The 50,330-nt window shown below is 66.0% G+C and carries 51 protein-coding genes and 1 tRNA gene (1 of these 52 only partly in view); 21 read left to right on the top strand and 31 right to left on the bottom strand.

What is annotated here, in order from left to right:
• Positions 1-48: 48 nt before the first annotated feature.
• Entirely contained in the window at positions 49-909 is an 861-nt protein-coding gene (locus tag AC27VL_RS09915; protein WP_488766184.1) for a LysR family transcriptional regulator, read from the bottom strand.
• A 144-nt stretch (positions 910-1,053) separates the two neighbouring features.
• On the opposite strand from AC27VL_RS09915, the gene AC27VL_RS09910 reads away from it, so the two are divergent.
• Positions 1,054-2,181, top strand: coding sequence for an agmatine deiminase family protein (locus AC27VL_RS09910; RefSeq protein ID WP_488766182.1), 1,128 nt, complete (start codon positions 1,054-1,056; stop codon positions 2,179-2,181).
• Between the two features lie 6 nt (positions 2,182-2,187).
• Here AC27VL_RS09910 and AC27VL_RS09905 read toward each other — a convergent pair whose 3' ends face one another.
• Positions 2,188-2,733, bottom strand: a complete 546-nt coding sequence (locus tag AC27VL_RS09905) for a thioesterase family protein (RefSeq protein ID WP_488766180.1) — start codon at positions 2,731-2,733, stop codon at positions 2,188-2,190.
• Between the two features lie 69 nt (positions 2,734-2,802).
• Between AC27VL_RS09905 and AC27VL_RS09900 the strand changes: the two genes are divergently transcribed.
• From AC27VL_RS09900 to AC27VL_RS09885, 4 genes are all read left to right on the top strand, one after another.
• Complete coding sequence (locus tag AC27VL_RS09900) at positions 2,803-3,381, top strand: TetR/AcrR family transcriptional regulator (protein WP_488766178.1); 579 nt, start codon at positions 2,803-2,805, stop codon at positions 3,379-3,381.
• A gap of 187 nt (positions 3,382-3,568) precedes the next feature.
• Complete coding sequence (locus AC27VL_RS09895; protein WP_180166492.1) at positions 3,569-3,946, top strand: VOC family protein; 378 nt, start codon at positions 3,569-3,571, stop codon at positions 3,944-3,946.
• Positions 3,943-4,692 (top strand): hypothetical protein, encoded by a 750-nt coding sequence (locus AC27VL_RS09890; protein ID WP_488766176.1) that lies wholly within the window; start codon positions 3,943-3,945, stop codon positions 4,690-4,692. The genes AC27VL_RS09895 and AC27VL_RS09890 overlap by 4 nt, the downstream gene beginning before the upstream one ends.
• Before the next feature lie 48 nt (positions 4,693-4,740).
• Entirely contained in the window at positions 4,741-5,256 is a 516-nt protein-coding gene (locus tag AC27VL_RS09885) for a hypothetical protein (protein ID WP_488766174.1), read from the top strand.
• Between the two features lie 40 nt (positions 5,257-5,296).
• On the opposite strand, the gene AC27VL_RS09880 is transcribed toward AC27VL_RS09885, so the two are convergent.
• The 6 genes from AC27VL_RS09880 to hutI all read right to left on the bottom strand — a co-directional run bounded on the left by AC27VL_RS09880 (position 5,297) and on the right by hutI (position 14,457).
• Entirely contained in the window at positions 5,297-7,405 is a 2,109-nt protein-coding gene (locus AC27VL_RS09880; protein WP_488766172.1) for a TonB-dependent receptor family protein, read from the bottom strand.
• Positions 7,406-7,595: 190 nt separating this feature from the next.
• A complete protein-coding gene (locus AC27VL_RS09875; RefSeq protein WP_488766171.1) occupies positions 7,596-9,032 on the bottom strand; it encodes a serine hydrolase domain-containing protein in 1,437 nt (478 codons plus the stop codon).
• Positions 9,033-9,180: 148 nt separating this feature from the next.
• On the bottom strand, positions 9,181-10,848 hold the full coding sequence (gene hutU, locus AC27VL_RS09870) for a urocanate hydratase (RefSeq protein ID WP_488766169.1): 1,668 nt from the start codon (positions 10,846-10,848) through the stop codon (positions 9,181-9,183).
• Positions 10,845-11,699, bottom strand: coding sequence for an N-formylglutamate deformylase (gene hutG / locus AC27VL_RS09865; RefSeq protein WP_488766168.1), 855 nt, complete (start codon positions 11,697-11,699; stop codon positions 10,845-10,847). Before hutG ends, hutU begins: the two co-directional genes overlap by 4 nt.
• Entirely contained in the window at positions 11,696-13,237 is a 1,542-nt protein-coding gene (hutH, locus tag AC27VL_RS09860) for a histidine ammonia-lyase (protein ID WP_488766166.1), read from the bottom strand. The genes hutG and hutH overlap by 4 nt, the downstream gene beginning before the upstream one ends.
• Entirely contained in the window at positions 13,234-14,457 is a 1,224-nt protein-coding gene (gene hutI / locus AC27VL_RS09855; protein ID WP_488766164.1) for an imidazolonepropionase, read from the bottom strand. The genes hutH and hutI overlap by 4 nt, the downstream gene beginning before the upstream one ends.
• A 67-nt stretch (positions 14,458-14,524) precedes the next feature.
• On the opposite strand from hutI, the gene AC27VL_RS09850 reads away from it, so the two are divergent.
• A complete protein-coding gene (locus AC27VL_RS09850) occupies positions 14,525-15,895 on the top strand; it encodes a formimidoylglutamate deiminase (protein WP_488766163.1) in 1,371 nt (456 codons plus the stop codon).
• Positions 15,896-15,923: 28 nt separating this feature from the next.
• On the top strand, positions 15,924-16,652 hold the full coding sequence (gene hutC, locus AC27VL_RS09845; RefSeq protein ID WP_089236064.1) for a histidine utilization transcriptional repressor HutC: 729 nt from the start codon (positions 15,924-15,926) through the stop codon (positions 16,650-16,652).
• Positions 16,653-16,753: 101 nt separating this feature from the next.
• Here hutC and AC27VL_RS09840 read toward each other — a convergent pair whose 3' ends face one another.
• The 3 genes from AC27VL_RS09840 to AC27VL_RS09830 all read right to left on the bottom strand — a co-directional run bounded on the left by AC27VL_RS09840 (position 16,754) and on the right by AC27VL_RS09830 (position 18,862).
• Entirely contained in the window at positions 16,754-17,776 is a 1,023-nt protein-coding gene (locus AC27VL_RS09840) for a restriction endonuclease (protein ID WP_488766161.1), read from the bottom strand.
• Between the two features lie 237 nt (positions 17,777-18,013).
• Complete coding sequence (locus tag AC27VL_RS09835) at positions 18,014-18,505, bottom strand: phasin family protein (RefSeq protein WP_099820722.1); 492 nt, start codon at positions 18,503-18,505, stop codon at positions 18,014-18,016.
• A gap of 81 nt (positions 18,506-18,586) precedes the next feature.
• Complete coding sequence (locus AC27VL_RS09830; protein ID WP_025876985.1) at positions 18,587-18,862, bottom strand: polyhydroxyalkanoic acid system family protein; 276 nt, start codon at positions 18,860-18,862, stop codon at positions 18,587-18,589.
• Between the two features lie 124 nt (positions 18,863-18,986).
• Between AC27VL_RS09830 and AC27VL_RS09825 the strand changes: the two genes are divergently transcribed.
• The 4 genes from AC27VL_RS09825 (at position 18,987) to aroA (ending at position 23,759) form a co-directional block, all read left to right on the top strand.
• Positions 18,987-19,796 (top strand): FHA domain-containing protein, encoded by an 810-nt coding sequence (locus AC27VL_RS09825; protein WP_363732826.1) that lies wholly within the window; start codon positions 18,987-18,989, stop codon positions 19,794-19,796.
• Between the two features lie 253 nt (positions 19,797-20,049).
• Complete coding sequence (gene serC, locus AC27VL_RS09820) at positions 20,050-21,135, top strand: 3-phosphoserine/phosphohydroxythreonine transaminase (RefSeq protein ID WP_488766158.1); 1,086 nt, start codon at positions 20,050-20,052, stop codon at positions 21,133-21,135.
• Between the two features lie 51 nt (positions 21,136-21,186).
• On the top strand, positions 21,187-22,377 hold the full coding sequence (gene pheA, locus AC27VL_RS09815; protein ID WP_100552909.1) for a prephenate dehydratase: 1,191 nt from the start codon (positions 21,187-21,189) through the stop codon (positions 22,375-22,377).
• 74 nt (positions 22,378-22,451) lie between these two features.
• Entirely contained in the window at positions 22,452-23,759 is a 1,308-nt protein-coding gene (gene aroA / locus AC27VL_RS09810; RefSeq protein ID WP_100552908.1) for a 3-phosphoshikimate 1-carboxyvinyltransferase, read from the top strand.
• A 131-nt stretch (positions 23,760-23,890) separates the two neighbouring features.
• Here the strand turns inward: aroA and AC27VL_RS09805 are convergent, their stop codons facing one another.
• Both AC27VL_RS09805 and AC27VL_RS09800 read right to left on the bottom strand, forming a co-directional pair.
• Entirely contained in the window at positions 23,891-24,457 is a 567-nt protein-coding gene (locus AC27VL_RS09805) for an energy transducer TonB (RefSeq protein WP_488766156.1), read from the bottom strand.
• A gap of 118 nt (positions 24,458-24,575) precedes the next feature.
• Entirely contained in the window at positions 24,576-25,220 is a 645-nt protein-coding gene (locus AC27VL_RS09800) for an energy transducer TonB (RefSeq protein ID WP_100552906.1), read from the bottom strand.
• A 113-nt stretch (positions 25,221-25,333) separates the two neighbouring features.
• Here AC27VL_RS09800 and serS point away from each other — a divergent pair, with 113 nt between their 5' ends.
• On the top strand, positions 25,334-26,614 hold the full coding sequence (serS, locus tag AC27VL_RS09795) for a serine--tRNA ligase (RefSeq protein ID WP_488766154.1): 1,281 nt from the start codon (positions 25,334-25,336) through the stop codon (positions 26,612-26,614).
• Between the two features lie 238 nt (positions 26,615-26,852).
• Here the strand turns inward: serS and AC27VL_RS09790 are convergent, their stop codons facing one another.
• Both AC27VL_RS09790 and AC27VL_RS09785 read right to left on the bottom strand, forming a co-directional pair.
• Complete coding sequence (locus tag AC27VL_RS09790; protein WP_100552904.1) at positions 26,853-27,203, bottom strand: SH3 domain-containing protein; 351 nt, start codon at positions 27,201-27,203, stop codon at positions 26,853-26,855.
• Between the two features lie 135 nt (positions 27,204-27,338).
• Positions 27,339-27,926 carry an FMN-dependent NADH-azoreductase gene (locus AC27VL_RS09785; protein WP_100552903.1) on the bottom strand — a complete coding sequence of 196 codons (588 nt, stop codon included), beginning with the start codon at positions 27,924-27,926 and terminating at the stop codon, positions 27,339-27,341.
• A 122-nt stretch (positions 27,927-28,048) separates the two neighbouring features.
• Between AC27VL_RS09785 and AC27VL_RS09780 the strand changes: the two genes are divergently transcribed.
• Positions 28,049-29,041 carry a LysR family transcriptional regulator gene (locus tag AC27VL_RS09780; RefSeq protein ID WP_025878750.1) on the top strand — a complete coding sequence of 331 codons (993 nt, stop codon included), beginning with the start codon at positions 28,049-28,051 and terminating at the stop codon, positions 29,039-29,041.
• 85 nt (positions 29,042-29,126) lie between these two features.
• Positions 29,127-29,216, top strand: a tRNA-Ser gene (locus tag AC27VL_RS09775).
• Positions 29,217-29,341: 125 nt separating this feature from the next.
• Here the strand turns inward: AC27VL_RS09775 and AC27VL_RS09770 are convergent.
• On the bottom strand, positions 29,342-32,095 hold the full coding sequence (locus AC27VL_RS09770) for a UvrD-helicase domain-containing protein (RefSeq protein WP_100552902.1): 2,754 nt from the start codon (positions 32,093-32,095) through the stop codon (positions 29,342-29,344).
• Between the two features lie 191 nt (positions 32,096-32,286).
• On the opposite strand from AC27VL_RS09770, the gene AC27VL_RS09765 reads away from it, so the two are divergent.
• The gene (locus tag AC27VL_RS09765) at positions 32,287-32,505 is read left to right on the top strand and encodes a hypothetical protein (RefSeq protein WP_100552901.1); all 219 of its coding nucleotides are present in this window, start codon (positions 32,287-32,289) and stop codon (positions 32,503-32,505) included.
• A 77-nt stretch (positions 32,506-32,582) separates the two neighbouring features.
• Here AC27VL_RS09765 and AC27VL_RS09760 read toward each other — a convergent pair whose 3' ends face one another.
• The 9 genes from AC27VL_RS09760 to AC27VL_RS09720 form a co-directional block, all read right to left on the bottom strand.
• Positions 32,583-33,053, bottom strand: coding sequence for an outer membrane lipoprotein (locus AC27VL_RS09760; protein WP_229978641.1), 471 nt, complete (start codon positions 33,051-33,053; stop codon positions 32,583-32,585).
• The gene (locus tag AC27VL_RS09755; protein ID WP_100460374.1) at positions 33,050-33,616 is read right to left on the bottom strand and encodes a putative periplasmic lipoprotein; all 567 of its coding nucleotides are present in this window, start codon (positions 33,614-33,616) and stop codon (positions 33,050-33,052) included. Before AC27VL_RS09755 ends, AC27VL_RS09760 begins: the two co-directional genes overlap by 4 nt.
• 300 nt (positions 33,617-33,916) lie before the next feature.
• Positions 33,917-34,300: an EF-hand domain-containing protein gene (locus AC27VL_RS09750; RefSeq protein ID WP_488766151.1), complete on the bottom strand. Its 384-nt coding sequence runs from the start codon at positions 34,298-34,300 to the stop codon at positions 33,917-33,919.
• 27 nt (positions 34,301-34,327) lie between these two features.
• On the bottom strand, positions 34,328-34,720 hold the full coding sequence (locus AC27VL_RS09745; RefSeq protein ID WP_100460373.1) for a hypothetical protein: 393 nt from the start codon (positions 34,718-34,720) through the stop codon (positions 34,328-34,330).
• A gap of 90 nt (positions 34,721-34,810) precedes the next feature.
• Positions 34,811-36,763, bottom strand: a complete 1,953-nt coding sequence (locus AC27VL_RS09740) for a MacB family efflux pump subunit (RefSeq protein ID WP_488766148.1) — start codon at positions 36,761-36,763, stop codon at positions 34,811-34,813.
• Between the two features lie 8 nt (positions 36,764-36,771).
• Positions 36,772-37,962 (bottom strand): efflux RND transporter periplasmic adaptor subunit, encoded by a 1,191-nt coding sequence (locus AC27VL_RS09735; RefSeq protein WP_488766147.1) that lies wholly within the window; start codon positions 37,960-37,962, stop codon positions 36,772-36,774.
• A gap of 136 nt (positions 37,963-38,098) precedes the next feature.
• Positions 38,099-38,698: a hypothetical protein gene (locus AC27VL_RS09730; RefSeq protein WP_488766145.1), complete on the bottom strand. Its 600-nt coding sequence runs from the start codon at positions 38,696-38,698 to the stop codon at positions 38,099-38,101.
• A gap of 144 nt (positions 38,699-38,842) precedes the next feature.
• Positions 38,843-40,192 carry a sensor histidine kinase gene (locus tag AC27VL_RS09725; RefSeq protein ID WP_100552897.1) on the bottom strand — a complete coding sequence of 450 codons (1,350 nt, stop codon included), beginning with the start codon at positions 40,190-40,192 and terminating at the stop codon, positions 38,843-38,845.
• Positions 40,192-40,866, bottom strand: coding sequence for a response regulator transcription factor (locus tag AC27VL_RS09720; RefSeq protein ID WP_488766143.1), 675 nt, complete (start codon positions 40,864-40,866; stop codon positions 40,192-40,194). The genes AC27VL_RS09725 and AC27VL_RS09720 overlap by 1 nt, the downstream gene beginning before the upstream one ends.
• A gap of 210 nt (positions 40,867-41,076) precedes the next feature.
• Here AC27VL_RS09720 and AC27VL_RS09715 point away from each other — a divergent pair, with 210 nt between their 5' ends.
• Together AC27VL_RS09715 and AC27VL_RS09710 are read left to right on the top strand one after the other, a co-directional pair.
• Complete coding sequence (locus tag AC27VL_RS09715; protein ID WP_033831436.1) at positions 41,077-41,358, top strand: hypothetical protein; 282 nt, start codon at positions 41,077-41,079, stop codon at positions 41,356-41,358.
• Between the two features lie 28 nt (positions 41,359-41,386).
• Entirely contained in the window at positions 41,387-41,986 is a 600-nt protein-coding gene (locus AC27VL_RS09710) for a hypothetical protein (RefSeq protein WP_488766141.1), read from the top strand.
• A gap of 11 nt (positions 41,987-41,997) precedes the next feature.
• On the opposite strand, the gene AC27VL_RS09705 is transcribed toward AC27VL_RS09710, so the two are convergent.
• Entirely contained in the window at positions 41,998-42,702 is a 705-nt protein-coding gene (locus tag AC27VL_RS09705) for a TetR/AcrR family transcriptional regulator (protein WP_100552894.1), read from the bottom strand.
• An 82-nt stretch (positions 42,703-42,784) separates the two neighbouring features.
• Between AC27VL_RS09705 and AC27VL_RS09700 the strand changes: the two genes are divergently transcribed.
• Positions 42,785-44,320, top strand: coding sequence for an FAD-dependent monooxygenase (locus AC27VL_RS09700; RefSeq protein WP_488766139.1), 1,536 nt, complete (start codon positions 42,785-42,787; stop codon positions 44,318-44,320).
• A gap of 38 nt (positions 44,321-44,358) precedes the next feature.
• Here the strand turns inward: AC27VL_RS09700 and AC27VL_RS09695 are convergent, their stop codons facing one another.
• The 5 genes from AC27VL_RS09695 to AC27VL_RS09675 form a co-directional block, all read right to left on the bottom strand.
• The gene (locus AC27VL_RS09695) at positions 44,359-44,607 is read right to left on the bottom strand and encodes a hypothetical protein (protein ID WP_089236036.1); all 249 of its coding nucleotides are present in this window, start codon (positions 44,605-44,607) and stop codon (positions 44,359-44,361) included.
• Between the two features lie 128 nt (positions 44,608-44,735).
• Positions 44,736-45,005: a hypothetical protein gene (locus AC27VL_RS09690; RefSeq protein WP_100460363.1), complete on the bottom strand. Its 270-nt coding sequence runs from the start codon at positions 45,003-45,005 to the stop codon at positions 44,736-44,738.
• Between the two features lie 112 nt (positions 45,006-45,117).
• Positions 45,118-45,591, bottom strand: coding sequence for a hypothetical protein (locus tag AC27VL_RS09685; protein WP_488766137.1), 474 nt, complete (start codon positions 45,589-45,591; stop codon positions 45,118-45,120).
• Between the two features lie 147 nt (positions 45,592-45,738).
• Positions 45,739-46,950, bottom strand: a complete 1,212-nt coding sequence (locus AC27VL_RS09680; protein ID WP_312704295.1) for an MFS transporter — start codon at positions 46,948-46,950, stop codon at positions 45,739-45,741.
• A 77-nt stretch (positions 46,951-47,027) separates the two neighbouring features.
• Complete coding sequence (locus tag AC27VL_RS09675) at positions 47,028-47,480, bottom strand: phosphohydrolase (RefSeq protein ID WP_488766135.1); 453 nt, start codon at positions 47,478-47,480, stop codon at positions 47,028-47,030.
• 122 nt (positions 47,481-47,602) lie between these two features.
• Here AC27VL_RS09675 and AC27VL_RS09670 point away from each other — a divergent pair, with 122 nt between their 5' ends.
• From AC27VL_RS09670 to AC27VL_RS09660, 3 genes are all read left to right on the top strand, one after another.
• Positions 47,603-47,860: a hypothetical protein gene (locus tag AC27VL_RS09670; RefSeq protein WP_099820666.1), complete on the top strand. Its 258-nt coding sequence runs from the start codon at positions 47,603-47,605 to the stop codon at positions 47,858-47,860.
• A 38-nt stretch (positions 47,861-47,898) separates the two neighbouring features.
• The gene (locus tag AC27VL_RS09665) at positions 47,899-49,578 is read left to right on the top strand and encodes a type IV secretory system conjugative DNA transfer family protein (protein ID WP_100552889.1); all 1,680 of its coding nucleotides are present in this window, start codon (positions 47,899-47,901) and stop codon (positions 49,576-49,578) included.
• A 416-nt stretch (positions 49,579-49,994) separates the two neighbouring features.
• Positions 49,995-50,330, top strand: partial view of a hypothetical protein gene (locus tag AC27VL_RS09660; RefSeq protein WP_099784623.1) — the 5' portion only. It continues 111 nt past the right edge of the window; only the first 336 of its 447 coding nucleotides appear in the window; it begins with the start codon at positions 49,995-49,997; its stop codon lies beyond the right edge, outside the window.

The following is a 50,330-nucleotide window of genomic DNA, read 5'->3' as shown; positions in this document are numbered from 1 at the left end:
CCCCCCCCCCCCCCCCCCCCCCCCCCCCCCCCCCCCCCCCCCCCCCCACTACGCTATCGGAAGCTCGGCCAGCAGCCACTCACAGAACCGCATCACCAGCGGATCGCGGGTGCTGTCCTCGTGCAGTAACCAGCTCCAGCGCGGTCCGCGCACATAGGCTTCATCCAGTGGCTGCAGCAGGCCCTGCGCGCGCGCCCGTGCGGCCAGCAGTTCGCTGACCAGTGCGATGCCCAGGCCCTGGCACGCGGCATCCAGCAGTTGTCCTGGCTCGGAGAAATTCAGGCCTTCGCGCCGCTGGCCGACATCCACGCCGCCCTGCACCTGCCACTGGCTCCAGTCCATTTCGCGCTCGCCGTGCAGGGTGCTGCGCTCGGCAACTGGGAGCGCCAGCACGCTGGGGTGGCAGGCCGGATACAGCCGGTCCTGCAGCAGCACGCGATGCTCGCAATGCGCCTGTGCCTGCAGATCATCGCGAACGCTGATATCCAGCGTCTGTGCGGTCATGTCCGGCGCCTCTTCGCTGGTCAACAGCCACAGGTCGGCCTGCGGATGCTGGCGGCGGAAATCGCCCAGCCGCGGTACCAGCCAGTGGCGCGCGAAAGCGGGGCTGGTGTTGACGATCAGTTGATTCGGCTTGCGATACTGATCGAGCCGGCGGATGCCGCTGGCCAGCTGCCGCAGCAGTGACTGCGTGGTTTCCAGCAGGTCGATGCCGGCATCGGTGAGGGTCACGCTGCGTCCCTGGCGGAAGAACAGCGGCTGTTCCAGGGAGTCTTCCAGCCCGCGGATCTGCTGGCTGATGGCAGACTGGCTCAGGTGCAGTTCTTCGGCCGCACGATGAAAGCTGCCGAGCCGGGCGGCGGCCTCGAAGCCGCGCAGGGCGTTCAACGGGGGCCAATGCTTGAGCATGATTGATAAGCCTGGCTGATCGTATTCCCGCTGAATCTATCGTTTGTTCTCGTCCATCCGCAAGGGCAACATGGATCTGTCGCGCATCAGCCGGTGCGCCTGAATCGATCAGCCGGACTTCACGGTCCGCCTCTGGAGCCTGTCATGTCTACCCGACGCCATTTCATCACCCAACTCGCCGCAACCGCTGGCTTGGGCGGCCTGGCCGCGCTGGGTCTGACCGGACTGCCCGCCCGCGCCCGTGCCGCTGCACCGGCCGGGTGGCAGATGCCCGATGAGCACGGTCCGCAGGAGCGGGTCTTCCTGGCCTTCGCTGCACAGCCGCGGGTATGGGGCGCGCAGGCCGATGCAGTGAACAGTGCTGTCGCCCGGCTGGCGCGCACCATCGCCCGCCATCAGCCGGTCAGCGTGCTGTGCCGTCCTGCGCAGCGCCGGCAGGCGCAGGAGCGCTGCGGCAACGACAACATCGAGTTCCTCGACGTGGCGCTGGACGATATCTGGGTGCGCGACTACGGCGGCTGTTTCGTTACCGATGGCAAGGGTGGGCTCGGCCTGGTCGATTTCAACTTCAATGGCTGGGGCGGCAAGCAGAGTGCACGCAACGATGGCGCAGTAGCACCGTGGCTGGCGCAGATGACCGGCGCGACGCTGCTGGAAAGCGATCTGGTGGGCGAGGGCGGTGGCATCGAAGTCGATGGCCACGGCACCGCGATCCTGACCGAAAGCTGCTGGGTGAACCGCAACCGCAATCCGGGCTGGTCACGCGCGGATATCGAAGCGGAGTTGAAGCACCACCTGGGCCTGCGCAAGGTGATCTGGTTGCCCGGCATCGCTGGCGAAGACATCACCGATGCGCACGTGGATTTCTACGCACGCTTCGTGCGCCCGGCCGTGGTGATCGCCAACCTGGACAACGACCCGGAGTCGTACGATTACGATCTGACCCGCGAGCATCTGGACATCCTGCGCGGCGCCACCGATGCCGACGGCCGCAGGCTGCAGGTGCACACGCTGCCGCCGCCGCTGGGCGGACGCGACAATGTGCACACCCGCGACAATGACGATCTGGCCCGGGGCTACATCAATTACCTGCCGATCAACGGTGCGGTGATCGCGCCGCAGTTTGGTGACGCGAAGGCGGATGGTTACTGCCGTGAACTGCTGGAAGACCTGTATCCCGGCCGCACCATCGAGCAGGTGGATATCGATGCGATCGCCGGCGGTGGCGGCGGCATCCATTGCGTGACCAAGAACATGCCGCGGGTCGGGTAACGCGGCTCAGGCATCTTCCAGCTTCAATGCAGCATCGGCAGCCAGCAGTGCCTTGGCTGCCGCACTCAGGGCCGGCGAAGACGGAGCAACCACGCCGATCGATTCCATCATCTGCGGCATGCCGACGAACTGTCGCGCGCGGCGATCGTAGATGCCGGTGATCAGCAGCGCACGCGTGGCGGTTTTCTGTTCCGGGCCGATCAGTACGCGCTGCTCCATGATGCCGCGTGTGCCGACCCAGCCGACCAGCCGCGTTTCCAGGGTGAAACGCTGGAACGGCTTCAGCTCGCGGCGGAACTGGATGGTGCCGGCGCCAACGATCGGCGCCCACTTCTCACGCAGCGCCACCTTGCCCAGCCCCATGCGCAGGATCAGGTCCAGCCGGCCCAGGTCGAAGATGTTCCAGTAACGGCCGTTGGTCATGTGCAGGTTGCTGTCCAGGTCGTTGGGCAGCACCCGGAACGAAAGGCGCGAGACCCCGAATGGCGCGTCCAGCTTGGGCCGGAACAGGCTGCACAGCAGCAGGTGGAGCAGGCGGAACCAGAGATTCATGGTTATTACGACTGTTATAGAACGGTCGATACGCTAGTCTATGACGACTGTCTTAGCAAGGAGCCTGCCGTGAGCCCGCGATCGTCCGATGCCCCCCAGCGCGTGATCGATGCTGCAGCGCAGATGCTCGCGCGGGTGGGCCTCAATGCCACCAGCATCCGCGAAGTGACCAAGCTGGCCGAAGCGCCGCTGGGGTCCACGTATCACCACTTCCCGGGCGGCAAGCAGGAGCTGCTGGCGCGGGCCACCACCATGGCCGGCGACAAGGTGGAGGCGCTGCTGATCGAGCTGTTGAAGGGCGGTGCAGTGCAGGGGTTGCAGCAGTTCCTGGCACTGTGGCGCGAGCGCCTGCTGCGCACCGGTTTTCGTGCCGGCTGCCCTGTGCTGGCGGCGGCTGTCGAGGAGCCGGTGGAGGCTACGCCGAGCCAGCCGCGTGCGGCGGCCGCCGAAGTGTTCGTGCGCTGGCAGGGGCACTTGGCTGCTGCCTTCATTGCCGATGGCCACGAACCTGCTGCAGCGAACGGGCTGGCCAGCCTGGTGATTGCCAGCGTGGAAGGGGCGGTGGCGATGAGCCGCGCAGTGCAGGACATCGCCCCGTTCGACCAGGTGGCGGCGCAGTTGTTGAAGGCGGCTGCATCACCCGTTTGAATCATCCGCGCCGGGAGACGCATCGCGAGGCCTGGCTGGTTGCCACGATGGGCCGGTTGCAATGTCGCCGCCTCCATCGTCGTCCTGCATTGCAGCATCCGGCTCGCATGTGAGTTGGCAGGCAGCGGCCGCGATTCGTGGTTACAATCCGCCAACCATCACCCGCGTGCCAGGCAAGGATGTCCGCATGCTGCACCATCTTTCTTTCGGGGTTCGCGATCTGCACGCTGCAGGCCGCTTCTATGATGCAGTGCTCGCAGCGCTTGGCTATCGCCGCGTCTTCGAAGACGACACCGCGATCGGCTATGGCCTTGTCGACGATGAAGACCTGCTCTGCCTGAAGCTGCGCGACGATGCGGCGGCGCCGGGACCCGGCTTCCATCTGGCGTTGGCGGCAACCACGCGCGCGGCTGTTGACGCCTTCCATCGTGCTGCGTTGGCAACCGGAGGCCAAGACAACGGACCTGCGGGCCAGCGCCCGGATTACGGCGACCGTTACTACGCCGCGTTCGTGATCGATCCTGACGGCCATCGCATCGAGGCGGTGACCAAGGCGGCGATATGAGCAACGGACGCCCGCCCGTTTCCATGCCGAGCAGCCGCAGCACTGAAGCGATGCACGCACGCCGGCAGCTGCAGCATCGTGGCTGGCCACGGTTGCAGATGGCCCTGATCGTGGTGCTGACGGGTGCTGCGGGATTCCTCGCCTCGCACGTGCTGCGCCTGGCGGGCATGGACGCGATGCTGCTGCGCTATCCATTGGCCGTGCTGGTGGCCTATGGCGTGTTTCTGCTGCTGATGTGGCTCTGGATCCGTTGGCGCTGGGATGCGGTGGCCGACGGATTGGGTTCCGGGCCCGGAGGCGGTGGCCGCCCGGGATCGCCGTGGAGCGGCAGCGGCGGGCATTCCGGCGGTGGTGGCGCGTCCGCTTCTTGGGGCGAAGCCGCAGCGTCTTCCAGCACGAGCGCCGACAGCGCGTCGTTGCTGGACGTAGCCGACGGCGAGGCAGGCCTGCCGCTGCTGGCCGTTCTCGGCATCATCGCGCTGGTGGCTACGGTGCTCCTGGCCAGTGTCTGGGTGGTCTGGTCGGCGCCGGTGCTGATGGCCGAACTGCTGGTGGATGCGGCCATCGCCGGCGGTCTGTACAAGCGTATGCAGGGGATGCAGGAGCAGGGCTGGTGGCGGCTGTGCCTGTCCCATACGATCTGGCCGCTGCTGGGCCTGCTGGTGTTCTTCGCCGCGCTGGGCTGGCTTTCGCAGGAGCTGGCGCCGGATGCGGTCAGTCTGATGCAGGTGTTCAAGGCGTTGTAGCAGGATCTGCCACCACGTTGAATTTCAATCACACGCAAGGAGAAGCGCATGGATGTCGCTGCACGCAGTAACAGGAAGTTCGTTCGTTGGTTGATGGTGGCGATGCTCGCCCTGTTGATGCCCTTCGCGGTGATGGCCCAGTCGGGACCCACAGCGGCCCCGCCCACAACGGAGGCGGCCGCAGAAGAAGCCCAATGCCGCGCCTGCACCTATGAACGCATCGGGCACAAAGTGGATATCGGCCTGGTGGCGCTGGTGTCGTTGATGGTGGTTGCCCTGCTGGTCGCCATTTCCCGCGAGTGGGGCACGACCTCACAGCGCTGGACCTGTCGCACGATGGCGCTGCTGCTGGCGGGGATGGGGTTGGCGCTGCTGTGGTGGGTAGGCAGCATCATCTACCTCGGCTACAACCCCTGGCAGGAGGAGGCCGCTCCGCTGGATGCAGCGTTGACGTCGACGCTGCTCAGTACGTCGCCGAAGTGGCTGGCGGGGCTGTTGATGATGGGCTTCGCGCCCACGGTCTGGCGGCGCAGTGAGCGCCTGCCGTCCTGGCGCATTGCGTGATCTCGGGAGCGCCGGGCAATGCCCGGCGCTCCGTTACGCATCAGTCGAAGCGCCAGCGCACGCCCGCATACACGCCACGGCCTTCGCCGGGCGTCGAGCGTGCCACGTCCTTGCCGGCATCGTTGTAACCGGGGGTGACGGTGGCGGCGTAATGGCGGTCACCGATGTTGCGCATCTCCGCCCACAGCTGCCAGCGGCCGCCCGGTGCTTCGTAACCGATGCGGCTGCCGAAGATGACGTGGCTGTCGGCCCAGTAGCTGTTGGCATAGTCCACTGCGATGCGCGAGGAATACTCGGTGTTCAGTGCGGCATACAGGCCCGAGGCGTGGTCGAAGCGAAGTTCGGCCTGGTAGGCATGGCGCGGCAGGCCCGGCAGGCGGTTGCTGCCGAAGCGCGTGTCATGCCGATAGCGGAAATCGCTGAAGGTATAGGCCTGGCGCAGCGACAAACGGCCCGGTGCGGCCTGCCACAAGGTGCTGTCCAGTCCGGCCTCGATGCCACGGTGCACGGTGGGGCTGGCGTTGTTCTCGGCGATGAACAGGTTCGGTACCGGCTGCAGTTCCACACTCAGCAGTTCGTGGTTCACGTGCGCGTAGTAACCGGTCAGTTCCCAGCGGCCCAGCGCGGCGTCGCCGCGTGCACCCAGTTCCAGCGTGGTGGCGGTCTGGTTCTGCATCGGCACCGGCGCGCGCTGGCGGCCGGTGGACGGACCATTGCCCGCGCCGAAGTACTGGTTCGAGCCCCAGATCATCGACCACGGATGTGGCGCTTCCACCGAACGGCTGAGGTTGCCGAACCACTGCGTCTGCGGCGTCTGCTGCCAGGTGAAGCCCAGCCGCGGCGCGTAATCCCAGTCGTGTTCGCGCAGGCGGCCACCACTGCTCGGCCAGGTGACCTGCACATCGCGGCGGGTGTTGATCAGCGCAAACCCGGTCTGTACGCGCAGGCGCTCATTCACCGCCAGGTTGTTGCCGATATGCAGCGTGCTGTCGGTGCCATGGTGGCGGAAGTCGCGCGTGCGGGTGCCGGCGGCATAACCGTTGTTAGCAAAGCGCAGCGACTCGCGCACATCGGCATCCAGGTCATGGGTAACGCGCAGGCCGATGGTGGTCTCGCTGTCCAGGCCAAACAGCGAATGGCGGCGGCGGTAGTCCAGCGTGGCGTTGAGGTTGGCGTAGTCCAGCTGCTGGCGGTACAGGCTTTCGTTCAAGTCCATCGGATACTTGTGATAGACCAGCCCGGCCTGCAGCGAGGAATCCTCGTCGATCTGCAGCGTGGTGACATTGCCCACCCAGGTGCTGCCCGGCTGCGGACGGCGCGCATCGATGGCCAGGTTGGCCGCGTTCGCCGCGCGCGGATCGTTGCGAATCTGTTCGCGGGTCAGGCGCCCCGGTGTTTCGTGGTTGGTTTCGCGGTAGCGCACGAAGAAGCGGGTCTGCAGATCGGGGGTGATCTGCCAGCCGATGTTGGCCATCGCGCCCTTGCCATCGCCGGACGCATGGCGCTGGTAACCATCGAATTCGGTATCGGTATAGGCCAGGAAGTAGTCGACGTCACCGCTGACGCCGCCCCAGCTGAGGCCGCGTTTCTGGTAGCCACGGCTGCCGGCTTCGTAGTGCAGCTGCACGCCGGCCGAATCGCGGCCACTGCGGCTGATGTAGTCGACGGCACCGCCCAGCGCCAGCGCGCCGCGTTCGAAACCGTTGGCCCCGCGCAGCACTTCCACGCGTGAAAGCCACAGCGGTTCCAGCAGCTCGTAGGGCGTGCCGCCAGGGCCGGTCAGCGGCAAGCCATCGATCGACACCGCAATGCCCGAGGCATGTGCGCCCGGGCCGCGGTTGATGCCCGAGCCACGGATGGACACCTTGGTGCCTTCGTTGCCCGGTGATTGCGCGCTGATGCCCGGCTGGTAGGCCAGCACATCGGCACTGCTGGCCAGGCGGCTGTCCGCCTTGGCCACGTCGATCACGTTGCTGGCGCCCGGCACGCGCTTCAGCGCTTCGCGCGCTTGGGCGCTGGCATCGGCGGCAGTGACCTGCACGGCATCGAGGGTGGTTGCCTGCGGGGAGGCTTGGGCGGTGGTGGCGAGGCCGAGGGTTACGGCCAGGAACAACAGCGACGGGGTGGGGCGGTACGGCGAGAGCGGCATGCGGAAATGCTGTAAACCACGAAAGTGGCGCGCAAGTTAACAGGTCGATGGCCCCACGTCACCCTCCACCCGCGTATGGCCGCCCGCAGTGTCGCTGTAGAGCCGAGCCCACGCTCGGCTATCGCGCGCAGCGCGGGCTTTCTCCAATCGCAACGAAAAGCAGCCGAGCATGGGCTCGGCTCTACAGGGTTTACGGCGAAGGCTTCGCCAGCGCCTTCGACTGCGCATACAGCCGATCAGCGGTTTCTTTCTCCCCCAGCGCGGCATGGCACTCGGCCAGGCTGTCCCACGCGTTGGCCGACCCCGGATACAGCTCGGTGTTGAGCGTGAACACCTTCAATGCCTTGCGTGCCCCGAGGCTCTCGCGGATAGCGTAACCATCGGCATTGATCGCACGCTCCAGTTCGCCCGTGGGAACCCCATTGCTGTCGCGCAGCCAGCTACGCATCGCCTGTGTCGCATCGGTGCTTTCATCCAGCGCGTAGCCGATCAGCCGCTCGGAAAGCACTGCATGCGGAAACTCCTGCGGCGCGGCCACCGCCATCGTGCTTTCCACCAGCGTGCTCGACCACACATTGCGGGCGCTGCCGTTGGTCAGGTACACGAACACCCAGTAGCCGCCGGCCAGCGTGCCCTTGTAGGCCAGCCGCGCACGTACGCGCGTGCCGCCGTCGTGGCCGACCTGGGTGTAGCCGTCGCTGCGGGTGGTATCCCAGCCGGTGGAGAAGAAATTGCTGCCGCCACCGCTCAGTTTCTGCGGCTGCCAGAGTCTTTCCAGTGTGGACGTGCGCAGCAGCTTGCCGGTGGCGAGCGCCTGCAGAAAGCGGTTCATGTCGCCGACGGTGGTCTGCAGGTCGGCGTGGCCCCAACCGTAGTCCGGCCAGGGATCTTCATTGGCCGGCTGCAGTTGGCCATCCTTGCCGATGTAAGGCACGGCCGCGCGCTGCGCCGGCACGCTGGCCGTGCCCCACGAGGTACTGCGCATCTTCAGCGGTTGCAGGATGCGTTCGCGCGCGATGGCCGGATAGGGCTTGCCGTAATGGGTTTCCAGCAACGCGGTGAGCACCAGGTAGTTGGCCTGGGTGTACTGCACGCGGTTGCCGGGGGCGAACTGCATCGGCGCCGAACCCGCGACCTTCAGTGCGGCGGCTAGGTCGGGCGCTATGCCGGTGTAGCCCTTGCTTATCCAGCGGTTGTCGACCCGGTCGTAGTACTCGGTGATGCCCGAGCTGTGATTGAGAAAGTCGCGCACATGGATCTTCTGCCATGCGGGCGGCAGGTCCAGCACATAGCGACTGGCCGGAGCATCCAGATCCACATTGCCCTGGTCCACCAACTGCATCACCAGCGTGCTGGTGAGCAGTTTCGCTACAGACTGCGCGGCGAATATGGAATCGATGGTGGCGGGCGCGTGGGTAGCCGGGTCGCGTTCGCCGCTGGCGCCCTGGTAGAGCACCTGGCCGTTGTGGGCGACCAGCACGGCTTGGCCGGCGATGCCGTAGCGCTCGCGGTTGACCTGCAGTTGGGCGTCCAGACGAGCCAAAAGATCATCGGGAACATCACGTGCCGAAGCGGGCAAGGTGACTGCCAGGGCGCAGAAGAGTGCAGCGGCAAGCACGCGGTACATCGCGGTGTTCCGTCAGCGGCGATGGCGCATCTTGGTCACGGCGGGAGAGCGGGTCAAGAGCACCGATTCCCGCATCAGGGAGAGCCGGCCAGCGGCCGGCACTACCACACGTTTCCGGTAGCGCCGGGCCGTGCCCGGCGACGCTCGATCAGCCGAGGATTCCCGGCAGATCCAGCCCCTTCTCCTTCGCGCATTCAATGGCGATCTCATACCCTGCATCGGCATGGCGCATCACGCCCGTCGCCGGGTCGTTCCACAGCACGCGTGCAATCCGCTTGGCCGCCGCTTCGGTGCCATCGCAGACGATCACCATGCCGGCGTGCTGCGAGAAGCCCATGCCGACGCCGCCGCCATGGTGCAGCGACACCCAGGTCGCACCGCTGGCGGTGTTGAGCAGGGCGTTCAGCAGCGGCCAGTCGGACACTGCATCGGAACCGTCGGCCATCGCTTCGGTTTCGCGGTTCGGCGAGGCCACGCTGCCGCTGTCCAGATGGTCGCGGCCGATCACCACCGGCGCCTTCAGCTCACCATTGGCAACCATCTCGTTGAAGGCCAGTCCCAGGCGATCGCGATCCCCCAGGCCGACCCAGCAGATGCGCGCCGGCAGGCCCTGGAACTTGATCTTCTCGGCGGCCATGTCCAGCCAGCGATGCAGGTGCGGGTTGTCCGGAATCAGCTCCTTCACCTTGGCGTCGGTCTTGGCGATGTCTTCCGGGTCGCCACTCAGTGCGGCCCAGCGGAACGGGCCGATGCCCCGGCAGAACAGCGGGCGGATGTAGGCCGGCACGAAGCCCGGGAAATCGAACGCGTCCTCGACACCTTCTTCCAGCGCCATCTGCCGCAGGTTGTTGCCGTAGTCCACGGTCGGCACGCCCAGTGAGTGGAAGCCGAGCATGGCGCGGATGTGGTTGGCCATCGACGCGCGCGCGGCCTTCTCCACTTCCTTCGGCGCGGTTACGCGCTTGGCATCCCATTCTTCCACCGTCCAGTCCTGCGGCAGGTAGCCGTTGACCGGGTCGTGTGCGGAGGTCTGGTCGGTCAGCAGGTCCGGCTTCACGCCGCGGATCAGCAGTTCGTCCAGCACGTCGGCCACATTGCCGAGCAGGCCGACCGACAGCGGCTTCTTGGCGGTGCACGATTCTTCGATCAGGCGCAGGGCCTCATCCAGGTTGTCGGTCCAGGTATCCAGGTAGCCGGTGCGCAGGCGCATTTCGATGCTGCTCTTGCGGCACTCCACCGCCAGGCACGAGGCGCCGGCCATCACGGCGGCCAGCGGCTGCGCGCCGCCCATGCCACCCAGTCCGCCGGTGAACAGCCACTTGCCGGCCAGGCTGCCGTTGTAGTGCTGGCGGCCCATTTCCACGAAGGTTTCGTAGGTGCCCTGCACGATGCCCTGCGCGCCGATGTAGATCCAGCTGCCGGCGGTCATCTGGCCATACATCGCCAGGCCTTTCTTATCCAGTTCGTTGAAATGGTCCCAGTTGGCCCAGCGCGGCACCAGGTTGGAATTGGCGATGAGCACGCGGGGTGCATCGGCATGGGTGCGGAACACGCCCACCGGCTTGCCCGACTGCACCAGCAGGGTCTGGTCATCGTCCAGGCGCTTGAGCGTTTCGACGATGGCATCGAAGCTCTCCCAGTCGCGTGCGGCACGGCCGATGCCGCCGTACACCACCAGTTCCTGCGGGCGCTCGGCCACGTCGGGGTGCAGGTTGTTCATCAGCATGCGCAGCGGCGCTTCGGTCAGCCAGCTCTTGGCGTTGAGCGTGCTGCCGGTCGGGGCGGCGATGGTGCGGGACGGGTCGTTGCGGGTCATGCGGCGCTCCGGTTCGTAGCGAATTCAAGGCAGGCGTTGAGCACCTGCGCCAGGGTGTGGCGCAGCGGTGCGGCGTGGTCGGGGTCGAGCGGGGTGGGCCAGCTGTGCTCGTCCACCTGGTCGGGCAGGGGCTCGTGCATGTAACCGCGGCAGGCCAGTTCCATCTGCAGGCTGTGCACGCCACCGGCAATGCTGCTGTAGTGGCGGGTGATCCAGCCGCCCTTGAAGCGGCCGTTGCGCACGTGGCTCATGCCGCTGATCTTCAGCAGGTTTTCGACCACATCGCTCAGCGCGTTGTCGCAGGAGGTATCCGGTGCGCCGGAGGGCCCAGCAGTGCCGAGGTTGAACTGCGGCAGCTCGCCATCGAACAGGTGTGGGATGTGCGAGCGGATCGAATGCGCGTCGTACACCACCACGGTGCCGTGGCGTGCACGCAGGCGTGCGATCTGCTTGGCCAGCGCGTCGTGGTACGGCGCGAAATAGGTGTCGCGGCGCCGGGCGATTTCTGCGTCGTCCGGCTCGCGACCCGCGTGGTACAGCGGCTGGTTGTCGAAGGTGGTCAGCGGGCACAGGCCGGTGGTGTTCTGGCCCGGGTACAGCGACACGCCGCTGGGATCGCGGTTGAGATCGATCACCGAGCGCGAGATGGCCGAGCGCACGGTGGTCGCGCCCATGCCGCGTGCGAAGTCGTACAGCTCATGCACCCACCAGTCAGCATCGCGCCGCGCCAGCCACGGCGAGTGGTAATCGCCGATCAGGTCATGCGGCAGTTCGCTGCCGGTGTGCGGGAAGCTGACGATCAGCGGGGCATCACCCTCGTGCACGGTCAGCCATTCGGGGTGGGCATTCATGCCTGCGGTTCCACGGTCGGCAGCAGCTCGCCCAGACCCTTGGCCAGTGCGCCGCTGCGAACCAGATCGGTCGCGATCACCATGTCCGGGTGGAAGTAGCGGTCTTCTTCCAGCATCGGCACCTGTGCACGCAGCGTGGCGCGCACGTTTTCCAGTGCGTTGCTGGAGCGCAGCGGCGCATGGAAGTCGCAGCCCTGCGCGGCAGCCAGCAGCTCGATGCCGATCACGTTGGCCGCGTTCTCGGCCATCTGCATCAGTCGGCGTGCGCCGTGCGCGGCCATCGACACATGGTCTTCCTGGTTGGCCGACGTCGGGATCGAATCGACGCTGGCCGGGTAGGCGCGCTGCTTGTTTTCCGAGACCAGCGCAGCGGCGGTCACCTGCGGAATCATGAAGCCGGAATTCAGACCCGGGCGCGGGGTCAGGAAGGCCGGCAGGCCGGACAGCGCCGGGTCGACCAGCATCGCCAAGCGGCGCTCGCTGATCGAGCCGATCTCGCACACCGCCATCGCCAGCATGTCGGCGGCAAAGGCCACCGGCTCGGCATGGAAGTTGCCGCCGGACAGCGCCTCACCGGTTTCGGTGAACACCAGTGGGTTGTCGGACACGCCATTGGCTTCGATTTCCAGCGTGGTCGCAGCCTGGCGCAGGATGTCCAGCGCCGCGCCCATCACCTGCGGCTGGCAGCGCAGGCAGTACGGATCCTGCACGCGCACGTCGTTGTCGCGGTGCGATTCGCGGATACCCGAGTCCTGCATCAGCGTACGCAGGGTGGCAGCGGTGGCGATCTGCCCACGTTGGCCACGCAGCGCATGGATGCGCGGATCGAACGGCGTGTCCGAGCCCTTGGCCGCTTCCACCGACAGCGCGCCGGTGACCAGCGCGGCCTGGAACACGGTTTCGATTTCAAACAAGCCGGCCAGTGCGTACGCGGTGGAGAACTGGGTGCCGTTGAGCAGGGCCAGGCCTTCCTTCGCGCCCAGTTCCACCGGCTGCAGGCCGGCGCGTGCCAGTGCGTCCACGGCGGGCAGGCGCTCATTGCCGACGAAGGCCTCGCCGACGCCGATCATCACGCTGGCCAGGTGCGAGAGCGGTGCCAGGTCGCCCGAGGCACCGACCGAGCCCTGCGCCGGCACCACCGGCAGCACGCCCTTCACCAGCATGGCTTCCAGCAGCAGCAGCGTTTCCTCGCGCACGCCGGAAGCACCCTGGGCCAGGCTGACCAGCTTCAACGCCATCATCAGCCGCACCACATTCGCCGGCATCGGCTCGCCCACGCCCGCGGCATGCGAAAGCACGATGTTCCGCTGCAGGGTGGCCAGGTCCTCGCGTTCGATGCGCACGCTGGCCAGCTTGCCGAAACCGGTGTTGATGCCATACACCGGTGCGCCCTTGGCGACGATGGCAGCCACCGTCGCAGCGCTGGCGCGCACCGCCGGCAACGCGGCCGGGTCAAGCGACAGCGGCGCACCGCGATACGCCTGCCGCCACTGGGCGAGGGTGACATGGCCGGGGCGAAGAACCAGGGTGTTGCTCATGTGTTGCTCCAGGAGGCAGGCAGGTCGGGCTGTCCGCGCATCACGCGCGCGTGCAGCGGGTTGAATCCAATGCGATAGACCAGGTCGGCGGGCGCGTCGATGTCCCAGATCGCCAGGTCGCAGTCCATGCCGACGGCCAGGCGGCCGATGCGCTCGCCATGGCCCAACGCGCGCGCCGCTTCCCGGGTGAAGCCGGCGATGCATTCGTCCACGGTCAGGCGGAACAGGGTGGCGCCCATGTTCATCGCCAGCAGCGGGCTGGTCAGCGGCGAGGTGCCCGGGTTGCTGTCGGTGGCCAGCGCCAGCGGTACGCCGGCCGCGCGCAGCGCAGCGATCGGCGGCAGGGTGGTATCGCGAGTGAAATAGAACGCGCCGGGCAGCAGCACGGCGACGGTACCGGCGGCGGCCATCGCGGCAATGCCGGCGTCGTCCAGGTGTTCGATATGGTCGGCCGACAGCGCACCGAAACCGGCCGCCAGTTCGGCGCCATGCTGGTTGCTCAGCTGTTCGGCATGGATCTTGATGGCCAGCCCGTGCGCGCGCGCGGTTTCGAAGACCTGGCGTGCCTGTGCCGGCGAGAACGCGATGTTCTCGCAGAAGATGTCCACGGCTTCGGCCAGGCCTTCGGCAGCGATGGCGGGGATCATCACCTCGCACACCTCGTCGGTGTATTCCTGCGCCTCGCGTCCGGGCGGCACCGCGTGCGCACCCAGGAAGGTCGGCACCACGTTCACCCGGCATTCTTCGCCCAGCGCGCGGGCCACCTGCAGCTGCTTGCGCTCATCCTGCAGGGTCAGGCCATAGCCGGATTTGATTTCGATGGTGGTCACGCCTTCGGCGCGCATCGCCAGCAGGCGCGGTCGGCTTTCGCGCGCCAGCTGCTCTGGTGAGGCCGCGCGGGTGGCGCGCACGGTGGAGACAATGCCGCCACCGGCACGGGCGATCTCGGCATAGCTCACGCCCTGCAGGCGCTGCTCGAATTCGTTGGCGCGGTTGCCGGCGTAGACCAGGTGGGTGTGGCAGTCGATCAGCCCGGGCGACACCCAGCGGCCTTCGCCGTCGATGCGGGTGGTCGGCTGCAGATGGGCATCGCTGCCGGCGGGGCCGACATGCACGATGCGGCCATCGGTGGCGGCCAGTACTGCATCGCGAATGACACCCAACCCCTCGCCATCGAGGGTCATCAGGTGGACGTTGGACCAGAGGGTATCGACGAGCATGGCATCCACAACGCGGCTGTGCTTATATGTCTATACAATATAGGCGTCCAATTCGGGTTGTCCAGCCATGTCCGATTCGCGTTCCCCGCACTCCTTCCATGCCGCCCACGCCCTGCTGGCCGACGGCTGGGCCGCCGATGTCCGCCTGCAGGTGCAGGACGGGCGCATCGCGGCGGTCACGCGCGGGCAGGCAGCGCAGGACGGTGATACCTGCGTGGGCATCCTGGTGCCGGGCCTGCCGAACCTGCACAGCCACGCCTTCCAGCGCGGCATGGCTGGGCTCACCGAGATCGGCGGCGGCGACGGCGACAGCTTCTGGAGCTGGCGCGAACTGATGTACCGCTTCCTGGCCCATCTGCGCCCGGACGCAGTGCAGGCCATCGCCGCCCAGGCGTACATGGAGATGCTGGAAAGCGGCTTCACCCGCGTCGGCGAATTCCACTACCTGCACCACGATGCCGATGGTCGCCCCTACGCCAACCGCGCCGAGATGAGCGTGCGGATTGCCGCTGCGGCCGAGCAGACCGGCATCGGCCTGACCCTGCTGCCGGTCTTCTACGCCCACGCCGATTTCGGTGGGGCGCCGCCGAACCCGGCACAGCGCCGCCTCATCCATGACGTAGACGGATTCGCACAGCTGCTCGATGGTGCCCGCACCGCGCTGGCCACGTTGCCCGATGCGGTGCTCGGCATCGCACCGCACAGCCTGCGCGCGGTGACCGGCGACGAGCTGAGCGCGCTGCTGCCGCTGACCGACGGGCCGGTTCACATCCATATCGCCGAGCAGGTGCGCGAGGTCGAAGCCTGCCTGGCATGGAGCGGCATGCGCCCGGTGCAGTGGCTGTACGAACATGCCCCGGTCGATGCGCGTTGGTGCCTGGTGCACGCCACCCACATCACCGACGACGAGCGTGCGCAGATGGTCGCCAGCAAGGCCGTGGCCGGCCTGTGTCCGATTACCGAAGCCAACCTGGGTGACGGCCTGTTCCCGATGCAGGCCTTCGCGCGCGAGGGCGGGCGCTTCGGCGTCGGCTCCGATTCCAACGTGCTGATCGATGCCGCAGAAGAGCTGCGCCTGCTGGAATACGGCCAGCGCCTGACGCTGCGGGGCCGCAACGTGTTGGCTCCGGATGCTGGCCGCAGCACCGGGCGCTTCCTGTTTGAAGGGGCGCTGCAGGGCGGTGCACAGGCGCTTGGCGTGGCCGCCGGCCTGCAGGTGGGTGCCAGTGCAGACATGGTTGAACTGGATGCCGCGCATCCCGCGCTGCAGGCGCGACACGGTGACGCATGGCTTGACAGCTGGGTGTTCGCCGCACGTAATGGCGCGCTGCGATCGGTCTGGCGCCATGGCCGCCAGTGCGTGGCCGAGGGCCGCCACCTGCAGCGCGAGGCCATCACCACCGCCTTCGCCGCTGCCCTGCGTGGCGTGCTGGGCTGATCGCCTCCCACCATCGAGACCCCACTACGTGAAGGCCAGCAAGTCCGCCACGCTCAACCAGCGCATCCGCAGCGACCTGGAAAGCCGCATCCTCAGCGGGGAGTGGGCGCCGGGCTTCCGTATTCCGTACGAGCACGAGCTGATGGAGCAGTACGGTTGCTCGCGGATGACGGTCAACAAGGTGCTGACGGCGCTGGCGGAGAGCGGCATGATCGAGCGCCGCCGCCGAGCGGGTTCGTTCGTGGCCCGGCAGCCGCCGCACCTGGAACAGGTGGCGCTGGAGATCCCGGACATCGCGATGGAGGTCGGCTCGCGCGGGCATCAGTACGGCTACCGCCTGCTGCAGCGCGAACTGCGCCTGGCCGAGGCAGCAAATGCCGGTGAAGTTGAACTGGCGGGCAGTGAACAGCTGCTGGCGATGCGCTGCCTGCATCTGGCCGATGGCCGGCCGCTGGCGCTGGAGCATCGCCTGATCAGCCCAGTCGGCGTGCCCGAGGTGCTGGAGGTGGACTTCAGCACCACCGCGCCGGGCAGCTGGCTGCTGCAGAACGTGTCGTGGACGCGCGCCCAGCATCGCATCAGCGCCTGGGGCGCCGACGCGCCCACCGCCAAGCTGCTGGACGTGAAACCCGGTACCGCCTGCCTGGTGATCGAGCGCCTGACCTGGCGCGGCGAACAGCCGATCACCCGCGTGCGTCAAATGTTCCTGGGGGATGCCTGGGATCTGGTCGCCCGCTTCTCGCCCGGGGCGCGATAGGGTCGTATCCACGCACGGCGTGGATCTACTGAATCCCGGTTTGGATTACGCGGTGCGCGAGAACCCCGGGTAGATCCACGCCATGCGTGGATGCTGCCTGATCAATACGTCGCGCACTGCCGCCAGCGCACCGGCTCATCGACGCCGGGCCGGGCGTTGAGCTGCACGCGCACGTTGCGCAGGGCGGGGTAGCGAAGCACTTCCTGGCACACGCGTGGCCACACCGCTTCCAGTTCTCCAGTGCGGTTGATCGCCAGCGTCTGCCGGGTCAGCCAGACGCCGCTGGCGATGCCGGATTGCCCGGCCAGGGCGCGGGCCAGTTCAGCCTGGTAGCGGTCCAGCGTGACAGCGTCGGGGTTGGGATTGCTGCGCGCGTCGTCGGTTTTCTGCGGCACGGATGCGGGTGCGGCAGCCGCCTGAGCAGGTGCATCCGCAACCTTGTCCGGCTCGGCGGGCGTCGGCAACGGCTGTGCGGCCGGGGGCCCGACAGACGCGACGGCGGGTGCGGGAGTTGGATCCGCCTGTTCGGTGCGCAGGCCTTGCAGGCCAAGCCCGACCAGCAGGCCCAGCGTCACTGAAGCCAGTGCAGCGATGGCGATGCGGCGCAGCGCTTCATGGCGGGCGATCGCGCGCACGCGGGTGTCAACATCGGTCGGCAGGTAGGGCTGCAGCAACGGCCACAGACGCGGACCGTCGATCACTTCCACCGCCTGCTTCTCTGCGGCGGTCAGACCATCGCGCTCAACCCGGCCTTCGGTGATCAGCATGCCGCCCTTGGCGCCCGCCAGTCGGGCGGCAGCGCCCAGTTCGTTCACCGCAGCGGTGCCGATGCGATAGGCCAGGCCGTGCTTGCACGACACCCGCCAGGTGTTCGGGCCATCGCTGAGCAGGAAATCGCTGCTCGGCTCACGGCTTTCCTCGCTCGGGTCCTGCAGTTCACGCAGGCCGCGCTGCTCGCGCAGCATGCGCTTGATCAGGGTGGAAAACTCGCGCCAGTGCATGCCAGCCAGGGCCTGCAGGCCCAGTTGCATTTCGGTACGTCGGCGCTTGAACCACCAGAGATAGACGGTGGCCAGGGTGCAGGTAAGCAAGGCCGACAGCAGGGCCAGAATCCAGGGAAGCATGCAGGGCGACGACGGAAGGGGCGAAAACGGAAGCCCACAGTGTAAAGGGCCGACCGGTTGATTGCGTCAGGGTGACCCCGACAGCAAGCGTGATGCAGCCCGCAGATCCGCACGCGCCAGACACGGAAAACCCGCCAATCCTGAAGCCGTGAGGGGAGGGAACAAACGGCAGCCGAAGCGATTGGCGGGTTCTACGCGATTGTCAACGAAAATTTATTGCGTTGCAACAAAGGCGGTTCAGGGCGTGCTGCCCGGTGACTGGTGGCTGCCCGGCGAGGGTGCATCGACGTCGGCGGAGGCGCGGTGTTCCAGCTTGGCCAAGCGCGCGGTCAGCGCATCGATGCGTGCTTCCAGCGCGGTCACCTGATCGGCGGTCGGCACGTGCAGGCGCTTGAGCACGCCCTGTACCTGGTCATCGAACGCCTTGTTGACCTTGTCCCAGGTTCCAGAGGCCTTCTCGCGGGCTTCGTCCAGCGAGTGCTCGACGTTGTCACGCCAGCCCGGTTCCTGCTCGCCGCTACGCTCGCGGCGGCGGGCTTCCCAGGCTTCGCCTTCCTTCACCAGGCCATCGAAGAAGCGGCCTCCTTCTGCCTGCGCGCGCCCCAAGGCGCCAAGTCCGGCCAGCCAGACCTGCTGTGCCGAATCGCTCAGCTTGCGCGAAAAGCGTTCTGCCTGGTCGCCGAAGCCGGCATCGTCGTCGCGGCGGTCGTCATTCTCGTAACGGTTCATCGCACTTCCCGGGGGAGTTGGGCCTACCCCCGAGAGTAGCGCGCGCCGACGTTGCTGGGCCGTGATGGCCGCAGCGCAGGTTCAGCCCAGCTTTTCCTTCAACACACGCTGGATCTCGCTTTCCACCATGCCCTTCATCGCCGACAGCAGGAAGCCCAGCTTGGCCGTCACCCGCACCGCGCCCGGCTGCAGTTCGATCGCACCGTCCACGCCGCTGCCGGAGAAGTTCAACACGTCGGCGGCCCACGACGACTTCAGGCCGAAGCGTTCGCCCAGCTTGGCGGCAACCTGTTCGATCGCCTCGCGCGCCTGGGTGTCGGGCAGGGTATGGGCGTGGCGGACATCGATGGTGGACATGCGGGCTCCTGGCGCAGGGCGGGGATCAGTGAGAGGGCGAGCATTGTGCGCATCGACAGCGCCCACGCCAAGCGCTCATCGCAGGTTCTTCTTCGTGGGCGGCCAACCTGCTAGTCTGCGCCGCGTGCAGAACCTGCTAGTTCACTTCAGTCAACAACAACAGCCCGACCAGCCGCTACGGCCCGGGGTGCAGCGCATCGTGCGCCAGGCAAACGGCAGCGTGCGCCTCGGTGATGCCGGCAACGGCGCACTGCTGCTCGCGCAGTTCTGCATGGACGACCGCGGCCTCTGGCTGCAGGTCGGTAACGGTATCCGCGGCATCCATGTGAACGGCCGTCCGGTACGGCGCATGGCCCTGCTGCGGGCCGGCGACGCCGTGTACGTAGACGGCGTGGAAATGGTCCTGCAGGGCGAGGTCGACACCCTGCTGCAGGCACCGGCGCCGGCCGCCAGCGTTGAAGGCAACGGTGACGAGCAGCGCCTGCTGCGCGGTGTCGGTGGCCTGCATCACGGCCGCAGCTACCCCCTGTCGCGCACGCGGGTGATCGGCCGTGGCAGCGATGTCGACATCGAGATCGATGAGCCTGCCTTCGCCGAACAGCACGCGCGGGTGGAAGTACACGGCGAGCGGGTATTGCTGCGTGACCTGGGCAGTGCCGATGGCACCCGGGTCAACGGTGTTGCCGTCCGCCACTGCTGGCTGCAGGCTGGCGACCAGGTGGTGTTCGATGGCCAGCACCGGTTCGTGCTGGAAGTGCCGCACGACCCGCGCCGACGCCCACCGCTGGCCGACGACGAAGGCAGCGACGAAGCCGAACAGGTGCCCGTGGTGCCTGCGGCCCCACGTCGGGTGCGCCGCTGGCCGTGGCTGCTGGGCAGTGCGTTGCTGCTGGCGGCGGTGCTCAGCCTGCTGCTCTGGTTCGGCGCGCGCTGAACCGCATCCGCCGGGCATGGCCCGGCGCTACCGGCCTTCGCTCTGGTAGATGCCAACCTTGGTTGGCACGTTCCCTCCGCACCCATGACGCCTGCCGGCGTACGCCAACCAAGGTTGGCGGCTACCAAGACCATGCACGGCCCCGCACCGCGCGCGGCCAATGGATACGGATGCAACCAAATTTCCCTTGCGCCACTAGGCCGCAAGGCTGGTGCAGTGCGGCATACTAGGGGTCTTGCCCCACAGGTGTGCCATGACGCGCGCGTTCAACTTCAGTGCCGGCCCTGCAACGTTGCCGGAATCGGTCCTGCGCCAGGCGCAGGCGGAAATGCTGGACTGGCACGGTAGCGGTGCCTCCATCGTGGAAATGAGCCATCGCGGACCGGAATTCATGTCGGTGGCCGCCGAGGCCGAGGCCGACCTGCGTCGCCTGCTCGACATCCCCGAAGACTATGCGGTGCTGTTCCTGCCCGGTGGTGCCACCACCCAGCAGGCATTGATTCCGCTCAACTTCGCCAGCCCCGGCCAACGTGCCGACTACGTGGTCACCGGCCACTGGGGCAAGACCGCAGTCAAGCAGGCCAGCCCCTATGTAGACGTCAACATCGCCGCCAGCAGCGAGGCCGAAGGCTATCGCCAGCTGCCCGAGCGCGCCGGCTGGCAGCTTTCACCCGATGCTGCCTACGTGCACATCACTGCCAACGAGACCATCCACGGTGTCGAGTTCCGTGATGTGCCCGAGAACGGCAACGTGCCGCTGGTGGCAGATTTCAGCTCGTCCATCGCCAGCGAGCCGCTGGATGTACGCCGCTACGGCGTCATCTATGCCGGTGCGCAGAAGAACCTTGGCCCCGTCGGCATCGCGGTGATGATCATCCGTCGCGACCTGCTGGAGCGCAGTGGCCAGCCGCGCGCGGACATCTTCGATTACCGATCGCACGTCGCCCGCGATTCCATGCTCAATACGCCGCCGACCTGGAACTGGTATCTGGCCGGCCTGGTGTTCAAGTGGATGCTCGCCGAAGGCGGCGTGGTCGAGTTCGCCAAGCGCAACGCCGCCAAGGCCGCGCTGGTGTACGGCGCCATCGATGCCTCCGGCGGTTTCTATCGCAACGAGGTCGCGCATTCGGCGCGCTCGCGGATGAACATCCCGTTCTTCCTGCCCAACACCGATCTCGATGCCCGTTTCGTCGCCGATGCCAAGGCCGCCGGCCTGCTGGCGCTGAAGGGCCACAAGGTGGTCGGTGGCATCCGTGCGTCGCTCTACAACGCCATGCCGCTGGCCGGGGCCGAGGCGCTGGTCGCCTTCATGGCCGATTTCCAGCAGCGTCACGGCTGAGCAATGAACGGCGCGCATCGTCGGGTGCGCGCCCCGCAACAAGGAATTCCGATGGCAAGCAAACCCAGCAAGAAGGCGTCGAAGAAGGCCGAACCGGTCAAGGACAGCGCCACCTCCAAGCCCAAGGGCAAGTCGAAGGCAACCGCGGTGCCGACACTGGCGCCACTGGCGCTGGCTGATGTGCGTTCGAAGATCGACCAGATCGACCGTGACATCCAGAGCCTGATCGCCGAGCGCGCACAGTTCGCCCACCAGGTCGGCAAGGCCAAGGGCAAGCTCGCCGCCGCCGTCGATTACTACCGCCCCGAACGCGAAGCGCAGGTGCTGCGCATGGTGGTGGACCGCAACGAAGGCCCGCTCAGCGATGAGCTGCTGGTGCACGTCTACCGCGAAATCATGTCGGCCTGCCTGGCCCAGCAGGAGCCGTTGAAGATCGGCTACCTCGGCCCGGAAGGCACCTTCAGCCAGCAGGCCGTGCTCAAGCACTTCGGCCGCTCGGCGCTGGGCCTGCCGATGGCCAGCATCGAAGAAGTGTTCCAGGAAGTGGAAGCGGGCAACGCCGATTTCGGCGTGGTGCCGGTGGAGAACTCGGGGCAGGGCACCATCCAGATCACCCTGGACATGTTCCTCACCTCCAACCTGAAAATTTGCGGCGAAGTGGAACTGCGCGTGCAGCAGTACCTGATGTCGCGCAGCGGCCGCATCGAAGACATCGAACGCGTCTACGGCCATCCGCAGTCGTTCATGCAGACCTCGGCATGGATGCGCGCCAACCTGCCCAAGGCCGAGAAGATCCCGGTGGCCAGCAACGCCGAAGGTGCGCGCCGTGCGCGCAATGCTGACGACGCCGCGGCCATCGGCGGCGAGAGCGCCGGCCACGTGTACGGCCTGAAGAAGGTCGTCACCAAGCCGATCCAGAACGATGCCGACAACACCACCCGTTTCCTGGTGGTGGGCCGCAACATCTTCCCGACCTCCGGCCACGACCGTACCTCGGTGCTGGTGTTCATCCATGACAAGCCGGGTGCGCTGTTCGATGTGCTCAGCCCGTTCGCGCGCCATGGCATCAGCATGAACCGCATCGAGTCGCGGCCCTCGCACCATGGCAAGTGGGAATACGGCTTCTTCATCGACCTGGCCGGCCACATCGACGACGCACCGATGCAGGCCGCACTGGCGGAACTGGAAGCGCACTCGGCGCAGATCAAGGTGCTTGGCTCCTATCCGGTGGCCGTGCCCTGATCCCTGCTGCGGCGGCTGCGGCCGCCGCCCCTGATGCACCGCCGGCGACCCGGCGTTTACGGAACAATTCAACGATGAGCAACGCGCAGCACTGGATCGCCCGCAAGGGCCAGCCCCTGCAGGGCAGCCTGACCATTCCCGGCGACAAGTCGGTCTCGCACCGCTCGGTGATGTTCGCCGCGCTGGCCGACGGCACCTCGCATATCGAAGGCTTCCTGGAAGGCGAAGACACCCGCGCCACCGCGCGCATCTTCAGCCAGTTGGGCGTGCGCATCGAAACTCCGAGTGCGTCGCAGCGGATCGTGCACGGGGTCGGCATCGATGGCCTGCAGGCACCCAGCGCGCCGCTGGACTGCGGCAATGCCGGCACCGGCATGCGTCTGCTGGCCGGCCTGCTGGCCGGTCAGGCATTCGACTGCACGCTGGTCGGCGACGAATCGCTGTCCGGCCGTCCGATGCGCCGCGTCACCGGCCCGCTGTCGCAGATGGGCGCGAAGATCGACACCGAGGCAGACGGCACGCCGCCGCTGCACGTGCATGGCGGGCAGACCCTACACGGCATCGACTTTGCCTCGCCGGTGGCCAGCGCGCAGATCAAGTCCGCCGTGCTGCTGGCGGGCCTGTACGCGCATGGCGAGACCAGCGTGACCGAACCGCACCCGACCCGCGACTACACCGAACGCATGTTGTCCGCGTTCGGCGTGGACATCGCATTCTCGCCGGGCAAGGCCCGCCTGCGTGGTGGCCAGCGCCTGCGAGCGACCGACATCGTGGTGCCGGCCGACTTCTCCTCGGCCGCATTCTTCCTGGTCGCCGCCAGCATCATTCCCGGCTCCGAGCTGCGCCTGAAGCAGGTCGGCCTCAATCCGCGCCGTACCGGCCTGCTGCACGCGCTGCGCCTGATGGGCGCGGACATCACCGAAGAGAACCCAGCAGAGCAGGGCGGCGAACCGGTGGCCGATCTGGTGGTGCGCTACGCGCCGCTGAAGGGCGCGCGTATTCCGGAGGAACTGGTGCCGGACATGATCGACGAGTTCCCGGCACTGTTCGTGGCTGCTGCCGCCGCTGAAGGGCAGACCGTGGTGACCGGCGCCGCCGAACTGCGGGTGAAGGAATCCGATCGTCTGGCGGCGATGGCGACCGGCCTGCGCGCGCTGGGCATGCAGGTGGACGAAACCGAAGATGGCGCCACCCTGCACGGCGGCGTATCGCTGGGCAGTGGCACCATTGAAAGCCACGGCGATCATCGGATCGCGATGGCCTTCGCCATTGCCGGCCAGATCAGTCATGGCGAAGTGCGCATCAACGACATCGCCAACGTCGCAACGTCCTTCCCGGACTTCGACGGCCTGGCCCGCAGCGCCGGCTTCAACCTGTCCTGACCGGCACCGCATCCGCCGGGCGTGGCCTGGCGGATCACATGGCCTGGTAGGTGCCAACCTTGGTTGGCATGCTTCTGCGCAAAAAAAACGGAGGCCGAAGCCTCCGTTTTCATTTCAGGCGTTACCGACGATCAGCGCTGGGTGCGGAAATCCACCGGAACCCGCACCACGCTGGCCACGGCACGGCCCTGCTGCACGGCCGGCTCGAACTTCCAGCGCTGCACGGTGTTCAACACGGCGCGGTCCAGGTCGCGGCTGCGTTCACCGCTGCGCGACACGATCGCCGCATCGGTCACGTTGCCACGGGTATCCACGTTCAAGCTTGCAACCACGCTGCCCTGCACGCCACTACGCAACGCGGCGGCCGGATAGCTGGGCTTGCTGTTGCTGGCCAGCGGGCGCGCCTCACGGTTGCGTACGGCCGCGGCCGCCTTGCGCTGGCTCTGCGCAGGCGCGGCCTGGCGCGTAGCCGGCGCCGGTGCGATGGCAACCGGTGTTTCAGTGGCCGGCAGCATGCGCTCGCTCACCGGCGCAGGCGCAACGTCGTCATGGTTGGCGAAGCGCAGCCAGACCAGCGCCGCGGCGAACATTGCCACGATCAGTGCCAGCCACAGCCAAGGAGAGGCCGAGCGGGGCTCAAGCGAGCCATCCTGCTGCAGCTGCGGGGAATGAAGGTTTTCGTGGGTGGTGGCAGTCATCGCAAACTCCTCGCGTCAGTAACGACGCCCAGAGTGTTGCCCGAGGCGGCGTCGCAGCGTGTCAGTGTTGCGTCAACGCGTCCTGCAAGGTTCAGCTTTTCTGCGGGGAAACGTTCAGTTATTGCGGCTTGAAATCGAACGGCACTTCAATGCTGCCGGGCACCGGCTGGCCATTGCTCACTGCCGGGCTGAAGCGCCAGCGACGCACCGCGTCCGTTGCCGCGCGGTCCAGTTCACGCGAACCGCTGCGCTGGATCACCGTCACGTTGTTCGGGTAGCCGGTGGCGTCCACTTCCACCCGCACCACCACGCTGCCCGCTTCACCGCGTCGCAGGGCGGCGGCCGGGTAGGCCGGCGGCGGCGACTGGCCGGCAATCGGCATCGGTTGCGCATTGGCGGTTGCCGGTGCCGCAGTGCCCGGCGCCGCCGGGGTTGGTTCAACCGTGGCCGGCGGCGGCGGCGGGGCGGTTTCCACTAACTTCGGCGCATCTTCTTCGTCCGGCACCGGGGCCGGCTTGGCGTCGGGCATGTCGCTGGAGCCTGCCGCTGCGGCCAGCGGCTCGGGCAGCGGTTCCACCTGGGCGGTTTCCTGCGGCGTCTGCGCGGCCGGGTCGGCGCGGAAGAACTGCTTGTCGCGTCCGGTCAGCCAGACCAGCACGAACAGCAGGATGCCCACGCCGAAGGCGATGCCGGCGATCTTCAGGGCGTTGCGCGGGATATGCACGGTGAACGACTTGGCAGGCGACGGACGGGGAGCAGACATGGACCAGACCAGTACGGAATGCCTCGATTCTGCCACGGCCGGAATGAACCGGGCGGCAGAATTCCGTATAACAGGCGATAATCCCGTTCCTGTTACCCACCACGACGCCTGCCATGCTTGATCCAGCCCTGCTCCGCCACCAGCCCGCCGACCTCGCCGAACGCCTGCGCACCAGCCGCGGCTTCGAGCTCGACGTGTCTGCCCTGGAGTCACTGGAGGCGGATCGCAAGCGCATCCAAGTGCGTACCCAGGAGCTGCAGAGCCTTCGCAACAGCCGCTCCAAGGCCATCGGCCAGGCCAAGGCCAAGGGCGAGGACGTTTCGGCCATCATGGCCGAGGTTGCCGCCTTCGCCGATGAACTGAAGGCCTCGGAAGTGGCCCTGGATGAGCTGCGCGAGAAGATCGACACGATCTCGATGGGCACCCCGAACCTTCCTGCCGATGACGTACCGGCCGGCGCCGACGAGAGCGAGAACGTCGAGCAGTCGCGCTGGGGTACCCCGCGCCAGTTCGATTTCAAGGTGCTCGACCACGTCGAACTGGGCGCGCGCAACAAGTGGCTGGACGGCGAGACCGCGGCCAAGCTGTCCGGCTCGCGCTTCACCGTGCTGCGTGGCCCGATCGCGCGCCTGCACCGTGCCCTGGCCCAGTTCATGCTCGACCTGCACAGCGGCGAGCACGAGTACCAGGAAACCAACGTGCCGGTGATCGTCAACGCCGACAGCCTGTACGGCACCGGCCAGCTGCCCAAGTTCGAAGAGGACATGTTCATCACCCAGCTGGGTGAGCAGAAGCGTTACCTGATCTCGACCTCGGAAATCTCGCTGACCAACATCGCCCGCGACGAGATCCTCGACGCCGAGTGCCTGCCGCTGCGCATGACCGCCCACTCGCTGTGCTTCCGTTCCGAAGCCGGCAGCGGCGGCCGCGACGTGCGCGGCATGATCCGCCAGCACCAGTTCGAGAAGGTCGAGCTGGTCTCGATCTGCCGCCCGGAAGACAGCGACGCCGAGCACCAGCGCATGACCCGCTGTGCCGAAGTGGTGCTGGAAAAGCTGGGGCTGCCGTACCGCAAGGTGCTGCTGTGCACCGGCGACATGGGCTTCTCGGCCATCAAGACCTACGACCTGGAAGTCTGGCTGCCGTCGCAGGAGACCTACCGCGAGATTTCCTCGTGCTCGAACTGTGGCGACTTCCAGGCCCGCCGCATGCAGGCCCGCTGGCGCAACCCGGCCACCGGCAAGCCGGAGCTGGCACATACGCTGAACGGCTCGGGCGTGGCCGTGGGTCGCGCGATGATCGCGGTGATGGAGAACTACCAGAACGCCGACGGCAGCATCACCGTGCCTGAAGCCCTGCGCCCGTACATGGGCGGTATCGACACCATCGGTTGATCAACCGGTAGCGCCGGGCCATGCCCGGCGGCGTTCTGATGGGGGCCGGCCATGTCGGCACCTCATCCACGCATGGCGTGGATCTACTGGCGCGGTGCGGCATCCACGCATGGCGTGGATCTACTGGGCGGTGTGGCATCCACGCATGGCGTGGATCTACTGAGGCGGTGCGGCATCCATGCGCTGGGGGCCTGAGGCTTTGCAGTAGATCCACGCCATGCGTGGATAGCGCAATCCATCAACCCGCCAAGCGCAGCTTCTCCAGCGGTACCCAACCCGCTTCGCCCGCCTCCGGCACACACCACGCCCAACCATTGAGCGTGCGCACACCCCGCAGCTGCTGCCCCGGGTCCACATCCAGCTCCCGCGCGCAGTAGTCCTCCGTGGCAAACGCGCCGCCCTGCGCATCGCGACCGATCACCGGCGCCGGCACGAACCCCGGCTGCTGCCCCTCGGCCTCGCACAGAAACCAGTCCTCCCAACCCTCGGGCCCCTCATAACGCTCGCCCACCACCAGTGCCTGCCCACAGTGCAGGGCTATCGGGTGCGGAAATTCACTGCGGTGCGCAGCCGTCACGATGTAGTTCATCGCGCCATGGTGGCAAAAAAAAGCGGCCCCGCAAAAGCAGGGCCGCCAGGGTAGGGTGGGCCGGGATGGGGGAGGGAATCCCGGCCCGCGTTCAGCGCCCAGACGAGGGAGAGAGGCGCCGAACGCTGGAACGGGTTACGCCGCTGCCACTTCCACCGCCTCATGCGACGGCAGTGCTGCCAGTGCACCGGCAATCGCGTCTTCGCGGTGCTGCGGCGAGTAGGCGATGCCCTCGGCACGCACGAACTCGATGTCGTTGATGCCCCAGAAGGCGAACGTCTGGCGCAGGAAGGGCTCCTGGAAGTCCGCCGGCGAGTCGGTGTAGATGCCGCCACGGCTGCTGACCACGATCACCCGCTTGCCACCGGCCAGGCCCACCGGGCCGTTCTCGGTGTACTTGAAGGTGCGCCCGGCCACCGCCACGCGGTCGATCCAGGCCTTCAGGGTGGAGGGCACGCTGAAGTTGTACATCGGCGCGCCGATCACCACGATGTCGGAAGCCAGGAACTGCTCGAGCACCTGTTCAGCATCGGCGGCCTCAGCCGGATCGGTCTTGGCCAGCGAACCGCTGCGCAGATGCGGTACCGGATTGGCGTCAAGATCGCGATAATCAACCTGCAGGCCGTCGATCTGCTGCTTGAACTGGGCCACCACGGCGGCGGTCAGGTGGCGGGAGACGGAGTTGTCGCCAAGCACGCTGGCGTCGATGTGCAGAAGCTTCATGGCAGTACCTATGTTCGGGAGAGGTGGCGGGCTTGCCGCCGACGGAGAGAACAATAGGTTGTTGCAAGGGCGGGATAAAGGTGGTTGAATGCCACGTATTGTTCTACTAATGGAACTCGGGTATGCATGACCTGAATGATCTGTACTACTTCGCGATGGTGGTCGACCACGGCGGTTTCGCCGCCGCCGAGCGCGCACTGGGTATCCCCAAGTCGCGCCTGAGCCGCCGTATCAGCCAGCTGGAAACCGACCTGGGCGTGCGCCTGCTGCAGCGCTCCACGCGCCGCTTTGCCGTCACTGACGTCGGCACCAGCGTGCACCGCCATGCCCAGACCATGCTGGCCGAGGCGCAGGCCGCGCGCGAGGTGGTGGACCGCCTCAGCGCCGAGCCGCGTGGCCTGGTACGCGCCAGCGTGCCGGTATCGCTGGCGCAGATGCAGCTGCCCAAGCTGCTGCCCAAGTTCCTCGAGCAGTACCCGAAGGTGCGGCTGCAGCTGAATATCAGCAACCGTCGCGTGGACATCATCAACGAAGGCTACGACGTGGCCCTGCGCGTGCGTTCGCGCCTGGACGACGACGGCAGCCTGGTGATGCGCAGCTTTGGCCAAGTGCAGGAACTGCTGGTGGCCAGCCCGAAGTACCTGGACCGCGCCGGCCGCCCGAAGGACCCGGAAGAGCTGGCGAACCACGTCACCTTGAGCATCAGCGAGGACGAGGCACGCCAGCGCTGGGAACTGCACGGACCGGAAGGCGCGGTGCGCCGGGTGGACCTACAGCCGCGCGTGGCCGGTTTCGACTTCCCGCTGCTGCAGAGCATGGTGAAGGACGGCTTCGGCATCACCATGCTGCCGGAAACCGTCTGCGCCGACGCCGTGCGCAATGGTGAGCTGGAAGTGGTGCTGCCGGACTGGTCGCTGCCGCAGGGCGTGTGCCATGCCGTGTTCGCCTCGCGCCGCGGCCTGCTGCCGGCGGTGCGGGTGTTCATCGACTTCCTGGCCGAGCACCTGCCGCCGCAGCTGGAGGCCTCGCGCCTGGATTGCGGTGGCGCCTGCGAGAAGGCCAAGGAGCGCATCAAGGCCAGTGCGCTGGGTGCGTTGGCGGTGGACGCGGGCTGAGGAACAAGCCCAACGGAACGACGGTCTTGGGCAAATCGCCCGGCCGTGCGAGAATGCGTGCCCGGCCAGCAGGCTGGGCCGATACGGAGAGATGGCCGAGCGGTTTAAGGCACCGGTCTTGAAAACCGGCGAAGGGTTAAACCTTCCGTGGGTTCGAATCCCACTCTCTCCGCCAGTTGTCTTAAAGAGCCCTTGGAAACAGGGGCTTTTTCGTTGTCGCTGCAGTTGCGCGTCATCGAACCGTCAGATCAGCATGCGCCCCTGAGATGTGCAGGCATGCGTGGATGAGGCCGGATGCGCTTACCCACGAAAACCACCTTTCGGCTTGCTATGGCACAACGGGTAACTGGAGCACGACCTGAAAGGCCCATGCGGCCCCGTTCTGTCGACAAACACGCCCACCTTGCATACCGGGCAGCGCTCTTCTTTGATAGCCGTCCCTGAAATCCCGGTGACCTCCACGGCACCTTCGTTCACCAGCTCATCCAGGAACGGCGAGTGCTTCCCCTGCAAGGTGAACATCACAACCGAGCGCCGTGCACGCGTCAGTGCCACATAGAACAACCGCCGTTCTTCGCTCAACGGGTAGGTGTCGCCATCTGGCATCGCCAAAGAGAGCACCGGGTCATCCGATCGCAGGCTCGGGAAGCCTCGATTCACCATCCCAGGCAGGATCACATAATCCGCCTCGCGCCCCTTTGAACGGTGCGCCGTCAGGAACTCGACCTCCATCGTGCTGCCGAAGGCCGTCTTCCACTCCGAAGGCAGCGCGCTGCGATCCGCGCGGTAGCGCCCCAGGATGAAGACAGAGACGCGCCCGTTGCGGCCCTTCGGAACCGCGCCGGACAGCAGTTGCTGATGCAGCGTGGACAGGTACTGGCGAACACCATCCTGCACCTCCTCACGCCGGTTCATCTGGAACGCCTGCAGCACCGGGCCCATTGCCGGCGCAGCAGAACGAACCGTCTTGGCAATCTGCGCCGGATTGCGGCTGATGAAGCGGCTGGAGGTATCGCACAGTGCCTGTGGGCAGCGGAACGTCTGCTCCAGTTTGAGCACCTGGCCGTGCCCCATCCATTCGCGGAAACCGGTCATCACTGAAACATCGGCGCCGGCGAAGCGGTTGATCGACTGCCAGTCGTCGCCTACGGCAAACAGATAGCGGCCCGGGCGGTTGACCAGAGCGCGGCACAGGCGGGCGCGGGCGCGCGAGGCGTCCTGGAATTCGTCGGCCATCACCAGCTCGTAGGGCGATTCATAGTGGCCCTGTTCCAGCAGCCCGGCGGCCATGTTCAACATGTCTTCGAAGTCGATGCTGCGTTCGTCCGCCAGCGCGTCGTCCCACGCCTGGAACACGGGGCCGGCGATTTCCAGGAAGCGCCGGTAGCGTTCCTTGAACTGGTCCTCGGGCATCTGCCGCAGACGCTCGGCCATGTCTTCCAGGCTCAGGCAGTTGCTCTTGGCATGGGCAATGAAGGTGCGCATCAGCCCGATCAGGTCCGCATCGGGCATGGGCTTGGCGCCGGCATCGGGCAGCTCGCGGTCCGGGTTGGGGTCCAGCTCGATGCGTGATTCGCCCAGCCGTTCCGACAGGTGGTGCAGGGCCTCGCCACTGCGCAGCCCGAACGAGGTGGTCTCGACCAGCGCAGTACCGCGTGCGGCATGCTGCTCGCGTTTCCAGCGCACGCCATCGGCGTAGTTGGCAAACTGCTGCGGCGGCTGGCCGTCGGCATCCAGCGCGAAGTGCTCGTGGTACAGCTCGGCGTCCGGGTAAAAGAAGTCCGGGCGATACTGGCGATGGGTATCCGTGGCGGTGTCGAACTCGTAGCGCCGCTCGTAGTCGTAGACCACGCCGTTGTAGAACAGCCAATCGGCAATCACGCACTCTTCCAGGCTCTTCACCCGTTCACCCTGCAGGGTGCGGATGTAGGGGGTGCCGTCGCGGTCGTAGCCATCGGCCAGCATCTGCGTGCCCAGCGGCGGCAGATCGCGCCCGAATACCAGCCGGAACATGTCCCACTGGGTGCGGAAGTGGGTCGAGCGGTCCTTCAGGTCGTCCACCAGCTCGGCCAGCTTGTTGAAGCCCAGCGTTGCATCGATGGCCCATTCGGGAATATCAGGCTTGCGTCCCGTCGCCTTGGCGATGATGGACAGGCCAAGTGCATGGAAAGTGCGCGCCTCCACCACGGTATCGCCCATGCCCAGCCGCTCGAAGGATCGCTGTGCCCGATCTTCCAGCTCTTTGGCGGCATCCTTGTTGAAGGCCAGCATCACGATGCGCTCCGGCTGGACAAGGCCGCGGTCAATGGCATACGCCGCCTTGGCGACCAGGGTGGAGGTCTTGCCGGAACCGGCTGCGGCCACCACCTGCACCCGGTTGTCGAAGCAGATGACAGCGCGTGCCTGTTCCTCGGTCAGCGGCCTGCTCTCGACCCGGTCCAGGAAGTTCTTGGCCAACACCAGTTCGCGCCGGGTCATGGCCTCATTGGCTTCGGTCCAGGCGGCGGGCCAATCCAGGTTCCAGTCGCGCAGCGCGTCCAGCGCGACGCGATGGTCATGCGCTTGCAGATCTTCATGCACGTCTTCATCGAGGAACAGCTGCTCCAGCTCCCGGGGCTGCAGGGGCAGGGTGGAGCGCTCGGTCAGCAGCGCCTGCTGCTGCTCGTGGGTGATCCAGAGGCGGCCTGCATTGCCTCGGTCGATGAGGTCATCTGCTGCGCTCAACCACGACTGGATCTGCTCCAGAATCGTGTCGAACAGGGCCCTGCGCCCACGCGTGGTACGCGCAAAGCGCATCTGCTGCAGGGCAGCTGCAAGCCGGGATGCTTGCCGGTTGGGCAGCCCGTCTACTGACTGCCCAGCTGCATTCCCGGTCTGCAGTTCGACCCGTGACCAGAACAGGCCTGGAATGACCTGCACGCGATGATCGTCATCCACACGCTGCCGGTACCGCTGGCCGGAGATATTCAGCTCGACGTGTTCGCCATCGAGCCGCAGCCACCAGTGGGGCGAACGAGTCACACGTCGGCCCCAGCCCGAGGGGCGCCATTCCATAGACATCCAGATACTGCCTTGCAAGCGTCAATTGGGCCTCTTGGGCCCTCAATCCCTCATGATAAGGGGACTTGACGTCGCTTGTAGCCTATTACCCAAAGGCGGGTAGCGTGCCCGCATACTGCATGCCGCAGCTTCGCCCCGTAACATGGCGTATGCCAGCATGAAGCGTGTGGATCCAAAGGTTGGTCATGGAAATTGACTGGAACAGCGTGGGAACCTTGAAGCACACCGCCGGCGGCTACGATGTCCGGACGGGTGCATTGAGGATTCTGGTTACCGCTGCCATGCAGGGATACGAGGGTGACGTCTCCGGGATGCACGTCGAGATGGAGGATGGCACCGTCATTGCTCCAGGGGAGATAAGGCGCCTGGCGCTGGTACCGGGCCGGATCCGCTGGCAAGACTGATCGCTGACGAAACCTTTCGCAGCTTCAAACGTGCCTGGAAAATGACGACGCCCCTGAGCAAGGGGCGTCGTTGGGTTCTACGGGGTTGCCTTCGGTTGACGCGGATCGGCAATGATCCGCGACGGCGACCCATACAATACGAGTACCCGCATGCCGGCACTGAATACCGGATCGGGGCCCTGCACGACGGTCATCAGGTTGCCGTTCTCCGTCTGCACCACGTACTCAAGGCCCTTGGCCTGCGAAAGTGCGCGCTCGGAAGCCGCACCGGCAATCGCACCCACCACAAGGCCACCAATGGCGCCGATGGCCGCCGCCTGGTCGCTGCCGCCGATGGTGGAGCCGGCTACGCCGCCAGCGGCAGCACCGGCAACGGCGCCACCGCCCTGCGAACCGTCAATACTGACTGCACGAACGCTGATGACCGTGCCGCTGACGGTGCGGTTGACCTGTCCCACCGAGCCGATGGAATAGCTGTCGGTGCGCACGTTCGGTGCGCACGCAGTCAGCATCACGGCAGCGGATGCGGTCAGCAGCAGGCGCTTCACGGTGCTTCCTGCTTGTTCGGGAACATCGGCTTGGAGATGTCCACCGTTTCCAGAGCCTGCAGGAACTGGGCAATGTTGTTCTGTGCCGATCGACTGATCGACTCGCGGGCACGGATCACGCCTGCGAATGCATAGTTGAACGGAACTTCGCCGGATGCGCTGACATCCTGGGTGTAGACGATGCTGCCGGTTGCGCGATCGATCAGCTCGTAGCGGGCGATCGTCTTGGTGGTCATCGAGGCACCGAAGCTGGGAATGTCGATGGCCAGGATCTTCACCGACAGGCTCAACTTCACCGGCGCGTCGTCGCGGAACACAGCCATCTTGTTCAGTGCTTCGGTCAGCGCGTTCTGCCACATCTGCGGGACTTCGTGCTGGGCCTGTGCGGGAATCTTGCCCTTGGCTTCATCCGGACGTGCGAGCGTGACCGTCAACGATTTCAGCTCGCCATCAATCTTCTTGCTGCTGACCCCGACGTTCGGGACCGAGAAATTGAGCGGCGGATTGGTGGTGCAACCCACCAGCGACGCAGCGATGATCGCCGCGAACAGGAACTTCTTCATCCATTTTCCCCTGTGACTACGTTGAAACATCCATGGTGAATCGTGTGTTCGTCCGCAACGTCGATGCTGCACCGCAACGGTCGCAGAAAGGCGTGGCTGACTGTGCGCAAGGATACCTGAATCGGGGCGGGCTGCAGCCTGGTATCGTTGCCAGCCGTTGATGGCCCTCCTTGAGTACCTCGACTGGAACCGGGTAGTGCCGACCTTCTTGAAGATGACCGCCTGAGCGGGCGGCGTTTCATTGCGTTGATAGGTGACCACCCAGGTGGGCACCTATCACGTCAGCGCCACACCAGGGACTTACTTTGTCGGCGCATCCGCCGTCTGCGCAGCCACCATCGCCTGTTGCATTTCCTTCAGTGACAGATAGCCATCACCATCGGTGTCCAGGCCCGTGAAGTACTTCGCAATTTCCGGCACCACGGTCGCTTCTTCCTTGCTGATCTTCCCGTCCTTGTTCTTGTCCATCGCAGCGAACGCAGCATCGATCGAGTCAGCCTGCTTGCTGAAGCGCGCGTGCTGGTACGCGGTGAATTCGGTCTTGTCGACGCGACCGTCCTTGTTGCTGTCCATCGCGGTGAACGTGGAATCGATATAGGCTTGTTTCGGGTTGGCGGGCGCGGCGTGTGCAAGCAGCGGGGCAGCGCACAGCGCGATCAGCAGGGCGGTCTTGTTCGTACGCATTGCGTGTAGTCCTTGAATGAGGGGAGATCAGCGGCAGGGATAGGTGTAGCCATCGCGGTCGCGATAGCTGTCAGTGCGACGGTCGTAGTTGCCGTAGCGGTTCATGCAGTAGTCGGCGCGCTCACGGGTCTCGCGTTCGCGCTTTGCCGCCGCCGCGATCACGCCAGCCACCACGGCCGCACCCACTACGCCCACCACCACGCCTGTGGTCTTGGCGTCGTGTCGGCGCTCCCGCTCCCGCTCCCGCTCGCGTTCGCGGCGCTGCCAGTCATCGCGATCCCGTTCCCGGTAGTCCTGGTTCCACTGCGGGTTGTAGCGGTCGCCACGCTGGGCATGGGCATCGCCGGAATACGGCATCAGCACCAGCAGTTGTGCGGCTGCTGCAAGCAGCAGCGCCGTCCTTCCTGTTTTCAGAAACATCGTCCAGCTCCTGTGCGGACATCGTCGGTAGCTGCAGTACACACCGCAGACATTGCGCGAACCTGCCGTCACCGCAGGCAATTGCAGCGACTACCGGACCAGCGCTTCCACCGGGTCCAGCTGCGCCGCACGACGTGCAGGCAGGAAACCAAAGCCGATACCGATCAGGCTGGAACACGCGAATGCCGCAATGATCGAACTCGCCGAGAACACCAGGCTGAAGCCTACGTCGGCCAGTGCCAGCACCGCGCCCAGCAGCAACGCCACACCAATGCCCAGCACACCACCAAGCAGGCACACCAGCACCGACTCGATCAGGAACTGCTGCAGGATGTCGCTGCGGCGCGCGCCCACGGCCATGCGTACGCCGATCTCGCGAGTGCGCTCGGTCACCGACACCAGCATGATGTTCATCACTCCTATACCGCCCACCACCAGTGCGATGGCGGCAATGGAGCTGATCATCATGGTGAGGATGCCGGTGGTTTGTTCGATCGACTGGCGGATCTGCGCGTTGTTGCTCATGTAGAAGTCGGTGCTGCCATGGCGGCGCGTGAGCAAGCGCGCAATGGCCTGCTCGGCCGCTTCCATGCTGATCGCATCGGATACGCGCACGGTGATGCTGGACACATGGCTCTGGCCCAGCATCCGCGCCATGGCCGTGGTGTAGGGCATCCATACCCGTAGCAGCGAGGTGTCGCCGGCCGCGCCAGCATCCTTCTTCACCACACCCACCACGCGCACCGGCACGTTGCCCAGCAGCAGGGTCTGCCCGATGGGGTTCTCGGCTGCGGCGAAGAAGTGCGCACGCGTGTTGGCATCAATGATCGCCACCTGCTGGTAGCCAGCCACACCGGGTGTGCCAAAGAAGGCGCCTTCCCCCAGCTTCAATCCATGTACGCGGAAGTACTGTTCGCTGACGCCCTGCACCTGCACGCTGGCCGAACGGTTGCCGCGCAGGGCGGTGCCCGTGGTGGCCACGCCGGGAGTGGCGCTGTCCACGAACGGTTGCCCGGCCAGGGCCGCGCTGTCGCCAGGAGTGAGGGTCTCCACCCGTGCCGCTTGCAGATCGCCAAAGCCGGAGCCGGGATAGATCTCGATGGTGCTGGTGCCCAGCGAAGAGATGTTGGACAGGATGGCCTGACGCGCGCCCGTACCCAGCGCGACCACCGACACCACCGAGGCGATGCCGATGATGATGCCGAGCATGGTCAGGAAGGTGCGCATGCGATGTGCATTCATGGCGCGCAAGGCCATGCGGAAGGCTTCGGCGAAGCGATCGCGCATGGCCTGCCAGCCGCTGCCATCGCCGCGTTGCGGCAGAGCGGTCGGCGCCACGGCCGCTGCCGACGCGGTAGCCGTGGCACGATCTTCGACAATCCGCCCATCGCGGATCTCGATGATGCGCTGAGCGTGTTCGGCCACGGCCATGTCATGGGTCACCAGCACCACCGTGTGGCCTTCGGCATGCAGTTCGCCGAGGATCTTCATCACTTCCTTGCCCGACTGTGTATCCAGGGCGCCGGTGGGTTCGTCGGCAAAGATCACCGCACCCCCATTCATCAGCGCGCGCGCAATCGACACGCGCTGCTGCTGGCCACCCGACAGCTCGCCGGGCAGATGCTGCATGCGTTCGCCCAGGCCCAGCCGCGCCAGCAGTTCGGCCGCCCGTGCGTGGCGCTCAGCGGCGGGCATACCGGCGTAGATCGCTGGCACTTCCACATTGCTCAACGCGGTCAGGTCGGTCAGCAGGTGGTAGCGCTGGAAGATGAAGCCGAAATGTTCGCGGCGAAGTTCGGCCAGCTCATCGGGCGACATCTGCGCGGTTTCCCGGCCGGCAATCTGGTACGTGCCCGCAGAGGGCCGATCAAGGCAGCCGAGAATGTTCATCAGCGTGGACTTGCCCGAGCCCGACTGGCCGACGATGGCCACCAGTTCACCGGCGCGGATGTCCAGGTCCACGCCGTCCAGTACCACCAGGGTCTGGTCACCGGCGGCGAGTTCACGGCGCACCCCACGCACGCTCAGCAATGGCTCGCTCATGGCTGCGTTCATCGGGGCTGCGTGGGAGCGGTGGCGGCTTCGTCGCTGGCCTGCGTTAGCACCACCTGATCGCTTTCCTTCAAGCCGCCGCGCACTTCCACCTGGATCTGGTCATCCAGTCCGATGGTGATACGCCGCGCCACGGCGCGCCCATCTGCGCCACGCACCTGCACGGTGTAGCTGCCGTCACCAGCCCGCGCACCCAAGGCAGCGGAGGGAATGGTCAGCACGTTGTGGGCACGGCCGAGTACGATGCGTACCTGCGCGGTCATGTAGCTGCGCAGGCGGCCGTCGGTGTTGTCCACGTCGAACTGGCCGTTGTAGTACATGGCTGTACGACTGCCACCGGAAAGCGCTGGCGACGCGAGGCTGGACGTATCTTCGTTGGTGATCGATTCGGGCGCTGGCGCGATGTCGCGCAGGGTGCTGCTGTAGCGGCGGCCCGCATCGCCCAGGATGGTGAAGAAAGCCTCCTGGCCGACCGTGGTGTGCACAACATCGGCCTCGGAGATCTCGGCATAGACGGTCATCACGTCCTGGTTGCCCAGCATGACGATGGTCGGTGCGCTCTGTACTGCATTCACCGTCTGACCCTGGCGGGCGACGACCGCCAGCACTGTGCCGTCCGTGGGGGCGGTGATGCGGGTGTACTCCAGGTTGGTCTGCGCGATGTCCACGTCGGTCTGCCGCTGCACGATCTCACCGTCCAGCGCGGTGATCTGCTCGCGGGTCGCGTCCACCTTGGCCTTTGCAGCATCGAAGTCGGCACGTGCCACCAGCTGCGATGCCACCAGTTGCTGCTGCCGCTGCAGGGTCAGTTCGTACTGGCGCAGATCGGTGGCCAATGCATCGCGATTGGCGCGTGCGGTGCGCTGTGCCGCCTGCGCACTCAGCAGTGCATTGCGTTGGGTACGCGAATCGATGTCAGCAATCGGATCGCCTGCCTTTACCTTGTCGCCCAGCTTCACGTGCAGTGTTTCGATGCGACCGGAGACCTGCGCACCCACGCTCACCAGTCGCGATGGCTTCAGGGTGCCGGTGGCTTCCACCACCTGTTCGATGTTTCCACGTACCACGGGCGCGAGCTGCAGCGGTGGCGGCGGCGCTGGTCGCAGCCAGAGCCAAGCGGCAATGGAAGTGCACAGTACGGCACCAGCGATGATAAGCAGTCGGCGGTGCTTGCGCGGTGCGGTGCTCATCGGCACGGCATCCAGAGGGGATAGGTCATCGGTGGTCCTCGCGGCAGTAGGGATGCACGCGCCGGGTGCCGGGCGTGGATGGCCGTCGAGTCTCGAGGTGCTGGATTGCGTGAACCTTGCGGCGGTGCTGTGGTTGTCAGCCCGCGGCCATGCTGCTGAGAAGCGCTACTGCGATGAACTGTAAGGCGCTGCCCAGCACCAGCAGCACGTTACGCAGGCGGTCGGCAGCCACACGTACGCTGCAGAGCTGACACAGCGCGCCGATCACCAGCCCCACGATGGAAAGCGTACTGGTCGGCTGCGTGTGCACGCCTTGTATCGCCAAGGGTACCCACGCGCTGCCCAGCATCGTCCAGGCCGCGTGCCTGTCGATGTAGCGCAGAGGTACGGGGAGCAGCCGCGATGTGGTTGATCGCCATGCCGACAGCGCATGCAGCGCGGCATGCGCGACGACGAAGAACAGCACGGCGCTGGCCATGGCTGCATGGGCATGGCGTTGCGTCGAGATCACCAGCGCAACGCCCGGCAGCAGCAGGAACAGCACGGCAAACACACGCATCAGCACGTCCGGGCGATTCGCTGCGGGTATCACGCGCAGCCAGCGCGGCCAATGCGGCAGCGCGCGCGTACGATCGGCACGCGAGCGTCGATTCCACGCAGCCGCGGTCAAGCCGGATGTGGCCGGCGTCGCGCGGAATCGGGCAGAAGAGGAGGAGGGAGGAACTCCTTCGGTCACGTGCAGGCTTCCTGTCAGGACGGAACGCGATGGCATCACAGATGCCATCGGTCCGATGCTGCGCAGCGAACATTGCCGCAACCTTGCCTAGCGCCGCTGTCTGCTGCGCATGGACAGGCGGCAGTCACGGATGTGTGGGCGCCTTCAGTGCTCTACCGGCGGTGCCGAGGTGACGCCCGGATGCAGCGGAAACTCGACGCGGATCAGCGCGCCACCACCGGGGGCATCCAGAATCGTGACGTGGCCACCGTGACGGTCGATCACCTGCCGCACCAGGTTCAGTCCCAGGCCCGCGCCGGTCTGACGGGGACGCAGTCGCTGGAACGGCTCGAACACGCGTTCGCGCTGGTCGACCGGAATGCCGGGGCCATCGTCTTCCACCTCCAGGCAGCTGCCCTGCACCCGCACGATGATATGGCGGCCACCATGCTCGGCGGCATTCAGCACCAGGTTGGAGATCACCCGTTCCACCGCACCAGCTTCTCCCAGCACCGGGAAGTGCGGTTCCACCGCGACTGCCACGGTCTTGTCCGACTGGATCAGCAGCGGTGCCAGGTCGGCCGCCACCCGTTTGGCCACCCGGGCCAGGTTGAGGGTTTCCTTCGGGCCGTCCTCTTCCATGCGGTGCAGGTCCAGCAGTTGCTCGGCCAGCGTCGCCAGACGCGCGACTTCCACGGCCAGGCTGCGCGAGGTCGAATCATCTGCGGCGTCGATCTTCACCCGCAGGATGGCGATCGGCGTGCGCAGCTCATGCGCCGCTGCGGCGATGAAACGGCGTTGCCGCTCGTGCCCTTCATCCAGGCGACCCAAGGCATCGTTGACGGCGGTCACCAGCGGCGCGATCTCCACCGGCACGGCGGTCTCGGTCAGACGGATGCCGCGACGGCTGGCCGAAATATTGCGGGCTTCCTGCGCGATGCGCTCGACACCGGCCAGTGCCCGTCGCACGATGATCGGCGTGAGGATGATGGTGGCCAGGCCCAGCAGCAGGAAGATCGGCAGCGTGATGATGTGCGCGGCCAACGCCATCTGCATGGTCAGCGAATCGGTTTCGCCATGCGCCATGATGGTCAGCTTGCCGGCCGGCCCACTGTGCTGGCGTACCACCACCGCCAGGCCATCGCTGCGATCACGCCCGCGCAGGTCGCCATAGGGGATGCCATCGAGGGCGCCGACCAGCGAGGCATAGGCCGGTGGCACATGGCCGAAGGTGACGTGGTGCCCATGCTCGTCCTCGGCGATGAACCACGCACCGGGGACGATCTTCAGCAGTTCGGCCAGCTCCGGCGTGTGCTGCACGTACAGTTCACCATTGCGGTCGCGGTGCACTGCCTCGGCGGCCACCGGTGCGAAGGTCTGGATGGTGTAGTAGCCACCGCTGTCGGCACGAACGAGCACCATCAGCAGGGCGAAGAACGCCACCAGCAGGGCCAGCAACTGGTAGATCAGCGTCTTGACGATCAGTGGGCGCTTCAACGACGGGCGACGCGCCATCACTTGCTTTCCCGCATCAGATAGCCAACCCCGCGAATGGCATGGATCTCCACGCCGGCATCGGCGTCAGCCAGTTTTCGGCGCAGGCGTGAGACGTGTGAATCCAGCGTGTTGGAATGGATGCCGTCGTCGAAGCCATACACCGCCATCTCGATGGATTCGCGCAGCACAGTGCGGCCCAGGCGTCGGGCGAGGGCGGCCAGCACCCGGATCTCGCGCCGCGGCAGCTCCAGCCGCTGGCCGCCCACACTGGCCTCGCCAGAGGCGGGGTCGAACACCAATCGGCCGATGCTGATGGACTCCACCTGCAATCCGCTTGGGCGACGGCCCGCAGCACGGATCCGTGCGAACAGTTCCTCCAGCGCGAAGGGTTTGGCCAGGTAGTCATCGGCGCCTTCATCCAGGCCGGCAATCCGGTCCGGCAACTGGCCCAGCGCGCTCAGCACGATGATCGGCACCCCGGGGTTGCGCTCGCGCAGCAGGGAAATCAACGCCAGGCCATCGCCATCGGGCAGGGTGCGGTCCAGCAGCACCAGATCGTGCAGGCCGCACAGCGCCGCCTCCCGGGCCAGTGCCAGGGTATTGGCCAGGTCCACCACATAGCGCTCGCGCTGCAGGGCAGACTTGAGGGCGGTGGCCAGTTCGGCTTCGTCTTCGATCAACAGGATGTGCATCAGCAGGGCTTGGGCAGGAGGGGGCCGTAGAAGGGCGGTTCGGCACGCGCCGGCACCGTATTACAGGAACATTGCGTGAACATGGCGTGCCTCCGCATCTGCCGGAAGGCCATGGCGGGAGACGATGAAACCGAGGGGCCGGCGCAAGGTTCACGCAATCCAGGCGCTCCAGCCTTGGCGCCCTTCGCAGTTCCCATCCCTGGAGTCACCATGAAGTTGTTCGTTCCGCTGCTGTTCCTCGCCACGCTGACCGGCTGCACCACCGCCAAGATGACCGTCACTCCCGACGGCCGCCGTGGCGTTTCCATCGACTGCAGCGGCTCCAGTTCCTGGAGCGGTTGCTACGAGAAAGCCGGGCAGATGTGCCCGGGCGGCTACGTGGTCTTCAGCAAGGATGGCGATGAGGGCAATGCCATCGCGGTGGGCAACAAGAACGGCTTTACCTCCACCCAGATGGCCACCCGCTCGATGCTGGTGTCCTGCTCGGGCTGACGATCGCAGCGCCGATCATCTGGCAGGGATGCATGGACATCCCGCACGCATCGGTGCACGTCGCGCCATTTTCCTGCAGATGCTCGCTGCCAGCGGTTTTCAGCGGCGCGGCCATCCGCCGGCGGCGTCGCGCTTTGCCCTTGCTTCATGCCCCTGTAACACGACCATCGCTACCACGGTGGTCCCAGCGATTCCGCTGGGATCATTTGGAGACGCTGGAATGGAGTTCAGAACGTCTGTATTGCTCGTGGCCCTGATGGCCGCTCCCGCAGTAGCCCATGCTGAAGTCTGCTTTTCGCGGGACGGTTTCGTGATGACCTGTCCCAGCTTGTTGCCGCACCCGGTGAAGGCACGATTCGAAGTTGGAACGTTGCCACGCGTAGCCGGATCGCCGTCGGAAATCTACATCACCGGTGGCGGGAGGGTGGATGGCACCAGCAATTTCTACGTGTTCGCCAACGGCAAGATGCTGTGCGAGACCAGCGGCAATCTGGATGGTGGAAACACCACGCCCGTACGGCATTGCAATGGCACGATCACTGCACCCGGGACCTACGTGATCTCGGCATCACGCAGCAATAGCGGCAATTTCCTGGCCCCGGACGATGTGGTGATCAACGTCCAGTAAAACGTCTGCCATCACGGGCCCCGGGCGGTAGTTGCCGGGGCCTCGTCCAGCGCCCCGATCCGCAGAGCGCTGGGCAGGCGCTGCGCCGGGTCGGTATACGGCGTACCGGCCAATGCCACCAAGGTCCCTGTCGCGCCGCGCACGATCAACGGCACCATCGACTGCCGCGGGTCGCCGCCACAGGACAGCTCGCGCAGCCCGTGTTCGTAGGCGGCCACCATCGACGCCATCAGCATCGACGCGGCCAGGCGCGCGTCGGCGTCACCGATAGGTCGGCCCGCAGACTCAGCCATCAACTGTGCCAGGTCATCGGTCAGCAGCGCCTGCAGCTGCCGCGCATGGGCCACCAGCACCGCGCTCTGGGCCACGGTTTTCCAGAACGACGCTGCGCCGGCGTTGATCCGCAGCAATGGATGGCCGTTGTCCAGCAGTTCCCGCACCAGCGCCTGGAAGGCGGCCAGCGGTGTCATGGACGTGCGCGAGCCCATACCCTCGCGCAGCAGCTGCCGCGCTTCCTCATCACGGTCGAACACCAGCTGTTCCTTGCTGGCGAAGTAGTTGAACACCGTCTTGCGCGACACCCCGGCGGCGTCGGCGATCTCGCTCATCGACACGGCCTCGAAGCCGCGCTCGATGATCAACCGGGTGGCGACGTCGGAAATCGCCTGGCGGGTCTCGGCTTTGCGCTGCTCGCGACGGCCGGGTGGCGGGCTCATGGGCGGTTTACTTGTGGAAACGTACACCGAGTGTAACATTGTCGCAGCCAGAGCGCCGACCCGGGGCTCACGAGGATTTCCAATGCTGTACGACGTCGTCATTGCCGGGGCTGGCCCGGTTGGGCTGTTCCTGGCCTGCGAACTGGGCCAGGCGGGATGCTCGGTGCTGGTGCTGGAGCAGGCGGCCTCGCCGGATTCGCCGTTGAAGCGCCTGCCGTTCGGGCTGCGCGGCTTGAATGCCCCCACGCTGGAGGCGCTCGACCGGCGCGGTCTGCTGGACGCCGTGGCTGCCGGCCAGGTGCTGAAACCGGAGAAAGGCCCGCCGCCGCCGGGCACCGCGCATTGGTTGTCGCAGCCGCGCAGGCTGGGCGGGCACTTCGCGGGTATCCCGTTCGCGCTGGACAACGTCGACAGCGATCGCTGGCCCTGGCGGCTGCCCAGCCCGGTCGGCACGCAGATGGCGGTGGAACTGCAGGCGCTGGAGGCCGTACTGGCCGAGCGCGCGCAGGCGCTGGGCGTGGTGATACTGCGTGGTGCGGGCGTGCAGGACGTGCGGTTGGGTTCCGACGAGGCCCAGGTCGAGGCGGGCGGGCAGACCTTCCGCGGGCGCTGGCTGGTCGGCTGCGATGGTGGCCGCGGCACCGTGCGCAAGCAGTGCGGTTTCAGCTTCGCCGGTACCGATCCGGAGTTCACCGGGCACTCGCTCAGCGTCGAGCTCGAGGATCCGACGGTGCTCAGCCCGGGGCGTCACACCACCGCGCAGGGCATGTGCAATTTCAATCCGCCGGGCACGATCGCCCTGGCTGATTTCGACGGCGGCGCCGGCCATCGCCAGCCGCTCGACCGCGATACGGCACAGGCGCTGCTGCGGCGTATCTCCGGCCGTGAAGCAACGATCACCACGCTGCAGCTGGCCACCACCTGGACCGATGGCGCACGGCAGGCCACCGCCTATCGCCGTGGCCGCGTGCTGTTGGCGGGCGATGCCGCGCATGTGCATTCACCGCTGGGCGGGCAGGGGCTGAACCTGGGCCTGGGGGATGCGATGAATCTGGGCTGGAAGCTCGCCGCCGTCGTGCGCGGCGACGCAGATGAAGCGCTGTTGGATACCTATCAGGCCGAACGCCACCCTATCGGCGCCCGAGTGCTGGAGTGGTCGCGCGCGCAGGTCGCATTGATGCGCCCAAGTGCGGGTTCACGTGCATTGGCTGCGATCGTGGCCGATCTGGCAGAAACGCGTGATGGCGCTACGTATCTCGCCGAGCGCGTGTGGGGTGTGGGCCAGCAGCTGGATCTGGGTCAGGCCCATCCGCTGGTGGGCCGCAGCACGCCGGATTTCCTGCTGGTCGATGGTCGCCGCATGGGTGAACTGCTGCGCGTAGGGAAGGCGTTGCTGCTCGTGTTCGATGCTGCTGCCTCGTCGTGCGAGGCGGTTGATGTCGAACGAGCCCGTATCCTGTCCATCGCGCAGCCGGCTGTCGATTCGCTGGGCCTGTCCGCGCTGCTGGTTCGTCCGGATGGCGTTGTCGCCTGGGCCAGTGAAGGCGCCGATACGGCAGGACTGGCGCAGGCCGTACGGGAATGGATGAGCCCGATTGGCAGCGATGCGATTGCCTGAGTTCCGGCGCAGCCCGCACAGGGCTGCGCCGCCCTCTTTCAGAGGTCCTTCTTCTTCCCGCTCAGGTCCAGCGGCTGGTCGCTGCCTTTGCGCTCGCTCGACCAGACCTCAACGCTCTTGCTGCAGCGGCTTTCGCGGGCGGCAACCTCGGGCGGCAGGTCCTTCACATGCGGCGACTCCTGGCAGGCGGCATGCATGGCCGAATCATCATAGGTGGCACAGGCGCTGATCGACGCGAGTGCAAGAACACCGAGGGCGGAGCGGAACAAGGGCTGCAGGAGGCGCATGGGGGTCTCGGGAAGGGGCCGGTCTGGCCATCGAATTCAATCCGTGACCTGGCACACGCGCAATCCGACTGGCAGCACTTGTTATTGAATAACAATTGTGGGAATACTCGGAAGCTGCCTGCAGCCGATCAGGCAATGCAGATCAGGAACACCGTCGACAGCGCGAGCATCAACACGAACACGCGCCGACTCAAGGCCAGGCAGGTCAGGCAGGCCGCCAACGCCCAGGCCGCCAGCAGCACACATCCCAGCAACCACAGTCCGGCCGTCATCATCGAGCCGGCCGCTGCGGCGGACAGCGCAAAGGCCTTGAACAGCGCCACGCCCAGCACGCTGCCCAGCGCGCCGGCCCGCAGGGCAATTGCATCGTGGCAGGTGGGGGATATCTGGCGGTGCATGAGGGCTGTGTCGCGCTAGGGGAGCTGGCGTGCGCAACTCTGCAGCAAGGCGGATCTACGCCGCGTGTTCGTCAACCTGCAGTGTGGTTACCGCACGCGAATCGCGGTCGCATCAGTCGAACTCGCCGTCCGCCGCTTCCAGGCGACGCCGGTACTCGGCCCGGTGCTTGTACAGCCGCTGGCACTCCTCCGACCGATGGATGCGGCTGCCAGGCTCGTTCGCTACGGAGTCGCACATCTTGGCGATATGGTTGTTCCCGGCCAGCTCCATCACGAAGAACACCGCCGCGATGCCAGCCCCCAGCAGCACCACATACAGCAGGCGGCTGAGCCAGCGCGAGCGCTTGCGTTCGAAATGCTGTTGCAGCGTCAGGTCGAAGCGGATGATGCTCAGCACGATCCAGACCACGCTGACGAGGAAGCAGAGTGTGGGCAGCAGCCCGCGCCAGAGCCCAGCCTCGTAGACCGATTCGCTGTAGTGCACCGCCGCGCCGGCACCGGCGATGGCGATGGCCAACGCCCAGTTGCGGCCCAACGAAAGCAGGTCATCGAGCAGCTTCTCGCGTCTATGGGGAGTGACTGCCACGTAGCATCCTTGAGCATGGTCCTCGGCCGCCGGTTGCGGCCGATCTGCGCAGATGGTGCGGCATCACCGACGCGATGAGAAGCTGGAGAGTGCTGCGACCGGATCGTCGCCGTCGCTCCGGCGACAGCAGACGACCCGTCGCGGGGTTCAGCGGCTGCCGGCGACAGCGGCCTTGCGGTTCTTCTCCAGCATCACCGATACGCACCACAACAGCAGGCCCCCGACCGCAGTCGCTGCGCCTACATAACCGGTGGTGGCCGGGCTGAAGCCGGCGCTGATCGCCATGCCGCCCAGCCATGGGCCGAGTGCATTGGCGGTGTTGAACGCCGCATGGTTGGAGGCGGCGGCCAGGGTCTGCGCTTCGCCGGCCACGTCCATCAGGCGGGTCTGCAGCACCGCAGCCAGGGCGCCCATCGTACCCACGGTGATGATCATCGGGCCGATGGTCCACACCGACTCGGCGGCCAGCGGGTACAGCAGCAGCATCACGATCGACCACACCAGCACCACCGCAGCGGCCTTGAAGTGGAACTTGTCGACCAGCCAGCCGCCGGCGATGTTGCCGATGATCGCGCCGATGCCGAACACGCCCACCGCCAGCGGCATCCACGATTCGGCCACGCCGGTCACCTGCACCAGAGTCGGTGCCAGATAGGTGAACACGCAGAACATGCCGGCAAAGCCCACCGCGCCGATCGACAGCGCCAGCCATACCTGGGTGGTGTTGAATGCGCGCAGTTCGCGCATCGGCGAGGTCCGCACCTCATCCGGGTCGGGTAGCAGAAAGCGCGCGATCATCGCCACCGTGGCGATGGCCAGCACGCTGACCAGGGCGAAGGCGGTGCGCCAGCTCAGTTGCTGGCCCAACCAGGTGGTCAGCGGATTGCCGATGAGGATGGCCACGGACAGCCCGAGCAGCACGCGCGACATCGCTTGGCCGCGCTGGCCGGCCGGGCTGATTGCGGCCGCCACCAGCATCGCCACGCCGAAGTAGGCGCCATGCGGCAGGCCAGCGACGAAGCGCGCCACCAGCATCGTGCCGTAGTTCGGCGCCAACGCGCTGGCCAGATTGCCGACGGCATAGAAGCCCATCAGCGCCAGCAGCAGCTTGCGGCGCGGGAAGCTGGCGCCGACGAAGGCCAGGATCGGTGCACCGACCACCACGCCGATAGCGTAAGCGCTGATCAGGTGTCCGACCTGTGTTTCGCTGATCGAAAGGCCGCGGCTGATCTCCAGCATCAGGCCCATGCTGGCGAATTCACTGGTGCCGATGGCGAAGCCGCCCAACGACAGGGCGAGGATGATCAGGGTGCGCTGGCGCGGCGTCAGCCGAGCGGCCAGAGGGGAATTGGGGCTCATGCGGGGGCGCAAAGGGGCGGGGAAGCGCCACATTGTACTGCTGCATTGCAGCAGGCATCAGCCAGGCTGGGGGTAAATCAGTGTTCGATGGGTGGTGCTGCCCGTGCTGCCTGCTGGCCAAGCGCCGCCAGGGCCTGTCGGTATTTGTTACGCAGGCGCTCGGCGGTGGCGGCATCCAGTGACGCCAGCCGCGTTTCATCGGCGTTGTCGGCGATATCGGCCAGCTTGACCTTCAGCGCCAGCGGATCCGCAGCTATCCGCGTGTAGTACGTGGCGGCATCCGTCGCAGACGTCCTGCTGAGCAACCGCACCGCGTGCTGCAACAGGTCTGGGAAGGCCTGCACCCGCTCAGCGAAGGCAGGGCAGTCCTCAAGCACATCATGCAGCCAGGCCACCACCTCCGCGTCATCATCGCCACGCACGGCAGCGGCCACCCGGCCGACGTGGCGTATGTAGGGCTGTCCTGCCTTGTCGACCTGGCCGGTATGGGCCTCCATTGCCAGCGTGCGTGCGCGTGCCACCCAGTCCATCGCGATCTCCCCGTCCTTAGCGTGTATTGTCGTACGGGTCGTCTACATGCCGCCACCACGGCCGTGCAGGCATCATCGGACGCTGCAGGAATGGCATCTGGATTCCATCAGGGAGATGAGACATGCAGGAATACACCCATCAGCTGGAACTACGCGGCCGCTTCCGTCTGGTAGCGGTGACCCACGAGCCGGTGTACGCTCCCGGCGATGTGGTCGGCCATGCGGTCATCGTCGACGATGGGGAGCGTCTGACCGACCTGATGTCGTTGGCCGATGCGCGCCGGTACCTTGAGGAACTGGTGCGGGAAGAGGGCGTGGAGCCCGGGCTGGAGAATGAAGTCAACCTGCGGAAGAAGGCGTCGCAGCGACGCCGCCGCTAAGCCGTCGCGCCCATTGAGGCGCATCATGGAGGATTCGGGTGTTGTCCAGTAAGAAGTATCTGCTCATCGCCGTCATCACGCTGGCGACCCTGCTGCTCGGGTTCGTGCTTTCCGGTTACCTGACGCTGCTGCTGCTTGGTCTGGATACCAAGCTGCTCACCTGGAATACCTATTACCAGTATTTCCACGCCCTCGGCCAGCCGCAGGTTGCCCCGTTCGTGGGCAAGATCAAATGGGCCGGTTACCTCGGCTTTGGCCTGCCGCTGCTGGTGCTGGCCATCGTCGGCCTGGTCGTGCTGTTGAAGAAGGACAAGCGCTCGCTGCATGGTGACGCGCGCTTTGCCACCAGCGCCGATCTGGCCAAGCATGGCATGTTCAAGAAGAGCGGGCAGAGCATCGTGGTCGGCAGCCATGGTGGCAAGCTGGTGCGGCTGGACGGTCAGCAGTTCGTGATCCTGGCCGCCCCGACCCGTTCGGGCAAGGGCGTCGGCGTGGTCATCCCGAACCTGCTGGAGTACGGCGAATCGCTGGTGGTGCTGGACATCAAGCAGGAGAACTTCGACCTGACCAGCGGTTGGCGCGCCAGCCAAGGGCAGGAGATCTACCTGTTCAATCCGTTCGCCGAAGATCGCCGCACCCATCGCTGGAACCCGCTCAGCTACGTCTCCGACGACCCGGCGTTCCGCGTCTCGGACCTGATGAGCATCGGTGCGATGCTCTATCCCGATGGCTCGGAAGACCAGAAGTTCTGGATCAGCCAGGCGCGCAATGCCTTCATCGCCTTCACCCTGTATCTGTTCGAGAACTGGGATGACGAGCGCAGCAGCGGCTTCCCGGGCGGGCAGGGCACGCCGACCCTGGGCGCGGTCTACCGCCTGTCCTCCGGTGATGGCAGCGACCTGAAGAAGTTCCTGAAGAGCCTGTCCGAGCGTCCATTCCTGAGCAGCAACGCGCGCTCGGCGTTCGCCAACATGCTGTCCCAGGCCGACGAGACCTTCGCCTCGATCCTGGGCACCTTCAAGGAACCGTTGAATCCCTGGATCAACCCGGTACTGGACAAGGCCACCAGCACCAACGACTTCCTGCTCACCGACGTGCGCAAGAAGAAGATGACCATCTACATCGGCATCCAGCCCAACAAGCTGGCCGAAAGCCGATTGATCATCAACCTGTTCTTCAGCCAGCTGATCAACCTCAATACCAAGGAACTGCCCAAGTCCAATCCGGACCTGAAATACCAGTGCCTGCTGTTGATGGACGAATTCACCTCGATCGGCAAGGTGGAAATCATCGCCTCGGCGGTGTCCTACATGGCCGGTTACAACGTGCGCCTGCTACCGATCATCCAGAGCATGTCGCAGCTCGATGCCACCTATGGCCGAGAAGTCTCACGCACGATCATTACCAACCATGCGCTGCAGATCCTGTACGCCCCGCGCGAACAGCAGGATGCCAACGACTATTCGGACATGCTGGGCTACACCACCATCCGCAAGAAGAACGTCACCCACGCGCGTGAGAAGACCCATAGCTTCACCGAGGAGCGCCGCGCGCTGATGCTGCCGCAGGAGCTCAAGGCGATGGGGCCGGACAAGGAGGTCTTCCTGTACGAAGGCATTCCGCATCCCGTCAAATGCGACAAGATTCGCTACTACAAGGACCGCTATTTCACGTCACGACTACTGCCAAAGGTTGACGTGCCGATGCTTGATGTCTAAGTTGCAGACATGAAAGTGTGACGGATGCACGCATTCATTGAGGTGAATTAGTGAGGCGCGTCAAAGAAACGCCATACGTTGGTCAAAATTCAGATTTGTCTGACATCGAATTGACGCGTAGTTGTGCGACTCTATGCGTGGCTTGCGAATCTGTGTGATTCGTCATGCTTTCAGAGTGGCCAGGAGTTTCAGCCATGGGAACAGGGATGGTTCCGACGTTGGTGAGGGTGCGTGAAAGGGGCCTCGGATGAGGTTGCTTCACGCGACTTGGTTGGCAGCTTTCGAGCTGCAGGGGAACCGTGCCCATGTGCTGTTAAGCAGTGCATTCGTTACGTTTCCGGCGTGCATCGCGCAGTGCCGGACGACCAGGGGACCAACATCGGGACTGCTTTTTCGTACGTCAAAGTGAAGCCCGTATGAATCAGGCGTTTATTGCAAAAATGTCCATCGCCGCAGTGGCGGCGTTGATGGTGGCAGGTTGTGCTACCAAGCCCGCACCCGACTTCGGAGGGCGCTGGAAGCCGGTCAACCGTTTCGCGACGGCTCCGACCGAGATTCCGCTGTACTCCAGCTACGTCTATCAGGCGTCGCCTATGGATCGCACGCTGAAGGCCATGCTCGAGCGCTGGGCCAAGGATTCCGGCCGCACGCTGGACTATCGCCTCAGTTCGGATTTCACCCTGTATGGCGCGGTGTCGGAGATCGACACCACCAACGCACAGCAGGCCGTGATCGATCTCACGGCGGCCTAT

Source organism: Stenotrophomonas sp. 14P6.2.3 (assembly GCF_057799055.1).
This window is presented reverse-complemented; position numbering and strand designations above follow the sequence as displayed.

Bases quoted from the DNA above. Each gene is read 5' to 3' on its own strand.
- AC27VL_RS09850 (WP_488766163.1), top strand. From the start codon at position 14,525: ATGTCCGATTCGCGTTCCCCGCACTCCTTCCATGCCGCCCACGCCCTG.
- AC27VL_RS09710 (WP_488766141.1), top strand. From the start codon at position 41,387: ATGCATGGACATCCCGCACGCATCGGTGCACGTCGCGCCATTTTCCTG.
- AC27VL_RS09785 (WP_100552903.1), bottom strand. From the start codon at position 27,926: ATGAAGCTTCTGCACATCGACGCCAGCGTGCTTGGCGACAACTCCGTC.
- AC27VL_RS09700 (WP_488766139.1), top strand. From the start codon at position 42,785: ATGCTGTACGACGTCGTCATTGCCGGGGCTGGCCCGGTTGGGCTGTTC.
- AC27VL_RS09880 (WP_488766172.1), bottom strand. From the start codon at position 7,405: ATGCCGCTCTCGCCGTACCGCCCCACCCCGTCGCTGTTGTTCCTGGCC.
- AC27VL_RS09890 (WP_488766176.1), top strand. From the start codon at position 3,943: ATGAGCAACGGACGCCCGCCCGTTTCCATGCCGAGCAGCCGCAGCACT.
- AC27VL_RS09790 (WP_100552904.1), bottom strand. From the start codon at position 27,203: ATGAACTACATCGTGACGGCTGCGCACCGCAGTGAATTTCCGCACCCG.
- hutH (WP_488766166.1), bottom strand. From the start codon at position 13,237: ATGAGCAACACCCTGGTTCTTCGCCCCGGCCATGTCACCCTCGCCCAG.
- AC27VL_RS09840 (WP_488766161.1), bottom strand. From the start codon at position 17,776: ATGCTTCCCTGGATTCTGGCCCTGCTGTCGGCCTTGCTTACCTGCACC.
- AC27VL_RS09835 (WP_099820722.1), bottom strand. From the start codon at position 18,505: ATGAACCGTTACGAGAATGACGACCGCCGCGACGACGATGCCGGCTTC.
- AC27VL_RS09695 (WP_089236036.1), bottom strand. From the start codon at position 44,607: ATGCGCCTCCTGCAGCCCTTGTTCCGCTCCGCCCTCGGTGTTCTTGCA.
- AC27VL_RS09675 (WP_488766135.1), bottom strand. From the start codon at position 47,480: ATGGACTGGGTGGCACGCGCACGCACGCTGGCAATGGAGGCCCATACC.
- AC27VL_RS09745 (WP_100460373.1), bottom strand. From the start codon at position 34,720: ATGTTTCTGAAAACAGGAAGGACGGCGCTGCTGCTTGCAGCAGCCGCA.
- AC27VL_RS09715 (WP_033831436.1), top strand. From the start codon at position 41,077: ATGAAGTTGTTCGTTCCGCTGCTGTTCCTCGCCACGCTGACCGGCTGC.
- AC27VL_RS09770 (WP_100552902.1), bottom strand. From the start codon at position 32,095: ATGGAATGGCGCCCCTCGGGCTGGGGCCGACGTGTGACTCGTTCGCCC.
- AC27VL_RS09670 (WP_099820666.1), top strand. From the start codon at position 47,603: ATGCAGGAATACACCCATCAGCTGGAACTACGCGGCCGCTTCCGTCTG.
- pheA (WP_100552909.1), top strand. From the start codon at position 21,187: ATGGCAAGCAAACCCAGCAAGAAGGCGTCGAAGAAGGCCGAACCGGTC.
- aroA (WP_100552908.1), top strand. From the start codon at position 22,452: ATGAGCAACGCGCAGCACTGGATCGCCCGCAAGGGCCAGCCCCTGCAG.
- AC27VL_RS09805 (WP_488766156.1), bottom strand. From the start codon at position 24,457: ATGACTGCCACCACCCACGAAAACCTTCATTCCCCGCAGCTGCAGCAG.
- AC27VL_RS09720 (WP_488766143.1), bottom strand. From the start codon at position 40,866: ATGCACATCCTGTTGATCGAAGACGAAGCCGAACTGGCCACCGCCCTC.
- AC27VL_RS09750 (WP_488766151.1), bottom strand. From the start codon at position 34,300: ATGCGTACGAACAAGACCGCCCTGCTGATCGCGCTGTGCGCTGCCCCG.
- AC27VL_RS09905 (WP_488766180.1), bottom strand. From the start codon at position 2,733: ATGAATCTCTGGTTCCGCCTGCTCCACCTGCTGCTGTGCAGCCTGTTC.
- AC27VL_RS09735 (WP_488766147.1), bottom strand. From the start codon at position 37,962: ATGAGCACCGCACCGCGCAAGCACCGCCGACTGCTTATCATCGCTGGT.
- AC27VL_RS09755 (WP_100460374.1), bottom strand. From the start codon at position 33,616: ATGAAGAAGTTCCTGTTCGCGGCGATCATCGCTGCGTCGCTGGTGGGT.
- AC27VL_RS09915 (WP_488766184.1), bottom strand. From the start codon at position 909: ATGCTCAAGCATTGGCCCCCGTTGAACGCCCTGCGCGGCTTCGAGGCC.
- AC27VL_RS09705 (WP_100552894.1), bottom strand. From the start codon at position 42,702: ATGAGCCCGCCACCCGGCCGTCGCGAGCAGCGCAAAGCCGAGACCCGC.
- AC27VL_RS09800 (WP_100552906.1), bottom strand. From the start codon at position 25,220: ATGTCTGCTCCCCGTCCGTCGCCTGCCAAGTCGTTCACCGTGCATATC.
- AC27VL_RS09765 (WP_100552901.1), top strand. From the start codon at position 32,287: ATGGAAATTGACTGGAACAGCGTGGGAACCTTGAAGCACACCGCCGGC.
- AC27VL_RS09680 (WP_312704295.1), bottom strand. From the start codon at position 46,950: ATGAGCCCCAATTCCCCTCTGGCCGCTCGGCTGACGCCGCGCCAGCGC.
- AC27VL_RS09910 (WP_488766182.1), top strand. From the start codon at position 1,054: ATGTCTACCCGACGCCATTTCATCACCCAACTCGCCGCAACCGCTGGC.
- hutU (WP_488766169.1), bottom strand. From the start codon at position 10,848: ATGACCCGCAACGACCCGTCCCGCACCATCGCCGCCCCGACCGGCAGC.
- serC (WP_488766158.1), top strand. From the start codon at position 20,050: ATGACGCGCGCGTTCAACTTCAGTGCCGGCCCTGCAACGTTGCCGGAA.
- serS (WP_488766154.1), top strand. From the start codon at position 25,334: ATGCTTGATCCAGCCCTGCTCCGCCACCAGCCCGCCGACCTCGCCGAA.
- AC27VL_RS09875 (WP_488766171.1), bottom strand. From the start codon at position 9,032: ATGTACCGCGTGCTTGCCGCTGCACTCTTCTGCGCCCTGGCAGTCACC.
- AC27VL_RS09740 (WP_488766148.1), bottom strand. From the start codon at position 36,763: ATGAGCGAGCCATTGCTGAGCGTGCGTGGGGTGCGCCGTGAACTCGCC.
- AC27VL_RS09895 (WP_180166492.1), top strand. From the start codon at position 3,569: ATGCTGCACCATCTTTCTTTCGGGGTTCGCGATCTGCACGCTGCAGGC.
- hutI (WP_488766164.1), bottom strand. From the start codon at position 14,457: ATGCTCGTCGATACCCTCTGGTCCAACGTCCACCTGATGACCCTCGAT.
- AC27VL_RS09830 (WP_025876985.1), bottom strand. From the start codon at position 18,862: ATGTCCACCATCGATGTCCGCCACGCCCATACCCTGCCCGACACCCAG.
- AC27VL_RS09725 (WP_100552897.1), bottom strand. From the start codon at position 40,192: ATGGCGCGTCGCCCGTCGTTGAAGCGCCCACTGATCGTCAAGACGCTG.
- hutG (WP_488766168.1), bottom strand. From the start codon at position 11,699: ATGAATGCCCACCCCGAATGGCTGACCGTGCACGAGGGTGATGCCCCG.
- AC27VL_RS09885 (WP_488766174.1), top strand. From the start codon at position 4,741: ATGGATGTCGCTGCACGCAGTAACAGGAAGTTCGTTCGTTGGTTGATG.
- AC27VL_RS09780 (WP_025878750.1), top strand. From the start codon at position 28,049: ATGCATGACCTGAATGATCTGTACTACTTCGCGATGGTGGTCGACCAC.
- AC27VL_RS09690 (WP_100460363.1), bottom strand. From the start codon at position 45,005: ATGCACCGCCAGATATCCCCCACCTGCCACGATGCAATTGCCCTGCGG.